The 57,671-nt window shown below is 71.7% G+C and carries 50 protein-coding genes and 1 pseudogene (2 of these 51 only partly in view); 44 read left to right on the plus strand and 7 right to left on the minus strand.

Annotated features, from left to right (window positions below):
* The 14 genes from prmC to nucS all read left to right on the plus strand — a co-directional run.
* Window positions 1-501 carry the 3' portion of a peptide chain release factor N(5)-glutamine methyltransferase gene (gene prmC / locus CCE02nite_RS09030; protein WP_141389318.1) on the plus strand. The gene continues 489 nt to the left of window position 1, outside the view, so 501 of the gene's 990 nt are visible here — the last part of the coding sequence; its start codon lies beyond the left edge, outside the window; its stop codon occupies window positions 499-501.
* Window positions 498-1,238, plus strand: a complete 741-nt coding sequence (locus tag CCE02nite_RS09035; protein WP_141389319.1) for an L-threonylcarbamoyladenylate synthase — start codon at window positions 498-500, stop codon at window positions 1,236-1,238. The genes prmC and CCE02nite_RS09035 overlap by 4 nt, the downstream gene beginning before the upstream one ends.
* Window positions 1,235-2,464: an MraY family glycosyltransferase gene (locus CCE02nite_RS09040; protein ID WP_141389320.1), complete on the plus strand. Its 1,230-nt coding sequence runs from the start codon at window positions 1,235-1,237 to the stop codon at window positions 2,462-2,464. The genes CCE02nite_RS09035 and CCE02nite_RS09040 overlap by 4 nt, the downstream gene beginning before the upstream one ends.
* Entirely contained in the window at window positions 2,461-2,943 is a 483-nt protein-coding gene (locus CCE02nite_RS09045) for a Cg1360 family ATP-synthase-associated protein (protein ID WP_255318750.1), read from the plus strand. Before CCE02nite_RS09040 ends, CCE02nite_RS09045 begins: the two co-directional genes overlap by 4 nt.
* A 229-nt stretch (window positions 2,944-3,172) precedes the next feature.
* A complete protein-coding gene (gene atpB, locus CCE02nite_RS09050) occupies window positions 3,173-3,967 on the plus strand; it encodes a F0F1 ATP synthase subunit A (RefSeq protein WP_237843401.1) in 795 nt (264 codons plus the stop codon).
* Window positions 3,968-4,075: 108 nt separating this feature from the next.
* Window positions 4,076-4,309, plus strand: coding sequence for an ATP synthase F0 subunit C (locus CCE02nite_RS09055; RefSeq protein WP_141389322.1), 234 nt, complete (start codon window positions 4,076-4,078; stop codon window positions 4,307-4,309).
* A complete protein-coding gene (locus CCE02nite_RS09060; protein ID WP_141389391.1) occupies window positions 4,309-4,911 on the plus strand; it encodes a F0F1 ATP synthase subunit B in 603 nt (200 codons plus the stop codon). The genes CCE02nite_RS09055 and CCE02nite_RS09060 overlap by 1 nt, the downstream gene beginning before the upstream one ends.
* A complete protein-coding gene (locus tag CCE02nite_RS09065; RefSeq protein ID WP_141389323.1) occupies window positions 4,911-5,726 on the plus strand; it encodes a F0F1 ATP synthase subunit delta in 816 nt (271 codons plus the stop codon). Before CCE02nite_RS09060 ends, CCE02nite_RS09065 begins: the two co-directional genes overlap by 1 nt.
* Window positions 5,727-5,835: 109 nt before the next feature.
* Window positions 5,836-7,467, plus strand: a complete 1,632-nt coding sequence (gene atpA, locus CCE02nite_RS09070) for a F0F1 ATP synthase subunit alpha (protein ID WP_141389324.1) — start codon at window positions 5,836-5,838, stop codon at window positions 7,465-7,467.
* Window positions 7,468-7,469: 2 nt separating this feature from the next.
* Window positions 7,470-8,366: a F0F1 ATP synthase subunit gamma gene (locus CCE02nite_RS09075; RefSeq protein WP_047232901.1), complete on the plus strand. Its 897-nt coding sequence runs from the start codon at window positions 7,470-7,472 to the stop codon at window positions 8,364-8,366.
* Between the two features lie 91 nt (window positions 8,367-8,457).
* A complete protein-coding gene (gene atpD, locus CCE02nite_RS09080) occupies window positions 8,458-9,939 on the plus strand; it encodes a F0F1 ATP synthase subunit beta (RefSeq protein WP_141389325.1) in 1,482 nt (493 codons plus the stop codon).
* A 102-nt stretch (window positions 9,940-10,041) separates the two neighbouring features.
* Window positions 10,042-10,308 carry a F0F1 ATP synthase subunit epsilon gene (locus CCE02nite_RS09085; RefSeq protein ID WP_047232903.1) on the plus strand — a complete coding sequence of 89 codons (267 nt, stop codon included), beginning with the start codon at window positions 10,042-10,044 and terminating at the stop codon, window positions 10,306-10,308.
* A gap of 13 nt (window positions 10,309-10,321) precedes the next feature.
* Window positions 10,322-10,738 carry a DUF2550 domain-containing protein gene (locus tag CCE02nite_RS09090; RefSeq protein ID WP_141389326.1) on the plus strand — a complete coding sequence of 139 codons (417 nt, stop codon included), beginning with the start codon at window positions 10,322-10,324 and terminating at the stop codon, window positions 10,736-10,738.
* A 64-nt stretch (window positions 10,739-10,802) separates the two neighbouring features.
* Entirely contained in the window at window positions 10,803-11,498 is a 696-nt protein-coding gene (gene nucS, locus CCE02nite_RS09095) for an endonuclease NucS (RefSeq protein ID WP_141389327.1), read from the plus strand.
* A 124-nt stretch (window positions 11,499-11,622) separates the two neighbouring features.
* Here nucS and CCE02nite_RS09100 read toward each other — a convergent pair whose 3' ends face one another.
* Window positions 11,623-15,000, minus strand: coding sequence for an MGH1-like glycoside hydrolase domain-containing protein (locus CCE02nite_RS09100; protein ID WP_141389328.1), 3,378 nt, complete (start codon window positions 14,998-15,000; stop codon window positions 11,623-11,625).
* Window positions 15,001-15,189: 189 nt separating this feature from the next.
* On the opposite strand from CCE02nite_RS09100, the gene CCE02nite_RS09105 reads away from it, so the two are divergent.
* The 16 genes and pseudogenes from CCE02nite_RS09105 to CCE02nite_RS20990 form a co-directional block, all read left to right on the plus strand.
* On the plus strand, window positions 15,190-15,921 hold the full coding sequence (locus tag CCE02nite_RS09105; RefSeq protein ID WP_141389329.1) for a TetR/AcrR family transcriptional regulator: 732 nt from the start codon (window positions 15,190-15,192) through the stop codon (window positions 15,919-15,921).
* Window positions 15,918-16,934 carry a YndJ family protein gene (locus CCE02nite_RS09110; RefSeq protein ID WP_218027071.1) on the plus strand — a complete coding sequence of 339 codons (1,017 nt, stop codon included), beginning with the start codon at window positions 15,918-15,920 and terminating at the stop codon, window positions 16,932-16,934. The genes CCE02nite_RS09105 and CCE02nite_RS09110 overlap by 4 nt, the downstream gene beginning before the upstream one ends.
* Window positions 16,931-17,452: a DUF1990 domain-containing protein gene (locus tag CCE02nite_RS09115; RefSeq protein ID WP_141389330.1), complete on the plus strand. Its 522-nt coding sequence runs from the start codon at window positions 16,931-16,933 to the stop codon at window positions 17,450-17,452. Before CCE02nite_RS09110 ends, CCE02nite_RS09115 begins: the two co-directional genes overlap by 4 nt.
* An 80-nt stretch (window positions 17,453-17,532) precedes the next feature.
* Window positions 17,533-18,810 (plus strand): N-acetylglucosamine-6-phosphate deacetylase, encoded by a 1,278-nt coding sequence (locus tag CCE02nite_RS09120; protein ID WP_141389331.1) that lies wholly within the window; start codon window positions 17,533-17,535, stop codon window positions 18,808-18,810.
* Between the two features lie 372 nt (window positions 18,811-19,182).
* The gene (locus CCE02nite_RS09125; protein ID WP_141389332.1) at window positions 19,183-20,238 is read left to right on the plus strand and encodes a LacI family DNA-binding transcriptional regulator; all 1,056 of its coding nucleotides are present in this window, start codon (window positions 19,183-19,185) and stop codon (window positions 20,236-20,238) included.
* A gap of 71 nt (window positions 20,239-20,309) precedes the next feature.
* Window positions 20,310-21,611, plus strand: coding sequence for an ABC transporter substrate-binding protein (locus CCE02nite_RS09130; RefSeq protein WP_141389333.1), 1,302 nt, complete (start codon window positions 20,310-20,312; stop codon window positions 21,609-21,611).
* Window positions 21,612-21,705: 94 nt separating this feature from the next.
* Window positions 21,706-22,695: a carbohydrate ABC transporter permease gene (locus CCE02nite_RS09135; protein WP_141389334.1), complete on the plus strand. Its 990-nt coding sequence runs from the start codon at window positions 21,706-21,708 to the stop codon at window positions 22,693-22,695.
* Window positions 22,695-23,621, plus strand: a complete 927-nt coding sequence (locus CCE02nite_RS09140) for a carbohydrate ABC transporter permease (RefSeq protein ID WP_141389335.1) — start codon at window positions 22,695-22,697, stop codon at window positions 23,619-23,621. Before CCE02nite_RS09135 ends, CCE02nite_RS09140 begins: the two co-directional genes overlap by 1 nt.
* 58 nt (window positions 23,622-23,679) lie before the next feature.
* Complete coding sequence (yicI, locus tag CCE02nite_RS09145; RefSeq protein WP_141389336.1) at window positions 23,680-25,977, plus strand: alpha-xylosidase; 2,298 nt, start codon at window positions 23,680-23,682, stop codon at window positions 25,975-25,977.
* A 160-nt stretch (window positions 25,978-26,137) separates the two neighbouring features.
* Window positions 26,138-27,628 carry a GH1 family beta-glucosidase gene (locus tag CCE02nite_RS09150; RefSeq protein WP_141389337.1) on the plus strand — a complete coding sequence of 497 codons (1,491 nt, stop codon included), beginning with the start codon at window positions 26,138-26,140 and terminating at the stop codon, window positions 27,626-27,628.
* 653 nt (window positions 27,629-28,281) lie between these two features.
* Window positions 28,282-28,527, plus strand: coding sequence for a glutaredoxin-like protein NrdH (gene nrdH, locus CCE02nite_RS09155; protein WP_141389338.1), 246 nt, complete (start codon window positions 28,282-28,284; stop codon window positions 28,525-28,527).
* A 79-nt stretch (window positions 28,528-28,606) separates the two neighbouring features.
* Entirely contained in the window at window positions 28,607-29,038 is a 432-nt protein-coding gene (nrdI, locus tag CCE02nite_RS09160; protein ID WP_141389339.1) for a class Ib ribonucleoside-diphosphate reductase assembly flavoprotein NrdI, read from the plus strand.
* A gap of 2 nt (window positions 29,039-29,040) precedes the next feature.
* A complete protein-coding gene (gene nrdE, locus CCE02nite_RS09165; protein ID WP_218027073.1) occupies window positions 29,041-31,197 on the plus strand; it encodes a class 1b ribonucleoside-diphosphate reductase subunit alpha in 2,157 nt (718 codons plus the stop codon).
* A gap of 138 nt (window positions 31,198-31,335) precedes the next feature.
* The gene (nrdF, locus tag CCE02nite_RS09170; RefSeq protein WP_087469502.1) at window positions 31,336-32,316 is read left to right on the plus strand and encodes a class 1b ribonucleoside-diphosphate reductase subunit beta; all 981 of its coding nucleotides are present in this window, start codon (window positions 31,336-31,338) and stop codon (window positions 32,314-32,316) included.
* Window positions 32,317-32,679: 363 nt separating this feature from the next.
* Complete coding sequence (locus CCE02nite_RS21325) at window positions 32,680-32,973, plus strand: hypothetical protein (RefSeq protein WP_503826122.1); 294 nt, start codon at window positions 32,680-32,682, stop codon at window positions 32,971-32,973.
* Between the two features lie 307 nt (window positions 32,974-33,280).
* Window positions 33,281-33,791, plus strand: a pseudogene (locus CCE02nite_RS20990) (integrase core domain-containing protein); the annotation flags it as partial.
* Here the strand turns inward: CCE02nite_RS20990 and CCE02nite_RS09180 are convergent.
* Window positions 33,788-34,675: a hypothetical protein gene (locus CCE02nite_RS09180; protein WP_218027072.1), complete on the minus strand. Its 888-nt coding sequence runs from the start codon at window positions 34,673-34,675 to the stop codon at window positions 33,788-33,790. The pseudogene CCE02nite_RS20990 and the gene CCE02nite_RS09180 sit on opposite strands and share 4 nt — an antisense overlap.
* Window positions 34,676-34,972: 297 nt before the next feature.
* Here CCE02nite_RS09180 and CCE02nite_RS09185 point away from each other — a divergent pair, with 297 nt between their 5' ends.
* Together CCE02nite_RS09185 and CCE02nite_RS09190 are read left to right on the plus strand one after the other, a co-directional pair.
* Window positions 34,973-36,121: a hypothetical protein gene (locus CCE02nite_RS09185; protein WP_141389342.1), complete on the plus strand. Its 1,149-nt coding sequence runs from the start codon at window positions 34,973-34,975 to the stop codon at window positions 36,119-36,121.
* A 549-nt stretch (window positions 36,122-36,670) separates the two neighbouring features.
* Window positions 36,671-37,633 carry a fructosamine kinase family protein gene (locus tag CCE02nite_RS09190; RefSeq protein WP_255318751.1) on the plus strand — a complete coding sequence of 321 codons (963 nt, stop codon included), beginning with the start codon at window positions 36,671-36,673 and terminating at the stop codon, window positions 37,631-37,633.
* Between the two features lie 18 nt (window positions 37,634-37,651).
* Here CCE02nite_RS09190 and CCE02nite_RS09195 read toward each other — a convergent pair whose 3' ends face one another.
* Both CCE02nite_RS09195 and CCE02nite_RS09200 read right to left on the minus strand, forming a co-directional pair.
* Window positions 37,652-38,212, minus strand: a complete 561-nt coding sequence (locus tag CCE02nite_RS09195; RefSeq protein WP_141389343.1) for a phosphoribosyltransferase — start codon at window positions 38,210-38,212, stop codon at window positions 37,652-37,654.
* Between the two features lie 155 nt (window positions 38,213-38,367).
* A complete protein-coding gene (locus CCE02nite_RS09200; RefSeq protein WP_141389344.1) occupies window positions 38,368-39,351 on the minus strand; it encodes an FKBP-type peptidyl-prolyl cis-trans isomerase in 984 nt (327 codons plus the stop codon).
* Between the two features lie 249 nt (window positions 39,352-39,600).
* On the opposite strand from CCE02nite_RS09200, the gene CCE02nite_RS09205 reads away from it, so the two are divergent.
* The 3 genes from CCE02nite_RS09205 (at window position 39,601) to CCE02nite_RS09215 (ending at window position 41,665) form a co-directional block, all read left to right on the plus strand.
* Window positions 39,601-39,906, plus strand: a complete 306-nt coding sequence (locus tag CCE02nite_RS09205; RefSeq protein WP_047232918.1) for an Rv1322 family protein — start codon at window positions 39,601-39,603, stop codon at window positions 39,904-39,906.
* A gap of 32 nt (window positions 39,907-39,938) precedes the next feature.
* Window positions 39,939-40,796: an alpha/beta hydrolase gene (locus CCE02nite_RS09210; protein ID WP_255318752.1), complete on the plus strand. Its 858-nt coding sequence runs from the start codon at window positions 39,939-39,941 to the stop codon at window positions 40,794-40,796.
* Between the two features lie 80 nt (window positions 40,797-40,876).
* Entirely contained in the window at window positions 40,877-41,665 is a 789-nt protein-coding gene (locus tag CCE02nite_RS09215; RefSeq protein WP_255318753.1) for an alpha/beta fold hydrolase, read from the plus strand.
* A gap of 39 nt (window positions 41,666-41,704) precedes the next feature.
* Here CCE02nite_RS09215 and CCE02nite_RS09220 read toward each other — a convergent pair whose 3' ends face one another.
* Together CCE02nite_RS09220 and CCE02nite_RS09225 are read right to left on the minus strand one after the other, a co-directional pair.
* Window positions 41,705-42,151: a hypothetical protein gene (locus CCE02nite_RS09220; protein WP_141389346.1), complete on the minus strand. Its 447-nt coding sequence runs from the start codon at window positions 42,149-42,151 to the stop codon at window positions 41,705-41,707.
* Between the two features lie 3 nt (window positions 42,152-42,154).
* Window positions 42,155-43,594 (minus strand): coiled-coil domain-containing protein, encoded by a 1,440-nt coding sequence (locus tag CCE02nite_RS09225; RefSeq protein WP_141389347.1) that lies wholly within the window; start codon window positions 43,592-43,594, stop codon window positions 42,155-42,157.
* 374 nt (window positions 43,595-43,968) lie between these two features.
* Between CCE02nite_RS09225 and CCE02nite_RS09230 the strand changes: the two genes are divergently transcribed.
* From CCE02nite_RS09230 to CCE02nite_RS09240, 3 genes are read left to right on the plus strand one after another with little or no spacing between them, the layout of a single operon-like run.
* Window positions 43,969-45,207 (plus strand): hypothetical protein, encoded by a 1,239-nt coding sequence (locus CCE02nite_RS09230; RefSeq protein WP_141389348.1) that lies wholly within the window; start codon window positions 43,969-43,971, stop codon window positions 45,205-45,207.
* Window positions 45,204-46,241, plus strand: coding sequence for a DUF8094 domain-containing protein (locus CCE02nite_RS09235; RefSeq protein ID WP_141389349.1), 1,038 nt, complete (start codon window positions 45,204-45,206; stop codon window positions 46,239-46,241). The genes CCE02nite_RS09230 and CCE02nite_RS09235 overlap by 4 nt, the downstream gene beginning before the upstream one ends.
* Before the next feature lie 20 nt (window positions 46,242-46,261).
* Window positions 46,262-47,212: a tetratricopeptide repeat protein gene (locus CCE02nite_RS09240; protein WP_141389350.1), complete on the plus strand. Its 951-nt coding sequence runs from the start codon at window positions 46,262-46,264 to the stop codon at window positions 47,210-47,212.
* 247 nt (window positions 47,213-47,459) lie between these two features.
* Here the strand turns inward: CCE02nite_RS09240 and glgB are convergent, their stop codons facing one another.
* Window positions 47,460-49,691 (minus strand): 1,4-alpha-glucan branching protein GlgB, encoded by a 2,232-nt coding sequence (gene glgB / locus CCE02nite_RS09245; RefSeq protein WP_141389351.1) that lies wholly within the window; start codon window positions 49,689-49,691, stop codon window positions 47,460-47,462.
* Window positions 49,692-49,779: 88 nt separating this feature from the next.
* On the opposite strand from glgB, the gene CCE02nite_RS09250 reads away from it, so the two are divergent.
* The 6 genes from CCE02nite_RS09250 to CCE02nite_RS09275 form a co-directional block, all read left to right on the plus strand.
* Window positions 49,780-50,796, plus strand: coding sequence for a LacI family DNA-binding transcriptional regulator (locus tag CCE02nite_RS09250; RefSeq protein ID WP_141389352.1), 1,017 nt, complete (start codon window positions 49,780-49,782; stop codon window positions 50,794-50,796).
* Window positions 50,797-50,961: 165 nt separating this feature from the next.
* Window positions 50,962-52,269, plus strand: a complete 1,308-nt coding sequence (locus tag CCE02nite_RS09255; protein WP_141389353.1) for an ABC transporter substrate-binding protein — start codon at window positions 50,962-50,964, stop codon at window positions 52,267-52,269.
* A gap of 101 nt (window positions 52,270-52,370) precedes the next feature.
* Window positions 52,371-53,288 carry a carbohydrate ABC transporter permease gene (locus CCE02nite_RS09260; RefSeq protein WP_255318754.1) on the plus strand — a complete coding sequence of 306 codons (918 nt, stop codon included), beginning with the start codon at window positions 52,371-52,373 and terminating at the stop codon, window positions 53,286-53,288.
* A 47-nt stretch (window positions 53,289-53,335) separates the two neighbouring features.
* Window positions 53,336-54,202 (plus strand): carbohydrate ABC transporter permease, encoded by an 867-nt coding sequence (locus CCE02nite_RS09265; protein ID WP_141389395.1) that lies wholly within the window; start codon window positions 53,336-53,338, stop codon window positions 54,200-54,202.
* Window positions 54,199-56,721: a glycoside hydrolase family 2 protein gene (locus CCE02nite_RS09270; RefSeq protein ID WP_141389355.1), complete on the plus strand. Its 2,523-nt coding sequence runs from the start codon at window positions 54,199-54,201 to the stop codon at window positions 56,719-56,721. The genes CCE02nite_RS09265 and CCE02nite_RS09270 overlap by 4 nt, the downstream gene beginning before the upstream one ends.
* Window positions 56,718-57,671: the 5' portion of an AGE family epimerase/isomerase gene (locus CCE02nite_RS09275; protein WP_141389356.1), read on the plus strand. It continues 327 nt past the right edge of the window; 954 of the gene's 1,281 nt are visible here — the first part of the coding sequence; its start codon is at window positions 56,718-56,720; the stop codon falls past the right edge of the window. The genes CCE02nite_RS09270 and CCE02nite_RS09275 overlap by 4 nt, the downstream gene beginning before the upstream one ends.

The raw sequence follows: 57,671 nt of genomic DNA on the forward strand, positions 1-57,671 counted from the left end.
GCCGCCGCCCACGCCTGGGCCGAGCGGAACGTGACGGCCGTGCGCGAGGCGAGCGGCGTCGTCGTGCACCTGGTGCGGGGCGACGCCCGCACGGCGCTCGCCGGGCCCGCCGCCGACGGCGGTCTCGACGGCACGGTCGACGTCGTCGTGTCCAACCCGCCGTACGTGCCTCCCGGTGCCGTCCCGCGCGATCCCGAGGTGGCCGACCACGACCCCGGCGTGGCGCTCTACGGCCTCGGGCCCGACGGTCTCGAGGTGCCGCGGGGGATCACGGCCGCGGCCGCGCGGCTCCTTCGCCCCGGCGGTCTCTACGTCATGGAGCACGCCGAGGTCCAGGCCGCGGCCGCGCGCCGCATGGTCGCGGCGACCGGCGCGTTCGTCGACGTCCGCACCGTCGTCGACCTCACGGGGCGCGACCGCATGGTCGTGGCCCGGCGCTCGGGACCCGAGCACGCCGGTGACCCGGAGCCCGCCCGTGAGCGTGGAAGGATGGACCCGTGAGCTCCGTCCACCCCGTGATCGACCCGAACACCTGGGGCGCCGGCATCGACGAGGCGGTCAACGCGATCTCCCGCGGTGGCCTCGTCGTGCTGCCCACCGACACCGTCTACGGAATCGGCGCCGACGCCTTCGACGCCGAGGCCGTCGCCGCGCTCCTCGCGGCCAAGGGCCGGGGCCGGCAGATGCCCCCGCCCGTGCTCGTGCCGGACGCGCGCACGCTCGACGGCCTCGCCACCGACGTGCCCGACGACGCGCGCCGCCTCGTCGAGGCCTTCTGGCCCGGCGGCTTCACGATCATCCTGCGTGCCCAGCCCTCGCTCGCGTGGGACCTGGGGGAGACGCACGGGACCGTCGCCCTACGCATGCCCGACCACGCGGCCGCGCTCGCGCTCCTGCGCCGCACCGGGCCGCTCGCGGTGTCGTCGGCGAACGCGACCGGTCGTCCCGCGGCCCTCGACGTCGACGACGCGCAGGCGCAGCTCGGCGACGCCGTGACGGTCTACCTCGACGGCGGCACGGCGCCCGGCGGGGTGGCGTCGACCATCGTCGACGCGACGTCCGACACGCTGCGCGTCGTGCGCCAGGGAGCGGTCACGCTCGACCGGCTCCGCGAGGTCGCGGACGTCGCGGGCCCGGACGACCCGCCCGCCGACGCCCCCTCCGACGCGCCCACCGCCGCGCCTTCCGACGCTCCCACCACCGACGACGCCGGGGAGCCGGAGGCGAACGGCGGGTGAGGGTCTACCTGCTCGTGATGCTCGTCGCCGCCGTGGTGACGTTCCTCGCGACGCCCTTCGCGCGCTGGGTCGCGCTGCGCACCGGCGCGATCACCGCGGTGCGCGACCGCGACGTCCACACGATCCCGACCCCCCGGCTCGGCGGGCTCGCCATGCTGCTGGGCCTCGTGGTGGCGGTGGTCTTCGCGTCGCAGATGCCGTTCCTCGAGAGCGTGTTCGTCAGCGAGGTCGCGGGCCGGCTCGTGGCGGACTCGCGTGCGTGGGGGATCGTCGGCGCGGCCGCGATCGTCTGCGTGCTCGGGATCGCCGACGACATCTGGGACCTCGACTGGATGACGAAGCTCGCGGGCCAGGTGCTCGCCGCGGGCTTCATGGCGGTCCAGGGGGTCGTGCTCTTCACGCTCCCCCTCGGGATCGGCGACCAGCAGCTCATCTGGTCCTCGCGACTCCAGCTCGCCGCCACGATCCTCGTGGTCGTCGTCGCGATGAACGCCGTGAACTTCGTCGACGGTCTCGACGGCCTCGCGGCCGGGCTGGTCGCGATCGGCGGCGCCGCGTTCTTCGTCTACTCCTACGTGCTCACGCAGAGGGCGAGCGCCGACGACTACTCGAGCCTCGCGACGCTCGTGATCGCGGCGCTGGTCGGCATCTGCGTCGGCTTCCTGCCCCACAACTTCCATCCCGCCCGCATCTTCATGGGGGACTCGGGATCGATGGTGCTCGGGCTCGTGTTCTCGGCCGCGGCGATCGTCGTGACGGGGAACATCGACCCGCAGACCCTGTCGACGGGCGCGCAGCTCCCGGCGTTCCTCCCGATCCTCCTGCCGCTCGCGGTCATCCTCCTGCCGCTGCTCGACATGGGGATGGCGGTCGCCCGCCGGACGCTCTCGGGCAAGTCGCCCTTCCACCCCGACCGGCTGCACCTGCACCACCGCATGCTCGCGCTGGGGCACTCGCACCGCCGTGCGGTCCTCATCCTGTACCTGTGGACGGCGGTGTTCGCGTTCGGGGCCGTGGCCGTGGTGCAGTGGCCCGCCCGGGTCGTCGCCGTGGGGCTCGCGATCGCCGTGGTGCTCGCGGCGCTGCTCACGATCGGCCCTCTCCGCACGCGCGGACGCTTCCTCGACGACGACGTCGCGGCCGCCTCCGTCCGTCCCCCGACCTCACCCACGCCCGTCCCGACGACCTCCGCCCCGAACACACCGCCGAAGGAAGCCCTCAGATGACGACGAGCCAGCCCGAGCCCGCCCAGCCGGACGGCGGGCAGCCTGCCGAGCAGACGATCGGCCCGCACGGGCAGGCCGTGCGCACGGTCTTCCGGACCGCGCTGCGGGACGTGCTCGTCCTGCTCGGCGGGCTCACGGTCCTCGGCGTCGCGATCGGTGCGCTCGTCGCCGGACTGCCGGGCGTGTGGGGTGCCCTCCTCGGGGTGGGCGTGGCGCTGCTCTTCTCGGCCACCACGGTCTGGGCGATGCTGCGCACGGTGGACGCCAGCCCGACGACGACCGCGGCGGTCGTCATGGGGAGCTGGCTCGCGAAGATGGTCGTGCTCATCGTGATCCTCATGGTCCTGCGCGGCATGGACTTCTACGACCGCTGGGTCTTCGCGGGGGTCCTGCTCGTCGGCGTCATCGGCTCCGCGGTGCTCGACTACCGGGCGGTGAGCAGGGGGCGCATCCCCTACGTCGAGCCCGACGCCCGCTGACCGACCACGCCTCTACCAGGCGGGCGGCGTCCGGGCCAGGGACCAGTTGCCCGGAGCGCATGAGCAAAATGTCACAAGCGCCGCCAGATCGGCGTGAGCACGCCGATCCATACGTTAGGCTACTGGCGAATCCATGACGGCCAGGTCCGACGGCGTGCCCACCATCGAGTGACGGCTGCCCGGACCACACGACCATTGGGAGTCCACCCTGTCCACGCTTGCGACCCCCGTGCTCCTCGCTGCTTCCGAGAGCGAAGGTGGCTTCCACGCGCCGTCGATCGCCGACTTCTTCCCGCCGGCCATCCTCTTCGAGGGCACGATCTTCCAGATCGACCGCATCTGGATCATCCGGATCGTCGCCACCGTCGTCCTCCTGACGATCTTCGTCATCGGGGCCCGTCGGGCGCGACTCGTTCCCGGACGCCTCCAGAACGCGCTCGAGATGCTCATCGACTTCGTGCGCGTCCAGATCGTCGAGGAGATCATGGGGAAGGAGACCGCCCGGCGGTTCGTCCCCATGATCGCCACGATCTTCTTCGCCGTGCTGGCCTTCAACATCACGAGCGTGATCCCGTTCCTCAACCTGGCCGGGACCTCGCGCATCGGGCTCCCGATCGTGCTCGCGCTCTGGGTCTTCGCGACCTACTGGGCGGTCGGCATCAAGAAGCACGGCCTCGGCGGCTACCTGAAGAACAATCTCTTCCCGCCTGGTATCCCGTGGCCCATCTACCTCATCGTGACGCCGATCGAGCTGCTGCAGATCCTCATCATCCGGCCGGCCTCCCTGGCCATCCGACTCGCGGCCAACATGATCGCCGGTCACATCATGCTCGTCCTGTGCTTCGCCGCGACGCAGTACTTCGTCTTCGAGGCAGTGCCCGCGATGAAGGCCTTCGGCGCGCTCACCCTCGTCGGCGGCTTCGCGATCACGCTCTTCGAGATCCTGGTCGCCTTCCTGCAGGCCTACATCTTCGCCCTCCTCGCGGCGGTCTACATCAACATGTCGCTCGAGGAGGAGCACTGACCTCCGGGTCGTGCACCGACTCCGCTCCACCAGACACACCCATCAAGCGCTTTACCAACGCGACGCCCGGTCATCCGGTCGGGCGCCCAACGGAAGGAACGAGCAATCGTGGACGTCACCACTCTCGCTGAGGTCACCGGCAACATCGGCACCGTCGGTTACGGCCTCGCCGCGATCGGCCCGGGCATCGGCCTCGGCATTCTCATCGGCAAGACCATCGAGGGCATCGCCCGCCAGCCCGAGGTCGCCGGCCAGCTTCGCGCCACCATGTTCATCGGTGTCGCGTTCGTCGAGGTGCTCGCGCTGCTCGGTCTCGTCGCCGGCTTCCTCTTCACGGCGTGATGTCGGCGCTGGCGACCGCCGCGCTGAACGTCGCGGCGGAGACGGGCGAGGAGCCGCAGGGCATCGACCTGTTCCTCCCCGCCGGGTACGACATCCTCTGGTCGTCCGTCATCATGATCGTCATCGCGATCGTCTTCTACAAGGCGATCCTGCCGAAGTTCCAGGCGATCCTCGACGAGCGCACCGCGAAGATCGAGGGCGGTCTCGCCAAGGCGGAGTCCGCACAGGCCGAGGCTGCCGCGGCGCTGGCGGAGTACCACCAGCAGCTCCAGGAGGCGCGCACCGAGGCGGCCAGGATCCGTGAGGACGCACGCGCCGAGGGCTCGGCCATCGTCGCTGACCTGCGGGTCAAGGCGTCGGACGACGCCGCGCGCATCGTCGAGACGGCGCACCGCCAGATCGAGGCCGAGCGCCAGCAGGCCGCGGTCTCGCTGCGCAACGACGTCGGTCTGCTCGCGACGGAGCTCGCCTCGAAGATCGTGGGCGAGTCGCTCACCGACTCGGCGCGCCAGAGCCGCGTCGTCGACCGCTTCCTCGACGAGCTCGAGGCCGCGGGTCCCGCGGCGGCGAGCGCGGCGGGCACGGCCTCCGAGGAGCGCTGATGCGCGGAACGAGCGGCGAGTCCCTGACGCAGGCGCGGGACCGGTTCGAGCCGGTCCTGCGCTCGGCGGGCGAGGGCGCGCTCGCGCTGGGCGAGCAGCTCTTCGCGGTCACCGCGGCGTTCGACGGGTCGGCGCCGCTGCGGCGCTCGCTCGCGGACCCGTCGCGGTCCGGCGCGGACAAGGCGGCCCTCGTGTCCGCCGTCCTCGCGTCGGGCTTCGACGAGCGGGTCGTGGACCTCGTGTCCGGCCTGGTCCGGTCCCGCTGGACCCGCGAGGGTGACCTCGCGGACGCGACCGAGCGCCTGGGCCTGGACGCGGTCCTCGCGTCGGCCGAGGCCCGCGGCGCGCTGGAGAAGGTCGAGGACGAGCTGTTCCGGACCTCGCGCGCGCTCGTCGGGCAGCGCGAGGCGCGGCAGGTCCTCTCCGACGACACGACCGACCCCGGGCGTCGCGCCGCGTTCGTGCACGCGCTGCTCGACGGCAAGGTCGACCGCGTCACCGAGGTGCTCGCGGTCCACGCGACGCGTGCGCTGCGCGGTCGCCGGTTCGTCCCGACGCTGGGGTGGATCGGGGAGATCGCGGCCGAGCGTCGCCAGCGCCTCGTCGCCTCGGTCACGTCGGCCGCGGTGCTCACGCAGGCGCAGCTCGACCGTCTCGCGGGGCTGCTCGAGCGGGCCTACGGGCGCGCCGTGCAGCTCAACGTCACCGTGGACCCCACGGTGCTCGGCGGGCTGCGCGTCCAGGTGGGCGCCGACGTCGTGGACTCCACCGTGCTCTCCCGGCTCGCCGACGCCCGCCGTCGCCTCGTGAGCTGACGAGCCGACCCTTCCGACCGACGACCGTCCTGCCGGCCACCGGCCGCACAACCGACAAACGTTCGACCGCACCCGAACCACGAGGTGCGGCCACGACAGGAGAAGAGCAATGGCTGAGCTGACGATCCGGCCGGAGGAGATCCGGGCCGCTCTGGACAGCTTCGTGAAGTCCTACGAGCCCGAGGGCGCCGTGTCCGAGGAGGTGGGCCGGGTCACCCTGGCCGCCGACGGCATCGCCCAGGTCGAGGGTCTGCCGGGCGCGATGGCCAACGAGCTGCTGCGCTTCGAGGACGGGACCCTGGGTCTCGCCCTCACCCTCGACGTCCGTGAGATCGGTGTCGTCGTCCTCGGCGAGTTCACCGGCATCGAGGAGGGCCAGGAGGTCCGCCGGACCGGCGAGGTCCTCTCGGTCCCCGTCGGCGACGGGTACCTCGGTCGCGTCGTCGACCCGCTGGGCAACCCGATCGACGGCCTCGGCGAGGTCGCGACGGAGGGCCGCCGCGCCCTCGAGCTCCAGGCGCCCGGCGTCATGGACCGCAAGTCGGTCCACGAGCCGCTCCAGACCGGCCTCAAGGCGATCGACTCGATGATCCCGATCGGCCGCGGCCAGCGCCAGCTGATCATCGGTGACCGCCAGACGGGCAAGACGGCGATCGCGATCGACACGATCATCAACCAGAAGGCCAACTGGGAGTCGGGCGACCCCGAGAAGCAGGTCCGCTGCATCTACGTCGCCATCGGCCAGAAGGGCTCCACGATCGCGTCGGTCCGCGGCGCGCTCGAGGATGCCGGCGCGCTCGAGTACACGACGATCGTCGCGGCTCCCGCGTCCGACCCGGCGGGCTTCAAGTACCTCGCCCCGTACACGGGCTCGGCCATCGGCCAGCACTGGATGTACGGCGGCAAGCACGTCCTCATCGTGTTCGACGACCTGTCGAAGCAGGCCGAGGCCTACCGTGCCGTGTCGCTCCTGCTGCGCCGCCCGCCGGGCCGCGAGGCGTACCCCGGTGACGTCTTCTACCTGCACTCCCGCCTGCTCGAGCGTTGCGCGAAGCTCTCGGACGAGCTCGGCGCCGGCTCGATGACGGGCCTGCCGGTCATCGAGACCAAGGGGAACGACGTCTCGGCGTACATCCCGACGAACGTCATCTCCATCACCGACGGCCAGATCTTCCTCCAGTCGGACCTGTTCAACGCCGACCAGCGCCCGGCCGTCGACGTCGGCATCTCGGTGTCCCGCGTCGGTGGTGCCGCGCAGGTCAAGGCGATGAAGCAGGTCTCCGGCACGCTGAAGCTCGAGCTCGCGCAGTTCCGGGCGCTCGAGGCGTTCGCGATGTTCGCGTCCGACCTCGACGCGGCGTCGCGCGGCCAGCTGAAGCGCGGTGCGGCCCTCATGGAGCTGCTCAAGCAGGGCCAGTACTCGCCGTACCCCGTCGAGGACCAGGTCGCGTCGATCTGGGCCGGCACCAAGGGCAAGATCGACGACGTCCCGGTCGAGGACGTGCGTCGCTTCGAGTCCGAGCTGCTCGACCACCTGCGCCGCAACACGGACGTCCTGTCGACGATCGCGGAGACCGGCAAGCTGTCGGACGAGACCGAGGCCCAGCTCTCCTCCGCGGTCGACGCGTTCCGCTCCGGCTTCCTCACGGGTGACGGCACGCCGCTCGTCGGTGGGGACACCGAGGACGAGGCCGAGACGGAGATCGAGCAGGAGCAGATCGTCCGGCAGAAGAGGGCCTGACGATGGCCGGATCCCAGCGCGTCTACAAGCAGCGGATCAAGTCGACGCAGTCGCTCAAGAAGATGTTCCGCGCGCAGGAGCTCATCGCCGCGTCGCGGATCGGCAAGGCGCGCGACCGCACGGCCGCCGCGTCGCCGTACGCCCGGGCGATCACCCGGGCCGTGTCGGCCGTCGCGACGCACACGTCGACGAAGCACCCGCTGACGAGCGAGCGCACGGACACCAACCGCGTCGCGGTGCTCGTCGTGGCCTCCGACCGCGGCATGGCCGGCGCCTACTCGGCGTCGATCATCCGCGAGACCGAGCGCCTCGTCGAGCGCCTCGTGGCCGAGGGCAAGGAGGTCGCGCTCTACGGGGCCGGTCGCCGTGCCATCTCGTACTACACGTTCCGCGGGCGCGAGCTCGCCGGGTCGTGGTCGTACGGGTCGGACGCGCCCAACTCCGAGGTCGCGGGCGAGATCGCGGACGCCCTGCTCGGGGCGTTCCTCGCGCCGGCGGCCGAGGGCGGCGTGAGCGAGCTGCACATCGTGTACACGCAGTTCGTCAACATGGTCACGCAGCGCCCGCGCGTCGTGCGGATGCTCCCGCTCGAGGTCGTCGAGGGTGTCGCCCCGGCGGGCAAGCACGACGTGCTGCCGCTGTACGACTTCGAGCCCTCGCCCGAGGCCGTGCTCGACGAGCTGCTCCCGCGCTACGTGCGCAGCCGGATCTTCAGCTGCCTCCTCGAGGCGGCGGCGTCCGAGCTCGCCGCACGTCAGCGCGCGATGCACACGGCGACGGACAACGCGGAGGACCTCATCCGCAACTACACGCGGCTGGCGAACCAGGCGCGTCAGGCGGACATCACCCAGGAGATCAGCGAGATCGTCTCGGGTGCCGACGCCCTGGCGGCGTCATGACGGGCCGCACGGCCCGCGCGGCCAGCACCATCACCGACATCCTGACCGACACCGCCGGGGACCACTCCGGCACTGCGAAGCGAGGCCAGCAATGACCGCCACCACCGTGGAAGCACAGGTCGAGCACTCCAGCGGTCCCGGCGTGGGCCGGGTCGCTCGTGTGATCGGCCCCGTCGTGGACATCGAGTTCCCGGCGGACGCGATCCCCGACATCTACAACGCGCTGACCGTCGAGATCGACCTCTCGTCGCAGGGCGAGGGCGAGAAGTCGTTCACGCTCACGCTCGAGGTCGCCCAGCACCTGGGTGACTCGCTCGTGCGCGCCATCGCCCTCAAGCCGACGGACGGTCTCGTCCGCGGTGCCCAGGTCACCGACACCGGCGCGCCGATCAGCGTCCCCGTCGGCGACGTCACCAAGGGCAAGGTCTTCAACGTCACGGGGGACGTGCTCAACGGCGTTCCGGGCGAGACGGTCGAGGTCACCGAGCGCTGGCCGATCCACCGCAAGCCCCCGGCGTTCGACCAGCTCGAGTCGAAGACCACGATGTTCGAGACGGGCATCAAGGTCATCGACCTCCTCACCCCGTACGTCCAGGGTGGGAAGATCGGCCTCTTCGGTGGTGCGGGCGTCGGCAAGACGGTCCTCATCCAGGAGATGATCCAGCGCGTCGCGCAGGACCACGGTGGCGTGTCCGTGTTCGCCGGTGTCGGCGAGCGCACGCGTGAGGGCAACGACCTCATCGTCGAGATGGAGGAGGCCGGCGTCTTCGACAAGACGGCGCTCGTCTTCGGCCAGATGGACGAGCCCCCGGGCACGCGTCTTCGCGTCGCGCTCTCCGCGCTGACGATGGCGGAGTACTTCCGTGACGTGAAGAAGCAGGACGTCCTCCTGTTCATCGACAACATCTTCCGCTTCACGCAGGCGGGCTCCGAGGTGTCGACGCTGCTCGGCCGCATGCCGTCCGCGGTGGGCTACCAGCCGAACCTCGCGGACGAGATGGGTCTGCTCCAGGAGCGCATCACCTCGACGCGTGGTCACTCGATCACCTCGCTCCAGGCGATCTACGTGCCGGCGGACGACTACACCGACCCGGCGCCGGCGACGACGTTCGCGCACCTCGACGCGACGACCGAGCTCTCCCGTGAGATCGCCTCGCGCGGTCTGTACCCCGCGGTGGACCCGCTCGCGTCGACGAGCCGCATCCTCGACCCGCGCTACGTGGGCCAGGAGCACTACGACGTCGCGACGCGCGTGAAGTCGATCCTGCAGCGCAACAAGGAGCTCCAGGACATCATCGCGATCCTCGGTGTGGACGAGCTCTCGGAGGAGGACAAGACGGTCGTCGCGCGTGCGCGCCGCATCCAGCAGTTCCTCTCCCAGAACACCTACATGGCCGAGAAGTTCACGGGTGTCGTCGGCTCGACGGTGCCGCTGAGCGAGACCATCGAGGCGTTCAAGAAGATCGCGGACGGCGAGTTCGACCACGTCGCCGAGCAGGCGTTCTTCAACATCGGTGGCCTCGAGGACCTCGAGCGCAACTGGGCGCGCATCCAGCAGGAGTACGGCGCCTGATCCGACGCACACGCGGGGCCGGGCCGCTCGGCCCGGCCCCGCGGGCGTCGCACCCGGACCCGGACACCACGCCGGGCATGAACCGCCCATGAAGGAGTTCCCGTGGCACAGCTGAACGTCGACCTCGTGGCGGCGGACCGCAAGATCTGGTCGGGCCGCGCGCAGCGGGTCACGGCCCCTGCGGCGGACGGCGAGATCGGCATCCTCGCGGACCACTCGCCCCTGCTCTCCGTGCTGCGCGAGGGCTCGGTGCGCATCGTGGCCGAGGGTGAGACCCTCGACGTGCGCGTCAGCGGAGGGTTCCTCTCCGTCGACTCCAACCAGGTCACGATCGTCGCGGACTCGGTCGAGTCCGTACCGGCCCGCTGACCCTCGCACGACCATGACGCCCCTGGCCTGGCTCGCGATCGGACTGCTCGTCCTCGTCCTTCTCGCGATCGGGCTGGGGGCGTGGCGTCTGCGCGCCCTGTCCCACCGCGTCGGCTCGTTCGAGTGCGGTGCACGGCGCGCGGGCGCGGCCGGTGCGCCCTGGGTCGCGGGCATCGCGCACTACGGCGTCGGTCGTATCGACTGGTGGCGGCTGTGGTCGGTGTCGATCCGCCCCGCCCGGACGTGGTCCCGCTACGACCTCGTCATCGCGGGCCGCGAGCCGTTCGTCGGCGACGGCCCCGACACCTACCTCGTCCGGTGCCGCTACCACGGCCAGGAGTTCGAGCTCACGATGTCGCGCGCCGCGTACGAGGGGCTCGCCTCCTGGCTGGAGGCCGCGCCGCCCGGTCGGCGCGACGTCGTCGTCTGAGGCGTCGCCCGTGGGCTGACGCCGCGTCCCGGACCGCCCACCACCGACCCGGAGGACCTGCCTCATGCGTCTCGTCGTCGCCCGCTGCTCCGCCCGCTACACCGGCCGTCTCTCGGCCCACCTGCCGCTCGCGACGCGCGTGCTCATCGTCAAGGCCGACGGGAGCGTGCTGCTGCACTCCGACGGCGGCTCGTACAAGCCCCTCAACTGGATGAGCCCTCCGTGCTCGCTCGCGGTCCGTGAGCCGTCCGAGGAGGCCCGCGATCGCGGCGTGACCGAGGTCTGGGCCGTCCAGCACACGAAGAGCGACGACCGCCTGGAGATCGAGCTCCACGAGGTCCAGCACGACAGCTCGCACGAGCTGGGCATCGACCCGGGCCTCGTCAAGGACGGTGTGGAAGCGCACCTCCAGGAGATGCTCGCCGCGCAGATCGAGCTGCTCGGCTCGGGGCACACGCTCGTGCGCCGCGAGTACCCGACCGCGATCGGCCCCGTGGACATCCTCGCCAAGGACGCGAGCGGCGCGACGGTCGCCGTCGAGATCAAGCGCCGGGGCGACATCGACGGTGTCGAGCAGCTCACCCGCTACCTCGAGCTGCTCAACCGCGACCCGCTCCTCGCCCCCGTGCGCGGCGTGTTCGCCGCGCAGGAGATCAAGCCGCAGGCGCGCGTCCTCGCGACGGACCGGGGGATCGGCTGCCTCGTGCTCGACTACGACGCGATGCGCGGCGTCGACGACGTGGACTCCCGTCTCTTCTGAGGAGCCGGTCCTCTGGGTCGGGAGCCGCTCGCCCCGCGAGCAGGCGGTCGTGACCCGTCCTCGCAGCGGGGACGTGCCTCGACCGCCTGCTCGGGCAGCCGCGATCGTGGGACCTGCCGGCCGGTCAGCAGGCGAGGGCCGCGAACGGTGCCGCGTGCTCGGTGACCCGCCCCGCCGCGTCGGTCACCCGGACGGACGCCGTGCCCGCCGCGAGCGACGCGGCGCCCGCGGAGAACGACTGGTAGGCGTTGGCGCCCGGGGCGACTCCCGTGACCGTGCGCGACCCGAACGGCGTCACGAGCTCGACGTCCACCGGGTCGCCCGCCCCGGCGCTGCCCGTCCCGACGTACGACGCCCGGACCGCGACGTACGCCGTGCCGGCGAGGCAGCGCGGCACCGCGGTGACGTCCACCTGGGGCGCGGGCACGTCGGTGGAGCGGGACCGCACCTCGAACGACGCGACGCTCACCGTGCCGCGGTCGGCCCGGAAGCCGATCGTGGGCAGGAGCCCGGCGAGCACGTCCGGGTCGGACGTGTCGAGCGCGCCGCCGGTGGTCGTGCCGCCGTACCAGGTCCACGCGCCGTCCTCCTCGGCGAACACGTCGACGCGCGCGCCGTTCACCTGGAGGGCGATCCGGTCGCCGGGGCCGTAGCCCCGCAGGCCGAAGTAGGGTGACGACCCGTCCGCGCCCCCGACGTAGTCGAGGCCCGAGGCGACGTTCGTGTGGTTGAACCACGCGAGCGCGTAGGTGCGGTCCGCCGCGGCGAGGCCGAGGAACAGCGAGTCCTCCTGCGTGCCCGCGCCGGAGAACGCGCCGATCTCCGCGATGACCACGGACGACGACGTCACGCGGGCCGTGCGGTGCCCGTACAGCCCCCAGTAGCGCGCGTCGCCGGACGCGGCGAGCACCCCGTCCCCGGCCGCGACGGCGGGCAGTGCCTCGCCGGAGGGTCGCAGCGTCGTCCAGTCGGCGGCCGTGTCGGCGTCGAAGTCGTCGTGCAGCACGACGTCGTCGTACCAGGCCGGGTCGAACGCCAGCCGGGCGGTCGTCGTCGCGCGTGCCTCCTCGGGCGTGCTCGGCCCGCCCCAGCGCACGACGGCGCCGATCCGCGCCTCGCTGCCGGGGACGGCGTCGGGCCCGGGTGTGACGTCCCACGACCGGGTCGCCCGGTCCCACGCGCCGAGGTCGAGCGGGCCTGCCTCGCCCACGGCGACGGCCGTCCAGCCTGCCGGGAGCTCGGGCGTGACCTCGGCGCCGACGACGACGTCGTCGCGCGTCGAGATCGTCACGTCGACGCGCGAGGCGTGACCGACGGCGGGCTCCGCGGCCTCGACGCGTGCCGAGACGGCGCGTGACACGGGGCTCCAGGACTCGAGCTCGGTCACCCCGACGGACTTCCCGGGCGCGGCGTCGAACGTGAGACGGTAGCTCGTCGTCTCGAGCGGCGGGAACGTGATGCGGTTCAGGCCGTTGCCGACGGGCTGCTCGGGCACGCGCGTCTGGTCGGGGACGACCTGCCAGGCCGCGCCGTCCCAGTACTCGAGCTCGTAGCCGGCGGCGGGCTGGACGGCGTCGGCGTCCTGGTAGCCGTGGAAGCGGACGTCGCCGATCGTCGTCGGCTCGGCGAACTCGACGCCGACCCAGTCGCGGGCGTTCGGCGAGGAGTAGCTGGACCAGCGGGTGTTCTGCGGCACCTCGTCGTACCAGACCTTGCCGTCGAGGACCCGCCACGCGTCGTCGTAGCGCCACGTGTACGACGCGACGGGTCGCGGGTAGGCGTTCTTGAGCGGGTTCGCCGACGTGTTGACCGCGTGGGGGAGGCGCTGCGGCTCGCCGCTCGGCACCGGCACCTCGAGCGGGTCGGCGCCCTCGGCGAGCGCGTCGGCGTCGGCGTGCAGCAGCTGCTCGCCGTCGAGGTAGACGCGCAGGCCAGGGCCTGCCCCGTAGCGTGAGCCGTCGCGGTCGAACAGGACCGTGACGTTGCGCCCGTGGTACGGCACGTTCTCCGCGGCGAACCAGTCCCAGTCGGCGGGCACGAGCGGGTCGAGCACGAGCGAGTCGTCGGACTGCGGCTGGAGGCCGAGGAGGTCCTGGAGCACGAGGTCCACGTAGCTGGAGTGCAGGTAGTCCTCGGAGTGGTTGCTCCCGTCGTAGATCCAGCGGTCCTCGTCGGGGTGGTGCGCCTCGGCGACGTACGGCTCGCCGTCGCGGAACTGCGTGCGGACGTAGGTGTCGAACAGGTCGAGGTAGTCCGCGCGCGTGAGGTCGCCCGCGGCGTCGTCGCGCAGCGCCGTCGCGACACCGTCGAGCGTGAGCGACGTCGAGAACGGCCACGACGGCCCGTCCCACTTGCAGCAGCCCTGGTCGGACGAGCGCCAGAAGTCGGGGGAGCGGCGCTCGGTCACCGTCGGGCCGTACGGCGCCGCGAACCCCTGCGGGTCGAGGAGCTGGTCGAGGGCGACGGCCTGCTCGGGCGTGGCGAGACCGAACTTCCACGGGACGAACCCGACGTCGAGCCGGTCGCGCAGCCGCTCGTGGTCGGGGTTCTCCCAGTCCACGACGTCGTAGAAGAAGTCGCGCTCGTCGTCCCAGAGGTAGGTGTCCACGGCCTCGCGCAGCGCGGCGGCGCGGTCGCGGTACTCCGTCGCGGTCGCCTCGTCGCCGTCGAGGGTCGCGACCTCGGCGAGCGCGAGCATGTCGCCGTAGAGGTAGGCGTTGATCGACGGCCGGAACGTGTGGCGGCCCGCGTAGTCGCGGTCGGTCACGTACGACGCGGGCGAGCTCTCCTTGGCGTCGTACTCGGGCGTCTGCCAGTAGAGCCCGAGGTCGGCGTCGAACTGGTTCGCCCAGTCCTCGACGAAGGTCTCGAGCTCGGGCTGGAGCGAGCGCAGACGGTCGAGGTTCCCGGTGACCTTCGCGCGCTCGACGATCGCGGTGACCGCCCAGAAGGAGTACTGGTGCGCCCAGTCGGCGGCCTCGGGGTTCTGCGCGGGCTCGATCTGGCCGGGGCCGGTGAGCCAGTAGTCCTCGTAGTCGTCGAGGTAGCGCTGGTCGCGCAGCCAGCGGCCCTCGGCGAGCTGGTGGCCCGCCGCGGCGTTGATCGCCTGGTAGGGCGCGGCGTAGCCGCAGCAGTCGAGGAACTCCGTAAGCACCCAGCCGGTGCCGGGCTCGGTGTAGCGGAGGTGCTCCTTGAGCACGCGCCAGCGGTAGTAGTAGACCGCCTCGGCGTCCGCGTCGGGGAGGTCCACGACGGGGACGTTGGCCGCGTACCAGTCGGGGTCGGCGTAGCCGTCGAGCTTCTCGCGGACGTCGACGAACGAGGTCCCCGGCCCGACCTCGGGCCGGTCGAGGGGCGTCGTCGGGTCGACGGACGTGGCGGTCGGGGCCGTGTCCGGGTCAGCCGTGGAGGTCGGCGGGGACGCGACCGCGGGCGCCGCGAGGGCGAGAGACAGGAGGCCGGAGGCGAGCGCCAGGGCGCCTGTCGAGCGTGGTCGTCGCATGCGTGTCCTTCGTCGTCGAAGAGCGGGTCCCACGTGGTCCAGGGCATGGGGGACCTGACTGCGCTGTCGCGCCACACATTCCCACAAGAGCTAACAGAAAACAACAGGCGTCGGCGGCGACCTCCCTCGCCCGCCTGCCGGGCCGGCTCCATGGTAAGTTTTGAACATGTTCAAAACTGGTGGCGTCGCATGAGTGCGACGCCCAAGGCTGAGCGCACACGCGCGCACCTGCGCGACGTCGCGGTCCGGATGCTGCGGGACGTCGGGTACGAGCGGACGACCATGCGCGCGGTGGCCGCCGAGGCCGGCGTGAGCACGGGGAACGCGTACTACCACTTCCCGTCCAAGGGCGCGCTCGTCCAAGAGCTCTACCTCGAGGTGCAGCGCGAGCACGCCGAGCGCGCGGCGCCCGTGCTCGCCGCGGGCGGCTCGCTCGCGGACCGGCTGCGCGGCGTCTGGGGGGCGTCGGTCGACGCGTTCGCCCCCTTCCACGCGTTCGGCGGCGAGTTCGTCTCGGTCGCGATCCGCCCCGGCTCGGACGCCAGCCCCTTCTCCGCGGCCTCCGCCGCGTCGCGCGACCTCTCGCGCGCGCTCTTCGACGAGGTCGTCGCCGGGACGTCGACGCGCATCCCCGCACACCTGCGCGCCCAGCTCCCCGAGCTGCTGTGGCTCGCCCAGCTCGGCATCACGCTCTTCTGGGTCCACGACACCTCGCCCGGGTTCGCGCGCACCCGCCGGCTCGTCGACGGCGGCGCGGCGCTCGTCGGCAGTCTCGTCCGGCTCGCGCGGCTGCCCGTCGCGCGCGGCGTGGTCGACGACGTCCTGCGCCTCGTGCGCTCGGTCCACCCCGGCGCGGAGGCGTCCCCCGCGTCGGACGAGGGCCCTCGCGAGCGCGAGACGGCAGCGCAGGGAGACACGTGAGCCCCGCGGGTGCGGCCCTCGTCTCGGGGCTCGTGGTCCTCGGCATGGTCGTGGTCCTGCCGCTCGGCCTCCGTCTCCTCGGGCCCGACGTCGTCCCCTCGCCACGCCGCGCCGTGTGGCCCCTCGCCGGGCTCGCCGGGGCAGCGAGCCTCGTCGTCCCGCGCGGGACGCCGTCCGCCCTCCTCGCGCTCGTCTTCGCCGTGGCGACCGCGGTGCTCGCCCTCGCCGGCGCACGTCTGGCTGTGCGCACGGTGCACGACGTCCGCCCCGGGCGGGTCGCCGCGGCAGCCCTCGCCGCGCGCGCGGCGACCGTGACCGCGCTGGCCATGCCCGCGGTGGGCGCGAGCGCGCTCGTCGCCGAGCGTGCCGGGTGGGGGCTCCTCGGGTTCTCCGGGACGTACCTCGCGCTCACGGTCCCGCACATGCTCTACGCCGGGTTCGGCGCGGCACTGATCGCGGGCACGGTCGCGCGCCTCGCCGCCACCGACCGGCTCGCGGTCGCCGGAGCGTGGGGCGTGCCGCTCGGGACGGTGCTCGTGCTGGTCGGCTACTTCGTCGGCGACGTCGCCGAGCTCGTCGGCGCGGGAGTGCTCACGCTCGCCCTGTGGGCGACGGCGGTCGCGGCGGGCCGCTCGCTCGCTCGATCCTCCCGTCCGGCGCGAGCGGCTGGAGGCGGGCATCTCGCCGCTCCCCGGGGCCCGGCGAGCACGGCGGGCGCCCGTGCGCTGCTCGGCACGGGTGCGGTCGTCGTCGCCCTGTCGATGCTGCTCGCGCTCTGGTGGGCCGGGGGCGAGGCGCTCGGGTTCGCGCACCCGAGCCTCGACGTCATGGCGGCCACGCACGGCGTCGCGAACGCGCTCGGCTTCGTGCTGTGCACGCTCCTCGGCTTGCGGGTCCTCGCGGCCCGGCCGGCGCTCCCGCCCGAGGGGGATGGCTCGGACGAGGAGCGCCGCGACGGAGGACAGGACACGACACGCGGGCCCGGACGGGCCCCGGAGGGGAGAGCGGCATGACGTTCACGTACCCGGAGGTCGGAGCGACCCGGACGGACACCTGGCCCGCGGGCTATCGCCACCTGCACGTGCGTCGTCGGCTCACGGACGAGCCCCGGACGCCCGACGACCTCGCGTGGCTCGGCGAGCAGCTCCTCACGTGGCGTGTGCACGCCGCGGCGCGCGTGCGGCTCGAGGCCGAGGCGCCGGTCGCCGAGCCCGGCGCGCGCGTGACCACGCTGCTCGGCGTCGGGCGGCTCCGGCTGCACGAGCCGTGCGAGGTAGTCTGGGTCGAGCGGTCCGCGCACCGGGTCGCGTTCGCGTACGGGACCCTGCCCGGGCACGCGTTCGTGGGGGAGGAACGCTTCGCCGTCGAGCGCGACGACGCGGGCGACCTGTGGTGGAGCATCGACGTGTTCAGCCGTCCGGTGCTGTGGTGGGTGCGCCCGTTCGCGTTCGCCGTGCCGACGTTCCAGCGGCTCTTCGCCCTGCACCTCGGCCGCGGCGCGAAGCGGCTGCTCGCGTCGCGCGACCGCTGACGTCTCGCCTCCCGGCCCCCGCGCGTCCACGGTCGCACGAGTTTGCACGCCGGGTGTACGAAGTGCGCCAGAATGAGCCCATGACCGACGCCCGCAGCCCTCGTCCCGACCAGCAGCCCGGTACCGCGCGAGTCCTCGTGGGCCGTGTCGTCACCCCGACAGGAGTGCTCGACGACGGCGTGGTGGCCGTGGAGGACGGGCGCGTCGCGTGGGTGGGCGCCCGGGCGGACGCCGCGGCCGCCGGGTACGCCGACGTGCCGGTCGGCGACGGGGCGACGCTGCTCCCCGGCCTCGTCGACGCCCACGACCACGGCGGGGGCGGGTCGAGCTTCCCCGACGCGACGAGTGTCCAGGAGGCGCGAGTCGCCGCGCGCGAGCACCTGCGCCACGGCACGACGAGCCTCGTCGCCTCGCTCGTCACCGCGCCGCGCGACGTCCTGCTCGAGCGCACGGCGAACCTCGCGGACCTCGCCGACGCGGGGGAGATCGTCGGCATCCACCTCGAGGGGCCGTTCCTCTCCGAGGTGCGGTGCGGCGCGCAGAACCCGCACGACATGCTCGAGGGCGACCCGGAGCTCGTGCGCGCGATCGCGGCCGCGGCGCGCGGGTACCTGCGGACCATGACCGTCGCGCCCGAGGTTCCGGGCGTCGTCGGTGCCGGGGGAGTGATCGAGACCCTCGTCGAGGTCGGGGCGCTCCCGTCGATCGGGCACACCGACGCGAGCACCGAGCAGACGGAGGCGGCGATCGCGGCAGGCGTCGCGGCGCTCGCGGCCGCCGGTCGGCCCGGCGCGCGGCTGACGGCGACCCACCTGTTCAACGGCATGCGGCCCCTGCACCACCGTGAGCCCGGCCCGATCGCGGCGTGCCTCGCGGCGGCCGCGCGCGGTGAGCTGGTCGTCGAGCTCGTGGCCGACGGCACGCACCTCGCGCACGGGACGATCCGCAGCGTCGTCGAGCTCGTGGGGTCGCACGTCGGTGCCGACGGCGCCGTCGCCGGGCCGGACGCCGTCGCGCTCGTCACCGACGCGATGGCCGCCGCGGGCATGGCGGACGGCGCGTACGAGCTCGGGCCGATGCGCGTCACCGTCGCGCACGGCGTCGCGCGGCTCACCGAGGGCGGGTCGATCGCGGGCGGCACGTACCACCTGCTCGACGTCGTGCGCGAGACGGTCGAGGCCGGCGTGCCGCTGGTCGACGCCGTCCGCGCCGCGTCGTGGACCCCGGCGGCCGTGCTCGGCCTCGACGACCGCGGCGGACTCGTCGCGGGCCGTCGCGCCGACCTCGTCGTCACCGACGCCGACCTGCGTGTGCGCGAGGTCCTGCGCGCGGGCGAGCCGGTCGACCTCACGCTCTGACCCGCCCGCACTCGTCGCGCCGCCGACGCACCCGCCGAACCGGGGCCATCCCGCCCCCCAGCTCGTCCCGCGACGAGCGCCACCTGCGTCGTCCGGTCGGGGAGCGCGGCGAACCCGGGGTTGCGGGCGACCTGCGGGTCGAACTCACCGGTATGCCCGGGTTCGGCGCTTCGCACGGCTGACGGATCGTCTCCCGCGTCGGCGCAGGTCGGCGACGGCGCCGCCAATCGGAGAGCGCGTTCTCGATCCGCGGGCTTGACTCTCGTCATTTGTTCATCCAATACTCGTAACAGCGAAGCGCTTCGACGATGCGTTTCGACGAAGCGCTTCGACGGACGAGGCGACGGACCGGACCACAGGGGAGTGGCGACGATGGCGACGATGCAGGACGTGGCGCGACGCGCGCAGGTCTCGTTGAGCACGGTCTCCTACGCGCTGTCCGGGACCCGTCCCGTCTCCGACGCCACGCGCCGTCGCATCGAGGACGCGATGGCCGACCTCGGCTACCAGCCCAACGCGATGGCCCGCGGGCTCGCGTCGCGCCGCAGCCACGTGCTCGCCCTCATCTACCCGGCGATGGAGAAGGGCCTCGGCGGCACGGTCGCCGAGTTCGTCTCGTCCGCCGCGGAGACGGCGCGGGAGAACGGCTACCACCTCGTGCTGTGGCCCTTCCGCACGACCCAGGCCCCGGAGGTCCGCGACCTCGTGCGCCAGGGGATGGCGGACGGCGTCCTGCTCATGGAGGTCGCGCTCGACGACGACCGCGTCGACGTGCTCGACGAGGCCGGGGTCCCGTACACGATGATCGGCCGGACGCGCGACGTCACGGACCGGCCGTCCGTGGACATCGACTTCGAGCGCACGACGGACGACGCGGTCCAGCACCTCGTCGACCTCGGGCACCGGCACGTCGCCCTCGTGAACCACTCGCAGGCGACGGCGGACGACGGCTACGCGCCGACGTTCCGCGCCGAGGAGGGCTTCGAGGTGGCCATGCGTCGCCGCGGGCTCGAACCGATCGCGCTGCGCGTCGACGAGTCCCCGCGCGCGGGCCGCGACGCCGTCGCGACGCTGCTCGAGCGGGAGCCGCGCCTGACGGCCTTCGTCACCATGAACGAGATCGCGACGTTCGGCGTCGTCGCCGAGCTGCAGCAGCGCGGCGTCGCGATCCCCACCGACATGTCGATCCTGTCGATCGTCACGTCGCCCGGCGTCGGGGAGATGAGCAACCCGCCGCTGACCACGATGCACGCGCCCGGGGCCGAGCTCGGCCGCCTGGGCGTGCAGAAGCTGCTGTCCCTCGTGGACGGCTCCCGTCCGAGCACACCGAACGTGCTCATCCCGTGCGTCCTCGAGCCCGGCAGCAGCGTCGCCCCCGCGGCCGGCCGGTCCCCGGACGACGACGACCGCGAGCCCGAGGCTCGCTGAACCGACCGGCCGGGCGACGCCCCGGTCACCCTCCGGCTCCAGCGCCGGAACTCGATGAGGAGGACACGCACATGCTGCGATCCCGGAAGATCTCGCTCGTCGCTGCCGTGGCAGCGCTCCCACTCGCCCTGGCGGCGTGCGGGGGCTCCGGCGGCAGCGGGGGGTCCGACGACCAGACCCTGACGATCTGGCACTACGAGAACGAGGACTCCGCCATGGGCCAGGCGTGGGCCAAGGCGATCGAGATCTTCGAGGAGGAGAACCCGGACGTCGACGTCGTCGTCGAGAAGCAGACGTTCGAGCAGATCCAGAAGAACGCCAAGATCGTCCTCACCGGCAACGACGTGCCCGACGTCATGGAGTACAACAAGGGCAACGCGACCGCCGGCCAGCTCGCGGCGCAGGGTCTGCTCACCCCGCTCACCGACGCGGCGACGGAGCGCGGCTGGGACGAGAAGCTCAGCGGCTCGCTCCAGACGACCGCGACCTACGACGACCAGGGCCTCATGGGCTCGGGCGAGTGGTACGGCGTCCCGAACTACGGCGAGTTCGTGCAGGTCTACTACAACAAGGACATGTTCGCCCAGTACGGGCTCGAGGTGCCGACGACGCTCGAGGAGCTCGAGACCGTCATGCAGGCCTTCAAGGACCAGGGCGTGACCCCGCTGGCCGAGGCCGGCGCCGAGTACCCGATGGGCCAGCTCTGGTACGAGCTCGTGCTCGCGAGCTCCGAGCGCGACTTCGTCGACCAGTACCAGCTGTTCGACGGCGACCCGGACTTCCACGGCCCCGAGATGACGCAGGCGACCGAGAAGCTCGACTCCTGGATCAAGTCCGGGTACGTCGCGTCCGACTCCGCCGCGCTGACCGCCGAGGACATGGGCGTGTCGTTCATCAACGGCACCTACCCGATGATGGTCTCCGGCTCGTGGTGGTTCGGCCGCATCGTCGAGGAGATGGACGCCGACTGGGGCCAGTTCAACTTCCCCGGCAACACGCTCCAGGTCGGCTCGTCCGGCAACCTCTGGGTCGTCCCCGCGAACGCGGACTCGCCCGACCTCGCCGAGGAGTTCATCGACATCACGCTGCGCCCCGAGGTGCAGAACATCCTCGCGGAGAAGGGCGGCCTGCCCGTCGCCGGTGACGCGTCCGTCATCACGGACGAGCGCACGCAGCAGCTCACCGAGAACTTCCAGGCGATCCTCGACGACGACGGCCTGGCGTTCTACCCCGACTGGCCCGTGCCCGGCTACTACGACGTGATCGTCAGCGAGCTCCAGTCGCTCATCAACCAGTCGAAGTCGCCGACCGAGGTGCTCGACGGCCTCGAGTCCGCGTACGTGGACGGCAAGGCGGACCTGCTCGACAGCTGAGCGGACGCACGCGCCCGGCCGGTCGGGGCCGATCCCAGGATCGCCCCGGCCGGCCCGGCCCCCCACCCGAGGACCTCCCGCGAAAGAGACCGTCATGACCACCCGCACCGACACCGTGCCCGACGCCGGGCCCGGCCCCGCGCGCGAGGCGTCGCGCGCGGCCGCGGCGCCCCGCCGCCGTCGCCGGCCCGCCTGGCTCCCGTACCTGCCCTACCTCTTGCCCGGCGCGGTGGCGTTCGTCGTCGTGATCGGCTACCCGTTCGTGATGAACGTCTACTACAGCCTGTTCAAGTGGCGCGGCGGCATGGCGCCGATGCGCTGGAACGGGCTGGGCAACTACGCCGACCTGATGAACGACTCGGCGTTCTGGACCTCGTTCCAGAACTCGATCGCGATGATCCTCGCGATGGTCGTCGCGCCGACCCTCATCGGCCTCGTCCTCGCGGCCGTGCTGTTCGACTACCTGGGCCGGCGCTTCGGCCCGCGCGTCGCAGCGTTCCTGCGCGCCACGTACTACCTGCCGCAGATCCTGCCCGTCGCCGTCGCCGGCGTGCTGTGGAACTGGATCCTCAACTCCCAGACGGGTGCGCTCAACGTGATCCTGCGCGGGATCGGCATCGAGAACCCGCCCAACTGGCTCGGCGACACGACGACCGCGCTGCCGAGCGTCATGCTCGTGCTCATCTGGGTGCAGATCGGCTACCCCGTCGTCATCTTCATGTCCGCGCTGCAGCGCGTGGACCCCGAGCTGTACGAGGCGGCCGAGCTCGACGGCGCGGGCTGGTGGCGCCGCTTCGGGGCGATCACGATCCCGCAGATCCGCCCGGAGACGTTCGTCGTCACGCTCACGTGCACGGTCGCCGCGCTCAAGGTGTTCGGCCCCATCTACGTGCTCACGCGCGGCGGGCCCGAGAGCTCGACGCTCGTCCCGAGCTACTACTCGTACCTCAACTTCTTCGACAAGTCGAAGGTCGGCTACGGCGCCGCGGTGGCGACCGTGCTCACCCTCGTCATCATCGTCGTCGCCGTCGTGATCCTCGCGCTGCAGAGCCGCGCCGAGCGTCGTGAGCAGGAGGGCCGCTGATGTCCACCGTCACCACCACCCCGACCGCGGGCACACCCGCGGGGTCCGCGACGTCGTCCGGCAAGCGGCGCACGGTGCGCGCCACGCGCCAGGACGAGCGCTACCGCCGCGGCGTCGGCCGCTGGTTCGTGCTCGCCGCGGCGATCCTCGTCGCCCTGCTCATGCTCTCGCCGTTCGTCATCATGGTGCTCAACGCGTTCAAGTCGCCGGCCGAGTACTCCCAGGACGGCCCGCTGAGCATCCCCAAGGAGCTGTACCTCGAGGGCGTGCAGAACTTCTGGACGCGGACCAACTTCCCGCAGAAGCTCTGGAACTCCGTCTTCATCTCGGCGCTCGTCGCCGTGTTCGGGACGCTCCTGTCGCTGCTCAGCGCCTACGCGATCGGCGTCGGCCGCATCAAGGGCCGCCTGTGGATCGTCACCCTCTTCCTCGTGGCCAACATGCTGCCGCAGGAGGCGCTCATCTACCCGCTGTTCGACATGGCGCAGAAGGTGGGCCTGTCGAACTCGCAGTGGTCGATCATCATCATCTTCACCGTCATCCAGGCGGCGTTCGGCACGTACCTGCTCGCGTCCGTGCTCGGCACGTTCCCCCCGGCGCTGCTCGAGGCCGCGCAGCTCGACGGTGCCGGCCGCTGGCGCATCCTGTGGCAGGTCGTCTACCCGATCGTCAAGCCCACGCTCGGCGTCCTCATGATCTTCTTCTTCATCTGGACGTGGAACGAGTTCTTCATCCCGCTGGTCATGCTGACGACCAACGACACCCAGACGATCCCCATCGCCCTCGCGTCGCTCCAGGGCGACCGGATGATGGACGCCCCGACGACGAACGCGGGCGCGCTCGTCTCGCTGATCCCCGCGCTGATCTTCTTCCTGATCTTCCAGCGCACGCTCACCCGGGGCGTCACGGCGGGCGCCGTGAAGTGACCGCGGCCCGGGGCCGCCCCCGAGACTCCTGAACGCATCGACGAAGGAAGCACCACCCATGAAGTTCACCGACGGGTACTGGCAGGTCCGGCCCGGCATGCACCCCCTCTACGCGGTCGAGGTCGACGACGTCCGTGCGGACGAGGCGGCCGGCACGCTCACCGTGTACGCGCCGACGGCGAAGATCCGCGGCCGTGGCGACACGCTCAACCGCCCGATGCTCACGACGACGTACTCCTCGCCCGCGCCCGGCGTGATCCGCGTGCGCGTCGAGCACCACCAGGGCGCGGTGCGCCGCGGCCCGGCGTTCCAGGTGACCGGCGAGCCCGGGTTCCGGCCCGAGGTCGAGGTGCACGACGACGTCGCGGTCCTGCGGTCCAAGGACCTCGCCGTGCGCGTGCACCGGGGCGACCGGTGGCGTGTCGACTTCGAGGCGGACGGCGAGGTGCTGACGTCCTCGCTGCCCAAGTCGGTCGGGCACGTCACGTCCGACGACGGCGGCACGTGGACGCACGAGCAGCTCGCGCTCGAGCCGGGCGAGCTCGTGTACGGCCTGGGGGAGCGGTTCGGGCCGTTCGTCAAGAACGGCCAGGTCGTGGACATCTGGAACGAGGACGGCGGGACGTCGAGCGAGCAGGCGTACAAGTCCGTGCCGCTCTACCTCACGACGAAGGGCTACGGGGTGTTCGTCGAGCACCCGGAGAAGGTGTCGTTCGAGGTCGCCTCCGAGGTGAACACGCGCGTCCAGTTCTCCGTCGAGGGCCAGGCGCTCGAGTACCTGGTCATCCAGGGCCCGACCCCCAAGGACGTGCTGCGCCGGTACACCGCGCTCACGGGCCGCCCGGCGCGCGTCCCCGCGTGGTCGTTCGGGCTGTGGCTCACCACGTCGTTCACGACGAGCTACGACGAGCAGACGGTGAACGGCTTCATCGACGGCATGGCCGAGCGCGACCTGCCGCTGTCGGTGTTCCACTTCGACTGCTTCTGGATGCGCGAGTACCAGTGGGTCGACTTCGAGTGGGACCCGCGCACGTTCCCCGACCCCGAGGGCATGCTCCGTCGTCTGCACGACCGCGGGCTCAAGGTGTGCGTGTGGATCAACCCGTACGTCGCGCAGCGCTCGCCCCTCTTCGCGGAGGCCGCGGAGCAGGGCTTCCTCGTGAAGCGCGAGGACGGGTCCGTGTGGCAGTGGGACCTGTGGCAGGCCGGCATGGGGCTGGTGGACTTCACCAACCCCGACGCGACCGCGTGGTACATGGGCAAGCTCGAGGGCCTGCTCGACCAGGGCGTCGACTGCTTCAAGACCGACTTCGGCGAGCGGATCCCCGTCGACGGGATCGCGTGGCACGACGGTTCCGACCCGCGCAAGATGCACAACTACTACGCCCAGCTGTACAACGAGGCGGTCTTCCGGCTGCTGGAGCGCAAGCGTGGCGAGGGCGAGGCGGTCCTGTTCGCGCGGTCCGCGACCGCGGGCGGCCAGCAGTTCCCCGTGCACTGGGGCGGCGACTGCGACTCGACGTACGCGTCGATGGCCGAGTCGCTGCGTGGCGGCCTCTCGATGTCGATGTCCGGGTTCGGCTACTGGAGCCACGACATGGGCGGGTTCGAGGGCACGCCCGACCCGGGCGTGTTCAAGCGCTGGACGGCGTTCGGCCTGCTGTCGTCGCACTCGCGCCTGCACGGCTCGGGCTCGGTCCGCGTGCCGTGGGCGTTCGACGACGAGGCCGTCGACGTCACGCGCAAGTTCACCCACCTCAAGCTCTCGCTCATGCCCTACCTCGGGCGGGTGGCCGAGGAGGCGCACACCGACGGCGTGCCGATGATGCGCCCGCTCGCGCTCGAGCTGCCGCACGACCGTGCGGGTTTCACCGCGGACACGCAGTACCTGCTGGGCGACGCGCTCCTCGTCGCGCCGGTCTTCCGCGCGGACGGCCGCGTCGAGTACTACGTGCCCGAGGGCACGTGGACGCGCCTCGTCCAGCCCGACGACGGCCCCGCCCTGAGCGAGACCGTCACGGGCCCGCGCTGGGTCACCGAGACCCACGGGTTCGACTCGCTCCCGGTGCTCGTGCGCCCGGGCACCGTCCTCCCGGTGGGCGCCCGCACCGACCGCCCCGACTACGACTGGGCCGACGGCGTCACGCTGCACGCGTTCGAGCTGCCGGAGGGCTACGACGAGCTCGTGGTCGTCCCGCCGGCGGACGGCACGCCGGGGGCGACGTTCCGCGTGCGCCGGGCGGGTGCGACGCTCACCGTCTCGTCCGACGACGCCGTGGCGGGCTGGTCCGTGCGGGCCGGGTCCGCGACGGCCGCGGCGCACGGCGCGACCAGCGTGACGATCGACCTCGGCTGACGACGTATCCTGGGCGAGCATGTCATGGAAGCGCTCCCATGACATGCTCGCCCGTGCACCTCCCGCGCGTGCCCCGCTCGCACCCACCGAGACCGCACGAGCACCCACCGACCACCCGTCGCGGACCGCGTCGTCCGACGACCGAGCAGCGAGGACCCTCGTGACCACCGACACCACCGCCCCCGACGCCGTCGACACGCAGGCCGCGCCCGCGCCGTCGGGCCGCCGGACGTTCCCGACCGACTTCCTCTGGGGCTCCGCCACCGCCGCGTACCAGATCGAGGGCGCCGCCGCCGAGGACGGCCGCACGCCGTCCATCTGGGACACCTACTCCCACACCCCGGGCCGCACCCTCAACGGGGACACGGGCGACGTCGCCGACGACCACTATCACCGGTGGCAGGAGGACGTGCAGCACATCGCCGACCTCGGCCTCGGCGCGTACCGCTTCTCGATCTCCTGGTCCCGGGTCCAGCCCGGCGGCACCGGCCCGCTCAACCCCGAGGGCGTCGCGTTCTACTCGCGCCTCGTCGACGCGCTCCTCGAGAAGGGCGTCAAGCCCGTCGTCACGCTCTACCACTGGGACCTCCCGCAGGAGCTCGAGGACGCGGGGGGCTGGGCCAACCGCGAGACGGCGTACGCGTTCGCCGAGTACGCCCGCCACATGGCGCGCGAGCTCGGGGACCGGATCGACACCTGGACGACGCTCAACGAGCCGTGGTGCTCCGCCTACCTCGGGTACGGCTCCGGCGTGCACGCGCCCGGCCGCACCGAGCCCGCCGCGGCGCTCGCGGCCGTGCACCACCTCAACCTCGCGCACGGGCTCGCCGTCCAGGCGATCCGTGGCGAGCTCGGCGAGGACGCGAAGACGTCCGTCACGCTCAACCTCCACGTCATCCGGCCCGACGACCCGTCGTCGGCCGCGGACCTCGACGCGGTGCGCAAGATCGACGCCCTCGCCAACCGCGCGTTCCTCGCCCCCATGCTCGACGGCGAGTACCCCGCCGACCTGCTCGCCGACACCGCGCACGTGAGCGACTGGTCGTTCGTGCAGGAGGGCGACCTCGAGACCGTGCGCCAGCCGCTGTCGATCCTGGGCGTCAACTACTACTCGACCGTGCGCGTGCGCCACTTCTCCGGCGAGGGCGAGCGGTCGGAGAACGACGGCCACGGCGCGTCGAAGCACAGCCCGTGGATCGGCGTGGACGACGTCGAGTTCGTGCAGCAGCCCGGCCCGTACACCGCCATGGGCTGGAACATCGAGCCCGCCGGCATGACCGAGCTGCTCGTGTCCGTCGCGAAGGCCTACCCGCACCAGCCGATGATGGTCACCGAGAACGGTGCGGCGTTCGCGGACGAGGTCACGGTCGACGCCGACGGGACCCCCCGCGTGCACGACGACCGCCGCGTCGCCTACCTGCACGACCACGTCGACGCCGTGGGCGCCGCGATCGACGCCGGCGCCGACGTGCGCGGGTACTTCGCGTGGTCCCTGCTCGACAACTTCGAGTGGGGCTACGGGTACGAGCGCCGCTTCGGGATCATCCGCGTCGACTACGACACGCTCGAGCGCACGTGGAAGGACTCCGCGCACTGGTACCGCCGGCTCGCGACGTCGAACGTGCTGCCCGGGGTCGACGAGACCGCCTGAGCCGTTCCGCCCCGACGCCCGTCCGGAGGTCGTTCCGGGCGGGCGTCGTCGTGCGTGCGCCCGTCCGGGTGGTCCGTGGTCGGTCCGCGAGTGGGCCCTCGAGTCCTCCCGAGACCGAGGTGACGTTTGTCGCACGTGCACGGTTCGTGGCGCGACACGCCGAGCGAACGCGACACGCCGACGAGTTCGACGGCCCTCGTGCCCGGATTGGGATGGTTCGCGGAGGCCTCCAGGAGGGCGCCGGAAGGTGTCTGCGGACCGTGGAAGCGGCCTCGACGGGCCCGCACAGGGTGTGGACCGACGCCGTCCCCACCCTGTGGACGGCGTCTCGCGGTCGGCGCGAAGACGCCGTTTCCGGGCCGTCAGGGCGGTGGACGACGGGCTGTGGACGAGCGTTCCGAGGGAGTGTCAGAGGTGCCTGGGACCATGGATCCATGGCTCCTAGCACAGCCCACAGGGTGAAGTACGACCACGACATCTAGTGCGGTGGCACGGTGTCGACCACTAGGTATAGTGGTTGCACACCCAGGGGGCCGGAGGCCTTCTGGCGAATCACACAGACGTAGTTCCACCGGTGTCCTTCGAGGTCAGAGACGTTTCTCCCTCCCCGAGGACCGATCCCGGACAGAGCGCGAGAGACGAGGAGTCACCCCATGAGCGTCACGGTCTACAGCAAGCCGGCTTGCGTTCAGTGCGACGCGACGTACCGCGCTCTGGACAAGAAGGGCATCGAGTACGCGGTCGTGGACATCAGCCAGGACGCCGAGGCGCTCGAGCTCGTGCGCGGGCTCGGCTACCTGCAGGCGCCCGTGGTCGTCGCCGGGGACGAGCACTGGTCCGGGTTCCGTCCCGACCAGATCAACGCCCTCGCGCAGAAGGTCTCCCCGGTCGTCGCCTGACCGGCCTCCCGGGGCGCCGTGAGGCGCCCCGACCACGTACGGAAGCAGGCGGAGCAGGGCAGGACGGAGGTGCGTCCCCGTGGGGTCGCTCGTGTACTTCTCCAGCGTCAGCGAGAACACGCACCGGTTCGTCCAGCGGCTCGACCTGCCGTCCCTCGGCATGGACGTGCGGCGCATCCCGCTGCGTCCGACCGAGGGCTTCCTGCGCGTCGAGGAGCCGTACGTGCTCATGGTCCCGACCTACGGGGGCGGCAACGAGGGTGGTGCCGTCCCGCGCCAGGTCGTGAAGTTCCTCAACGACGCGCACAACCGGTCGTTGATCCGTGGCGTCATCGCCGCGGGCAACACCAACTTCGGCGAGGCCTACTGCATCGCCGGCGACATCATCTCCGCGAAGTGCCAGGTGCCCTACCTGTACGCCTTCGAACTCCTGGGAACAGCCGAGGACGCCGCGCGCGTCCGCGACGGATTGGGACGATTTTGGCAACGACAGTCACGGATTCCGGCGTGAGCGTGGCAGGTGGCGGCACGGTCGCCCAGGTGCCCCTGGCGGGGAGCGCTCAGCTCGACTTCCACGCGCTCAACGCGATGCTGAACCTCTACGGCCCGAACGGCGAGATCCAGTTCGACAAGGACCGCGAGGCGGCGCGCGCGTACTTCCTGCAGCACGTCAACCAGAACACCGTCTTCTTCCACGACCTGCAGGAGAAGCTCGACTACCTGGTCGAGAACAAGTACTACGACCCGGCCGTGCTGGCGAAGTACGACCGCGCGTTCGTCAAGTCGCTGTTCGAGTTCGCGTACGCCAAGAAGTTCCGGTTCGAGACGTTCCTCGGCGCGTTCAAGTACTACACGTCGTACACGCTCAAGACGTTCGACGGGAAGCGGTACCTGGAGCGCTTCGAGGACCGTGTGTGCATGGTCGCGCTCGGCCTCGCGGACGGCAACGAGCAGGCCGCGCTCGACATCGTCGAGGAGGTCATCTCGGGCCGCTTCCAGCCCGCGACCCCCACGTTCCTCAACGTCGGCAAGGCGCAGCGCGGCGAGCCCGTGTCCTGCTTCCTGCTGCGCATCGAGGACAACATGGAGTCCATCGCGCGCGGCATCAACTCCGCGCTGCAGCTCTCCAAGCGCGGCGGCGGCGTGGCGCTCCTGCTCTCGAACATCCGCGAGCACGGCGCGCCCATCAAGCACATCGAGAACCAGTCGTCGGGCGTCATCCCCGTGATGAAGCTGCTCGAGGACTCGTTCTCCTACGCGAACCAGCTCGGCGCGCGCCAGGGGGCCGGCGCCGTCTACCTGCACGCGCACCACCCGGACATCCTGCGGTTCCTCGACACCAAGCGCGAGAACGCGGACGAGAAGATCCGCATCAAGACGCTGTCGCTGGGCGTCGTGATCCCGGACATCACGTTCGAGCTCGCCAAGAAGAACGAGGACATGTACCTCTTCTCGCCGTACGACGTCGAGCGTGTCTACGGCAAGCCGTTCGCCGACATCTCGGTCACCGAGAAGTACGACGAGATGGTCGACGACTCGCGCATCCGCAAGACGAAGATCAAGGCGCGCGACTTCTTCCAGACGATCGCCGAGCTCCAGTTCGAGTCCGGCTACCCGTACATCATGTTCGAGGACACGGTGAACAAGGCGAACCCGATCAAGGGCCGCATCACCCACTCGAACCTGTGCTCGGAGATCCTCCAGGTCTCGACGCCGTCGACGTTCAACGAGGACCTCTCGTACGACCACGTCGGCCGCGACATCTCCTGCAACCTCGGCTCGCTGAACATCGCCAAGACGATGGACTCGCCCGACTTCGCCAAGACGATCGACACCGCGATCCGCGCGCTCACCGCGGTCTCGGACCAGACGAGCATCGAGTCGGTGCCGTCGATCAAGCGCGCGAACGAGGCGGGCCACGCGATCGGCCTCGGCCAGATGAACCTCCACGGCTACCTCGCGCGCGAGCGGATCCACTACGGGTCCACCGAGGGTGTCGACTTCACCAACATCTACTTCTACACGGTCGCCTACCACGCGATCGCGGCGTCGAACCGCCTCGCGATCGAGCGCGGTCGCGCGTTCGGCGGCTTCGAGGACTCGAAGTACGCGTCGGGGGAGTACTTCGACAAGTACACGGACCAGGTGTGGGAGCCGGAGACCGAGCGCGTGCGCCAGCTCTTCGCCGACGCCGGCGTGCACGTGCCGACGCAGGACGACTGGAAGGCCCTCAAGGCCTCGGTCATGGAGCACGGGATCTACAACCAGAACCTCCAGGCCGTCCCGCCGACGGGCTCGATCTCCTACATCAACAACTCGACGTCCTCCATCCACCCGGTGCCGTCGAAGATCGAGATCCGCAAGGAGGGCAAGATCGGGCGCGTCTACTACCCGGCGCCCTACCTGACGAACGACAACCTCGAGTACTACGAGGACGCGTACGAGATCGGCTACGAGAAGATCATCGACACGTACGCCGCCGCGACGCAGCACGTCGACCAGGGCCTGAGCCTCACGCTGTTCTTCAAGGACACGGTCACGACGCGCGACGTCAACCGCGCGCAGATCTACGCGTGGCGCAAGGGCATCAAGACGCTCTACTACATCCGCCTCCGCCAGATGGCCCTGGAGGGCACGGAGGTGGAGGGCTGCGTCAGCTGCATGCTGTAGTCGCCTGAGGCAACTATCGGTTGCCTCGATGCCCGGTGTCGTCGGCCACCCTTCCGGAGAGGCGTGGCCGACGGCGCAGGGTCCGGTCCCACGAAGTCGTCCCGGCCGGTCCGGGGTCAGCAGGAGAGAAGAAGGCAGATGTCGCCCACGGGGAAGCTCAAGCTCATCGATCGCGTGAGCGCGATCAACTGGAACCGTCTCGAGGACGAGAAGGACCTCGAGGTGTGGGACCGCCTCGTCGGGAACTTCTGGCTGCCGGAGAAGGTGCCGGTGTCGAACGACATCCAGTCGTGGCACACGCTCACCGCGCAGGAGCAGCAGCTCACGATGCGGGTGTTCACCGGTCTGACGCTGCTCGACACGATCCAGGGCACGGTCGGCGCCGTCTCGCTCATCCCTGACGCGATCACGCCGCACGAGGAGGCGGTGTACACCAACATCGCGTTCATGGAGTCGGTGCACGCGAAGAGCTACTCGTCGATCTTCTCGACGCTGTGCTCGACGCGCGAGATCGACGACGCGTTCCGCTGGTCGGAGGAGAACCCGAACCTCCAGCGCAAGGCCGAGATCGTCATGGAGTACTACAAGGGCGACTCGCCGCTCAAGCGCAAGGTCGCGAGCACTCTGCTCGAGTCCTTCCTCTTCTACTCCGGCTTCTACCTGCCGATGTACTGGTCGTCGCGCGCCAAGCTGACGAACACGGCCGACCTCATCCGCCTCATCATCCGCGACGAGGCCGTGCACGGGTACTACATCGGCTACAAGTTCCAGAAGGGCCTCGAGAAGCTCTCCCCGGAGGAGCGCGACGAGCTCAAGGCGTACACGTTCGAGCTGCTCTTCGAGCTGTACGACAACGAGGTGCAGTACACGGAGGACCTCTACGACGGCGTCGGGCTCACCGAGGACGTCAAGAAGTTCCTGCGGTACAACGCGAACAAGGCGCTCATGAACCTCGGTTACGAGGCGCTCTTCCCCAAGGACGAGACCGACGTCAACCCGGCGATCCTCTCGGCGCTGTCGCCGAACGCCGACGAGAACCACGACTTCTTCTCCGGGTCCGGCTCGTCGTACGTCATCGGCAAGGCCGTCAACACCGAGGACGACGACTGGGACTTCTGAGACCTCCCTCAGACCCGGTGGCCCGTGGCGGCTGACCAGAGGCCCGGAACCGCAGAATCTGCGGTTCCGGGCCTCTTTGCGTGCCGACCCGGACAGGCAGAGGAGGTCGGAGATGAGCACAACTGGCCGTTCGGTGGGGCACGCAGATGGCACGCGCACACCTTTGAGATGGCGACCGAGGCGGACGGCGGCCGGAATCTGGTCCCGGCGTGCCTCGAGGGTCGTGCCCAGCCGTGCCACAAGTACTGGTGCTGACGGTCCGAGATCCGCGAGATTCCGCCGATCTCAGGTGGCGTCGCACATCGACGGAGTGCCAGGCAACGGAGTGGCACGGGGTGCGGATCGGACCCGCGGGAGGAACCGATGAGGGGCAAGAAGAGCCGGGAGGCGTGGGGGCGGCTCCGGAAGCTGTCGTCCGGTCGCTGGCAGTCCCGATACCTCGGTCCGGACGGCAGGGAGTACACGGCGCGGACCGAGGACGACCGGGCATTGACCTTTCAGACGAAGACGGGCGCGCGCGCATGGCTAGCCGCGACGCGAGAATCTACGTCCGACAGTGGGTGCCCCCCGCGGCGATGGCCGAACGTCGCCGCGCGGAGGCGATCGCCGAAGCCGCGCGAGCGGTTGTCTTCCGCGAGTACGCCGAGCGCTGGCTAACAAAGGTGCGGGAGGAGCCCAACCGCAGGGGAAGATGTGGTCCGCGGGGACGGTGCGCATGTACCGGAGCAAGGTCGAGGGCTACCTCGTTCCGGAGTTCGGAGACACCCCGGTGCGCTCGATCGACGTGGACCGGATCCGGAGATGTCAGCACGGCTGGACAGGAGTCCGGCGGAGACGAACAGGGAGGCGACCCACAACGGCGTCACGAGGCCGGTGCTGATGGTCCTGATGATGATCCTGCGCCAGGCCGCCAGGGATGGGGTCATCCCGGCGACACCGGAGGTCAGCATCGCCAAGCAGAGGCATCCACGACGGCGGCGGCTGACGCGCGCACGGCCGCTCTGAAAGGTCCGCGGGCACGGGATCGGCTACGACTACGTCCATATGGCGATCGACGACCACTCCCGGCTCGCGTACGCCGAGATCCACCCCGACGAGAAGGGCACCACCTGCGCCGGGTTCCTGACCCGGGCCGCCGCGTTCTACGCCACCCACAGCATCGCCATCGAACGCGTTTTAGCGACAACGTGAAGAACTACCGACAGTCCCACGCGTTCCGCGACGCTGCGGCCGACCTCGGGATCCGACTGAAGTTCATCAAGCCGCACTGCCCTTGGACCAACGGCAAGGCCGAAGGCTTCAACCGCACCCTGGCCGCAGAATGGGTCTACGCACGCCCCTACACCTCCAACCAGGACCGAGCCCAGGCATTGCCGATCTGGCTGGACCGGTACAACCTGGAACGTCCCCACACCGGCATCGGCGGGCTACACCCCATCGACCGCGTGAACAACGTCCCGGGTCAGTACAGCTAGGCCAGCCGGTTGCTCTGGGTGAGCAGGAAGGTGATCAGGTTCGCCGCTCGGGTGTACAGGTAGTCCCGGGCACCAGCGGGGACTTGTGACGTCCGAGTTTCATGGTGGCGGATGCTAAAGGTATTTCCAATTTCTGTGAGCACGTTCATTTCCGCCTCTGCCACATTGCGCAGTTTAGGATCGCCAATGTGCGCCAAGAGTTCCTGAAGGCTCTTTTTCTTATCTCCGCCGGGAATGTCGATCGTCTTCAGTCGCTCGAAGGCATCCCAGAGTCGTTCAAGTCCCAGCCGGCGCTGATCGTACTTCCGGGACGTGTAGAGCCTGCGTGACTCGAGGATCAGGCCGTCGAGATCGTCGTCTCCTGTGGCGGGACGTAGGTCAGAGATCGCCTGCCGCAGAACCGGCGTCCCTACCCGCTGGACGGTACCGTCGCTGGTGAGTTCGAAGGTCGTGCCCCCACGAGCGAGGATCAGGTTCACCTCCTCTCGGAACAACCTCGGCCCGTCCTCGGTGGTGAAGATCAGCTCGTGGTGACCGTAGAACTCGTGCCACCTTCCGCTTTCGGGGCGAGCAATCCGACGGGCGGCGTACTCGACCAGGTCCAGCACCTGCTCGTCGGTGGGATCGCTGCTCGTCGTCTGCGGCCACTCAAGTCCAGGGATCAACGCCCGCAGTTCCTTGCCGAGCTTGGCTGCGGCGGTGCCCGCGACGCCCTGTCCGTCCGGACACGCCAGTGGGAACCGATGGGCGAACCAGTTCTGGTCGATCTTCGCCTCCACCAGGTTGACCAACCCTGTGGAGGTCTCTGGCGGCAGGGCGTCCGCCGTCCGTGGGGTCGGTCCGCTGACGCGGTCGCTGAAGAAATGCGGGGTGTCCAAAGTCACCGCACTAGTGTGATGTGCCACAACCCTTTGCGCTACGTAGTTCCTGCTTGTGTGGCCCTCCGATTCCGACACCCATGGCCACCGGTGCGCACCTGTCCCCCGAGACGGTGGCCAGCGAATCACGCTGTCTCTCAGGTCGCGTGCGTAGTGGATGGCGTCGCCGCCACCATCCGATGACTCCAGCTACAGTCGCGGAGATGCTCGAGGTGGAGGAGTTGGACATGGGCCATAGGGTGCGTCCATGCCGATCATGCAGGTCAACGCCGCCCACACGCCTCAACAGGGCCGGAGTTCCGCATGAGGGGGATCAACGGCAGGTTTCGTCAGCGCATCGAGCAAGCACACCGGTCGGGGACCATGCGGATCGCCGCGCCCGCGCTGGTTTCGCTCCTGGGCTGCGGCGCCGGCGGCTACCTCGGGTGGGCCTTGGCGTTCAACCTGAACACCTACCGGCCCAACGTGGGCGAGTGGTGGTCAGTCTTTTTCATCGCGTTCACCGGGATGATGTTTGTCCCGGTCGTGATCGCAGCCCGGAGGACCGTCGCGCCCAGGTTCGCGGTCTCGTGGTTCGTGGTCGCTGCCGCAGCGACTTATCTGTGGACGTCGAACACCTTTGACTACGACGTCCGCCTGCTGGCGGACCCCGCGGAGTTCGGAGTGTTCGTCGTCGACACCCCCGAGTACGCCGACGCGCTCACCGATGTGCGGCTGACCGTCTCCGATTCCGACGCGCTCCTCGAAGTGGATGCCGAGCCGAGCTCGTCACCGCTGTTCATCATTGTCGCGCCGACTCCGCCCGAGTACGGCTGCATCGAGTACGGCACGTTCGAGGGGTCTGTGGCGTACGGGTGTACAGCCCCTGCCACCATCCAGTTCGAGAACGCGGTGTCGTACGAGTGGTCCGGCGCCGCCCTGGAGGCTGGCGGGGTGTCGATCACCACCAACGACACCGAGATGATCGGAGAGCTCCCTGTCGCTGCCGTCCCAGTCGACGTCACATTCCAGACTCATTCGTCGTTCGACGACGTCCGCATCTTCAACCGCCCGTTCCTCGGCGTCGCTGCGGTAAACCAGTACAACGTCACGTTCCCGGCCGATGCCCAGACGATCGCCGACGACAGTTGGACCGCCATGGTCGAGTACCGGCACCCTCGCGGCACCGCTCTGCTGTCGATCGCGCGGGATCTAAGCCTGATCCTGCTGGGCGGAGCTGTCTCTCTCTTCCTGATCCCGGAGGTGCGGATCAGAGAACGGAAGCCGTTGCCGGCCACGAGTGAGCCGCCCTCGTCCGTCGCCCCGGCCGATCCGAGCAGCGTCCAGTCTTCCGAGGCAGAGCCCCATAGCGAGGAACAGCCGCCACGGCGCCCGAGAGCCGCCTGGGTCGGCGCACTGGCAGTCGTTGTTGTGCTCGTCGCGCTGCGGCAGCGTCGAGGCCTTGCCCTCTGACCTCATTGCCTGGCATCGTCTTGCCCCCCGCCGCCGGGGCTGTGCCCGTGGCGGGCTTGCTGCCCGGCAGCACGACGCTCTTCGCGCCTGGGCCCCGCGCCAGCAACACCGATCGGCCGCCGGCGCCAGCGCGTCCCATGCCGCCCGGCACAGGACTGTCTCGGCTGCTGGTGAGTCGTCTCGGAGCGGACCGACCACCTCGACATCGAGGCTGGGCACGAACGCAATATCGCTAGGCGAGATCGAGACCCTCCGGGCGCGGTCGGGCCCCGGGCACCGCCGGGGGAGTGGCCTGTGGCGCGTATGGTTCGGCCCCGTCCGCTGCGCTCGGCGCGGCCCGCTTCGCTTGCGCCACACCTTCCCGGCATGGAACTCGAAGTCCTTTTCACAGAGTGACCCAGTAGCCTAATTGAGCACGGTACGGGCCTGCGTGGGCTGAACTTTCGTTCCCAGCATGGGCGTATCTACGAGTGGCACGCAGCTGGCACGACGTCATCGGACCACTGCAGAATCCACGGAACTCCGCGCCTCTCAGCTCTTCTGGCAAAGATGGGACTTCTGACCGTCGCCAACCCCCGCGCCGAGGGCCCGAACCTGCAGGAACCGCGGGTCCGGGCCTTCGACGTCTGGCATAGTCCCGCCATGGGCATGCTCAGGGAGCGGCTGCGCGCCGCGGGCCTCGACGACGTGACCTCCGTCGAGCCGGTGAGCGGTGGGCTTGCCGCCACGGCCGGGCTGGCCCGGCGGGCCGTCGGCGAGCCGTTGTTCGTCAAGGCGTTCGACGAGGACGCGCCGGGCGACGACGTCTTCAGCGTCGAGGCCGAGGGCCTGGCTGCGCTGCGCGCCGCCGGCGTCGAGACCCCGGAGGTCGTCCACGCGGGCGCCGACCTGCTGGTGCTGTCGACGCTCGCTCCGCGGCCCTCGACCCCGGTCTTCTGGGAGCGGCTCGCCCGCTCGCTGGCGCACCTGCACACCACGACGCGGAGCGACCGCTTCGGGTGGCACCAGGACGGCTGGCTCGGCCGCCGTCGGCAGGTGAACACCTGGACGGAGGACGGCTTCGAGTTCTTCGCGGAGCACCGGCTGCTGCGCTGGCTCGACGAACCCCGGGTCCACGCCGCGCTCGACGCCGCGGACCGGGCAGCGCTCGAGCGCCTGTGCGCGCGGCTCCCGGAGGTGCTGCCGGGAGGACCGGCCTGCCTGACGCACGGCGACCTGTGGGCGTCGAACGTCATGGCGACCGTCGACGGCCACCCGGCGCTGATCGACCCCGCCGTCTCCTACACGTGGGCGGAGGTGGACCTCGCCCACGTGTGGACGACCGCGCCCCCGCCCGAGGCCGGTGCCTTCTTCGGGCTCTACGCGGAGCTCACGGGCCTCGACGACGACTGGCGCGCGCGCCTGCCCGTCGTCCAGCTCCGGCAGCACCTCGCCGTCATCGCGCAGTTCGACCCCGACTGGGGCGCGGCGGACGCCGTCCGCGCGACGCTGGCCCCCTTCCGGGCGCGCTGACCGACGACGGCCGTCGGCTCAGTCGTTCGGGCGGGACCGTGCGCCCTCGACGGGCGGGTCGGCCGACCACGGGAACGTGATCCAGAGGTCGGTGTCCTTCCACCAGTAGTCCGGCTGGATGATCGTGCGCGGCTTGGTGTAGAGCACCGCCGACCGCGCCTCGGCGCCGTGGGTGCTCAGCATCTCCATGACCAGGGCGAGCGTGCGGCCCGAGTCCGCGACGTCGTCGACCACGAGCACGTGCGCGCCCGGCAGGTCGGAGGTGTCCATGAGCGGCGGGAGCACGCGCGGGTCGGTGAGGGTCTGGCCGATGTCGGTGTAGAACTCGACGTTGAGCGTCCCGACGCCCTTGGTCCCCAGCGCGTACGCGACCGCGCCGCCGGGCAGGAGGCCGCCGCGCGCGACGGCGACGACGACCTCGGGGCGGAACCCGCTCGCGACGACCTGCTCGGCGAGCTCGCGCGCGGCGACGCCGAAGGTCTCCCACGTGAGCACCTCGCGCTCGGGCGGGACGGCGGTGCTCGCCGACGGCGCGTCGTCGGGCACGGAGGGGACCGGGGTCGTGGAGGCGTCCGTCATGGGTCGAGAGTACGTCGCGCGACACGCGGCCTCTGCCGGTCCAGGTCCCGGCGGTCCGGGACACACGGCCCGGACCCGCGACCCGTACCGACGCGACGAGGGCCGCACCCCGGCGGGATGCGGCCCTCGTCGTGCTGTGCCGGCTCGGTGCCGGATCAGTACGCCGCGAGGATGTCCACGACGAAGACGAGCGTCTCGCCCGCCAGCTCGTGCGTGTTCTCGTCGCTCTTCTCGCCGTACCCGAGCGACGCCGGGATGACGAGGAGCACCTGGCTCCCGACGGTCTGGCCGGACAGGCCCTGGGTCCAGCCGGCGACGACGCCGCTCAGCGGGAAGGTCGACGGCTCACCGCGGTCCCACGACGAGTCGAACTGCTCGCCGTCGAGCTTCCAGCCGGTGTAGTGCGCGATGACGGTCTGGTCCTCGGTGACCTCGGGGCCGGTGCCCTTGATGAGCGGCTGCACGACCAGCTCGGTCGGCGCGGTGTAGCCCTCGGGGATCTCGATCGACGGCTTGCCCGAGTCGTCGAGCGTGACGACGGGCAGGCCCTCGGCAGGCGTCACGGCCTCGCCCTCGGCGCGGTCCGGGACGTCCGCGGGGTCGGGAGCGACCGGGGCGTCCTTGACGGCCGTGACCTCGCCGACGGTGAGGATCGCCGTGCCGTCCTGACCGGGCGCGGCGAACAGGAAGCGGGTCCCGACCTTCTTGCCCACGAGCACCTCGATGAGCTGCGGGTACACGCTGTCGTCGAGCGGGACCGACTGCGCCGAGTCGTCCTCCCAGGTCGACCCCACCTTGGAGCCGTCCGCGCCGGAGTACGCCGCCTGGTGCAGCGTGACCTCCTGGCCCTTGGCGATCTCGTCGCCGTCGCCGTCGTCCAGCGAGATCGCGGCCGCGCCCGACACCTCGAACGGCGTCTCGAACTCCACGGTGGGCTCGGCGCCCGGGTCGCCGGTGACCGTCACGGCCTCGAGCGCCGCGACGTCCTCGGGCGCCGACGTCGCGGCGTCCGCGCTGTCGGACTCGGACGGGCTCGGCGACGTCTCGTCGCCGGACCCGCCCTCCGACGAGCAGCCGGAGAGGACGAGGGCGGCGCCCAGGGTGAGCGCGGCGACGCCGCGCAGGGTGCGGTGCTTCACGAGGGGGGTCCTTCGGGTCGGTGGGACGGCGCGGGGCCGTCGGGTCTGGGCCGCACCCCGCAGGACGGCGGTCGTCGGCGTCCCGGGTCGGGGCCGCCTCGCGTCCGCACGCCGGGTGCAGCACCGGCGCGGACACTCTAGCGGTCCTGCCTGGGCACCCGCTGGGAGCCTCCGGCCCGGCGGCTGCGCCGGACCGTCGTCCCGCCCGTCGGCAGCCCCCGCGCGCGGCGCCCGGGGGAGAATGGGCGCATGCCGTCCCGTCGACCGTCCCGCAAGCGACCCTGGGGAGCGGAGCCCGCGCCCCTCGACCTGGACCGTGCCCTCGGCGGCGCGCGGCGCGAGTCCGGGGCCGACGGCGAGTGGCAGGTCCGGACCGTGCGCGGCGGGTCCAAGACGTACCTGTGCCCGGGGTGCAACCAGGAGATCCCGCCCGGGACGGGCCACGTCGTGGCGTGGCAGGAGGACTCGTTCTTCGGCGCCGAGACGGCGCTCGACCACCGCCGGCACTGGCACACGTCGTGCTGGCAGGCGCGTGGGCGCCGTCGCCCGCGGTAGTGGTCCGCGTGGACAAACTAGGCTCGACCCTGATGAGCACCGCACCCGATCCCACGCCCGCCGGAGCCGACGCACCGGCCGGTCCGACCCCCATCCGGTCCCTGACGGTCCTGCCCGCACGGCGCGAGGACGTCGAGCTGCACACGGCGGACGGGCTGACGCTCGTCGGCGAGCTCGCGCTCCCCGCGGACCGCGACCCTGCCGCGACCCTCGTGACCCTGCACCCGCTGCCGACGCACGGCGGCTACATGGACTCGCACGTGTACCGGAAGGCGGCGTGGCGCCTGCCTGCCCTGGCGGACCTCGCGGTGCTGCGGTTCAACACGCGCGGGACGTCGTCGCCGCGCGGGACGAGCGAGGGGACGTTCGACGGCGGCGACGCCGAGCGCTTCGACGTCGCCGCGGCCATCGAGCTCGCGGAGTTCCGCGATCTCCCGCACCGCTGGCTCGTCGGGTGGTCGTTCGGGACGGAGCTCGCGCTCAAGCACGGGACCGACCCGGCCGTGGAGGGCGCGATCCTGCTGTCGCCGCCGCTGCACCGCGCGACGGACGAGGACCTCGACCGGTGGGACGCGTTCGGCAAGCCGCTCGTGGTGCTCGTGCCCGAGCTCGACGACTACCTGCGCCCCGACGAGGCGCGGCGACGCTTCGCGCGCGTGCGCAACGCCGAGGTGATCGGCGTCGACGGCGCCAAGCACCTGTGGGTGGGGGAGCCGTCCGTGCGGCGTGTGCTCGACGAGATCGTCGGCCACGTCCGGCCCGGGTTCCCGCTGCCGCTGCCGACCGAATGGTCCGGCGACGGGACCGGGGCCGTGACGGCCGAGCGCGACACCGCCGACTCCGACCAGGCGAGCTACGACGCGAGCCGGTCGGACGGCGTCGACGACTGACACCCCGGCGGGACGGGCGAAGCCGTGGCACGGTGGGACGAGACCGGACGACGACCGAGGCGCGACCTGAGGAGGACGACGTGACGACGGCCCCGCTCGAGACCTTCACGCTGCGCGAGGGGTACGGGACCCCGCTCGTGCTGCTGCACGGCTTCCCCCTGGACCACCGCATGTGGGCCGACGTCGCGGCCGCGCTGCCGGGCGACCCCACCGTCGTCGCCGTCGACCTCCCGGGGCTCGGTGCGAGCCCGCTGGCGGGCGGTCCGGCGTCCATCGACGCCGCCGCCGACGCCACCGCCGCCGCGCTCACCGCGGCGGGGATCACGCGCGCGGTCGTCGCCGGGCTGTCGATGGGGGGTTACGTCGCCCTCGCGCTCGCGGAGCGGCACCCCGACCTGGTGGCCGGCCTCGGGCTCGTGGACACCAAGTCGACGGCCGACACCGACGAGGCCGCCGCCAACAGGCTACGCATCGCGGACGACGCCGCGCGGTCCCAGACCGTCGACGCCGTCCTCGGCATGCCGGGCGTGATGCTCGGCGAGACGAGCAAGGCCGTGCGCAGGCACCTCACCGCGAGGCTCGAGGAGTGGATCCGCGGCCAGCGGCCCGACGGCGTCGCGTGGTCGCAGCGCGCGATGGCGGCCCGGCCGGACCGCACCCACGTCCTCGAGGCGTTCGCCGGCCCGGTGGCCGTCGTCGTGGGGGAGGAGGACGCGATCACGCCCGCGGCCGAGGCGGAGCACATGGCCGACGCCGCGCCCGACGCGCAGCTGGTCCTCGTGCCCGGCGCCGGGCACATGAGCGCGGTCGAGGACCCGGCGGCCGTCGCAGACGCCCTGGCCGACCTCCTGGCCCGCGCCGCAGCCTGACCGGGCGGGCCGTCCCCGGCGTGCCGGGGCCGCCGTCGGTCAGCGCCTGTCGAGCACCAGCGCGAGCGCGTCCGCGAGGTCGATCGACTCGCCGTCCCGGCCGCCCTTGCCCAGCACGAGCGGCGGGTCCGACGGCTCGACGTCCACCCCGCGCAGCCGCCCCAGCACGGTGCCGGGCACCCCGAGGACGTAGAACTCCCCGTCCTCGCCGACGGCGACGCTGCGGTTGCGGCGCAGGTACCAGCCCTTGAGCGGGGTCCGGTACGTGGCGCTGCCGTCGAACGACCGGGCACGCAGCGGCTCGGGCGCGAGGCCGCGCTCACGAGCGCGCACCACGAACTCGGCGAGGAGCGCGCGCGCTGCGGCGCTCTCCCGCGCCCGCTGGCGGTCGAGCTCGCGTTGCTGGTGCGCGGCGGCCTCGGTCCGCTGCCGACGCCAGTCGTCGGCAGCGGAACCGGTGCGGCCCGAGGGGTCCGCGGAGGACACCGGTCAGGCCGGCGCGGGGGCGTCGGACTCGGACTCGGACTCGACCTCGGCCTTCGCCTGACCGGCCGAGCCACGCTTCGTCGAGGCGCCCGACCGGTCCTGCTGGGCCGGCTCCTCGGCGACGACCGGGAACTCCGCCGTCATGAGCGTCGCCGCCCGCGCCTGCTGCGCGGGCGTGCCCGCGGGCACGGCCGGCTTCTTCGTGGCGGGAGCCTTCGCGGCCTCGGCCTCGCCGCCGAGGAGCCCCCGCAGCTCGTCGAGGTAGGTGTTGATCGAGTCGTGCTGGCGCGTGAGGTCCTCGAGCTGGCGCTGGGCCACGTTGCGCTGCTGCTCGGCCTCCGCCTTCGCGTCGCTCACCGTCTGGTCCGCGAACGACCGCGCCTCGGCGACGATCTGGTCGGCGTTGCGACGGGCCGTCGACATGAGGTCCTTGACGTACGCGTCGGACTCCCGGCGGACCTTCTCGGCCTGCTCCAGCGCGAGCGCGACGCGCTTCTCGGCCTCCGCCGCGTGCTCCTCTGCCGTGGAGACCAGCTTCTCCGTCTCGGCCTTGGCGGCGGCGTGCCGCTCCGCGTTCTCGCGCTCCGCCTCCTCGCGGCGGCGCACGACCTCGAGCTCGGCGTCGGCGAGGGCGGTGCGGGCCTTGTCGCGCAGCTCCTCCATCTCCGACGTGACCGCGTTGGCGGCCTCGGTCGCCTTGCGCTGCGCCTCGTCGACCTGGCGCTGCGCCTCGCGGCGCGCGTTCTCCAGGAGCTCGGCGGACTCGCGCTCGGCGGACTCGCGCTGGGCGGCGGTCTCCGCCGCCACACGGGCGCGCAGCTCGGCGGCCTCGCGCTCGGTGGTGACGCGCAGCTCCGTCGTCTCGCGCTCCGCCGTCGCCTTCAGCGTCCCGAGCTCGCGCTCGAGCGACGCGCGGCGCTCGCTCTCCTCGGTGGCGATGGCGCTCTGGATGCGCGCGGCCTCGCGCTCGGCGGAGCCGACGAACTCCTCGGCCCGGCGCTGCGCGCTGAGCAGCGTGCCCTCGGCCTCCGAGGCGCTCGTGGCGCGGATCTCCTCGGACTCGAGCCGCGCGCTGTTGAGGAGCTCGGCGACCTCGTTCTCGGCGCGGGAGCGCACCTGCCCGGCCGACAGCTTGGCACGCGCCATGATGTCGGCGGCCTGGGCGTTGGCCTGGGAGAGGATGTCCGCGGACTGCTCCTCCGCGGAGCGCATGAGCTGCTCGATGCGGGAGCCGAGGCCGGCGTACGAGGGGCGTTCGGCCTCGCGGAGCTGCCGCTGCGCGTCGGAGAGCTCGCTCGTGAGCTGCATGGCGCGGGCGTCCGCGGCCTCGACGCGCGAGCGCGCGTCCTCCACGGCCTTCTCCAGCTTGGCGAGCTGGGCCTCGACCTGGACGCGGTCGTAGCCGCGCATCGTGATGGGGAAGAGCGTGCGCTCGTCGGACACGTCGATGACCTCCGGTGCTGGTTCGTCGCGGCGTCCGCCGCCGGGCGGCGTCCCTCGCGAGGAGGGAGGGCGCGGCGGTCGTGCCACGGCCCCGCCGTGCTCCGACCAGGATACGGGGATCGGGCTGTCCTGAATACCCGGATTGGAGCAGGTGAGACGATGGTCGCAGTGCTGCGGGACGGACGGCGCAGGGCGAGGGGCAGGCCGGTCCGGCGGCGTCGCGCGCGCCCTCCCTGAAGGTCGGCTGACGAGCGTGGGACCGTGGGGAGAGGGCCTCGTGAACGGATCGTGAGGATCCGCGCCCGATCCCCCGCGGTCGATCGACGAGGGGTTTCGCACCTATTCTGGAACGTCGATCGACGAAGGGAAGCTCGGTGCTGCAACGAATCATCGCCGCCCTCCTGCTCGTGGGAGGGCTGGTGGCCGTCGGCCTCGGCGTCGCGTCCGCCACGGTGTGGCGGGACAGCGACACGGTCGTGGCGACCACGGCCTACACGGGGGACGGCACCATGCTCGTCACCGAGCCCGGGGTCCTGGACCTCGTGGCCGAGGACGTGACGATCCGTGCCACGGCACCGGGCGAGCAGCAGGTCACCCTCGCGATCGGGCGCGAGGTCGACGTGACCGGCTGGGTCGGGGAGGACGCCCACGGCGTCGTCACCGGGCTCAGCGACTGGGACGCGCTCGCGACCCGCGCGGCCGAGCCGGCCGCCGCGGAGGAGCCCGCCGAGGGCGAGACGCCCGCGGAGGGCGAGAGCCCCGCCGAGGGGGAGACCCCGGCCGAGGACGCGCCCGCCGAGGCCGAGACGCCTGCCGAGGGTGAGGCCGCCGAGGGGGAGACCCCGGCGGACGGCGAGACCCCCGCCGAGGGCGAGACGCCGGCCGAGACCGCCGTCGTCGGCGTCGACCCCGCCGGGTCGGACATGTGGTTCGAGGAGTCGACGGGCGCGGGCTCGGCGAGCCTGCGCTGGTCAGACCAGCCCGGCCGCTGGCAGCTGCTCGTGGCCGGCGTCGGGGAGGGTGCCGTCGCCCCGACGCTCGAGCTCTCCTGGCCGCGCCAGGTCGAGACCCCGTTCCTGTGGCCGGGCGTCATCGGCGGTGCGGTCCTCATCCTCCTGGGCCTCGGCATCGGCGCGGCGAGCATGCGACCGAAGCGCCGCGGCCCGTCGGGGCGCGGCACCGCGACGTCAGCCACTCCGGCGGTCGCCCCGGCCGCGGCCGCGCCGGGAACGTCGTCGGGCGATCGCGACGACGACGCGTCCGACGGCGAGGTGCCGACCGACACCGCGCAGGTGCGCATGCTCACGCGGCGCGAGCTGCGCGAGCGCGAGGAGGCGGACCGTCTCGCCCAGCAGCAGTCCCGCGCCCAGAAGCCGCGGCGCGCGTGGCTCACCGGCCAGATCCCGATCGTCGCGCGGGGCGAGCGGCGGCCCAAGACCGCGGCGCAGCCGGCCGTCGACGCGGCGGACGGGCACCCGACCACCCAGGACAGCGCGACGACGCGTGCCGACGCCTGGCGTCGGGCGTGGGGATTCACGCCGGGCAGCACGGGGACGAGCGAGGCGCCCGACCCGCAGCGCGACACGGACGAGACGAAGGACAGCACCCGATGATCAGCACCACCCGCGACACGGCACGCCCCCGCGGCGCGCGCCGTCACCTCGCCGGGGTGGCCGGCGGTCTGGTCGGCGCGCTCCTGCTCGCCGCCTGCTCCGCCCCGCTGCCGACGGCGCAGCCCGACCCGACCCAGGACCCGGCGCCTCCCGTCCTCTCCGAGGCGCAGGAGACCGTGGTGCTCGACGCGGTCGCCTCCGCGCTCGCCGCGGCGAGCGAGGCGAACGACCCGAAGCAGCTCGAGGGCCGCGTCACCGGCCCGGCGCTCGCCATCCGCACGAGCCAGCTCGCGGTCGCGGCGGCGCGCGGCAACGCGGACCTCGTGACCGAGCTGCCGACCGAGGCCCAGCAGGTCGTCATCCCGACGACGCAGACCTGGCCCCGCACCTCGTACGCCGTGAGCGTCCAGCCCGAGAGCCTGCAGACGCCTCGCCTGTCCGTGCTCGAGCAGGCCGGCGCTCGCGACCCGTACCAGCTCTGGGCGTGGGTCCGGCTGCTCCCCGGCGTGACCATGCCGAGCTTCGCCGACCCGAGCATCGGGAGCGAGGCCGTCGCGCCCGACGACTCGAGCCTCCTCGTCACGCCCACGGACGCCGTCGCGCAGTACGCCGACGTGCTCAACCTCGGGACGGGCTCCGGCTACGCCGAGGCATTCGAGGACGACTCCTTCCGGACGCTGCTCACCGAGCGCGCCCAGGCCTGGACCACGGCGCTCGAGCCCGCGGCCGGCAAGTACGCGCTGACGTTCACCCCGGACGCCGACGAGCAGGTCCGCGCGGTCCGCACTGCGGACGGGGGCGCGCTCGTGGTCGGAGCCATGACGTCGGCGGAGTCGATGACGGCGGAGGAGGGGGCCCAGGTCCCGCCCGACACCGAGACGATCAAGGCGCTCTACGGCGACAAGACCCCGACGAACGTGCTCAAGGTCGGGTACCAGGACGTCGTCGCGCTCTACGTCCCGCCCGCCGGGTCGGAGGAGAAGATCCGCGTCGTGGGCAACGAGCACGTCGCGACGTCCGTCGCGAACAGCTGACCCTCCCTAGGATTGCGTCCATGAGCGAACCTACCCAGCAGCCCGCGTTCGACGTGCGCGGAGCGGTCGACCTGTCCGCGCTGAACCGGCCGCAGTCCCCGCCGCCGGGGGAGGAGGGCGGCGCGCCCGCGGCCGGAGGCTATGTCGTCGACGTCACGGACGAGACGTTCGGACAGCTCGTCCAGGACTCGACGCAGTACCCGGTCGTGGTCCTGCTCTGGATCCCGACCGACCAGGCGAACGCCCAGCTCGGCACGGACCTCGGCGCGCTGGCCGACGAGTACGCCGGCCGCTTCCTCCTGGCCCGCGTCGACGCCCAGGCGTACCCGCAGATCACCGCCGCGTTCCAGGTCCAGGGCGTCCCGACCGTCGTCGCGATCCTCCAGGGCCAGCCGGTGCCGCTGTTCCAGGGCGCCGCGCCCGTGGAGCAGGTGCGCTCGGTGATCGACCAGGTGCTCCAGGCCGCCGAGGCGAACGGCGTCACCGGCCGGGCGCCGTCCCAGGGCGGCGACGGCGAGCCGGCGCCCGCCGAGCCGGCCCCGGAGCCCGAGCCCGAGCTCCCGCCGCTGCACCAGGAGGCGTACGACGCGATCGAGCGTGACGACCTCGACGCCGCCGTCGCGGCCTACGAGAAGGCGATCAAGCAGGACCCGCGCGACGCGCTCGCCGTCGCCGGCCTCGCCCAGGTCCGCCTCCTCCGGCGGACGCGCGACGCCGACCTCGCGACGGTCCGCGCCGCGGCTGCCGCCGCACCGCAGGACGTCGACGCCCAGCTCGCCATCGCCGACCTCGACATCCTCGGCGGTCACGTCGACGACGCGCTCGGCCGCCTGCTCGACCTCCTGCCCGGAGCCGACGCCGACGCCAAGGAGAAGCTGCGCGTGCGCCTCCTCGACTACTTCGAGGTCGTCGGCCCCACCGACCCCCGCGTCGGCAAGGCCCGCCAGCGCCTCGCGATCAGCCTCTACTGACGCACCTGCACCTGCACCTGCACCCGAACACGGACGATCGGCGGCCGGTCACCCACGGTGACCGGCCGCCGTCGCGCTGAGGAGGCGGCGCAGAAGGCGAGACGAAGCCGGGTGGGTGGGGTGGTGGCGCCGGGTCGTGGCGGGCCTGGCGGGAGCCGCGAGGGACGAGCGGCGGATGGTAGACCCGGCGCCACCACCCCACCCACCACCCAGGGCGACCACGTCCACGCACCCGGGCGACCAGCGGCTACCTCGATGACGGGACGAGGTACAGCGCGCCGAGCGGGGGCAGGCGCAGGGTCGCGGAGTGCGCGCGACCCTTCCACGGCACGGCCTCCGCCTCGACCTCGCCGAGGTTGCCGACGCCGGACCCGCCGTACACCTCCGCGTCGGTGTTGAGCACCTCGCGCCACGCCCCGCCGGACGGCAGCGCGACGCGGTAGCCCTCGTGCGGCGTCCCGGCGAAGTTCACGACGACGGCAACCTCACCCCCGTCGCGGCCGCGGCGCACGTAGGCGAGGACGTTGTGGTCGGCGTCGTCGGCGTCCAGCCACTCGAAGCCGGCGGGGTCGTGGTCGAGCTCCCAGAGCGCGGGGGTCGCACGGTAGAGCGCGTTGAGGTCGCGCACGGCGCGCTGGACGCCCTGCCGCCCGGGGTCGGCGGCGAGGCCGTCCCAGTCGAGCGAGCGGCCCTCGTTCCACTCGGAGTGCTGGCCGATCTCGCTGCCCATGAAGAGGAGCTGCTTGCCGGGGTGCGACCACTGGTAGGCGAGGAACGCGCGGACTCCGGCGCGCTTCTGCCAGTCGTCGCCGGGCATCTTGCCGTAGAGCGAGCCCTTGCCGTGCACGACCTCGTCGTGGCTGATGGGCAGCACGAACTGCTCGGAGTACGCGTAGACCATCGAGAAGGTGATCTCGTGGTGGTGGTAGCGGCGGTTGATGGGCTCCTCGGCGACGTAGCGCAGGGAGTCGTTCATCCAGCCCATGTTCCACTTGAGCCCGAACCCGAGGCCCCCGGCCGACGTCGGCCGGGTCACGCCGGGCCACGCCGTCGACTCCTCGGCGATCATCATGACGCCGGGCGTGCGCCGGTAGGCGGTGGCGTTGGCCTCCTGGAGGAACGCGATGGCCTCGAGGTTCTCGCGCCCGCCGTGCACGTTGGGGTGCCACTGGCCGGGGCCGCGCGAGTAGTCCAGGTAGAGCATGGAGGCGACGGCGTCGACGCGCAGCGCGTCGACGTGGAACTCCTCGAGCCAGTAGGTCGCGTTGGCGACGAGGAAGTTGCGGACCTCGTTGCGGCCGAAGTCGAAGACGTACGTGCCCCAGTCGGGCTGCTCGCCGCGCAGCGGGTCGGCGTGCTCGTAGCAGGGCGTGCCGTCGAAGCGGGCGAGGGCCCACTCGTCGCGCGGGAAGTGCGCGGGCACCCAGTCGACGACGACGCCGATCCCGGCGGCGTGCAGGCGGTCGACCAGGTAGCGGAAGTCGTCGGGGTGGCCGAAGCGTGACGTCGGGGCGTAGTAGCCCGTGACCTGGTAGCCCCACGACCCGCCGAACGGGTGCTCGGCGACAGGCAGGAGCTCGACGTGCGTGAATCCCTGCTCGACGACGTACGCGGTGAGCTGCTCGGCGAGGTCGCGGTACGACAGGCCCTGCCGCCACGACCCGAGGTGCACCTCGTAGATGCTGAGAGGCTGCGTGTGCGGGTCGTGGGCGGCGCGCGCGGCGAGCCACGCGTCGTCGGTCCACGCGAACTGCGACTCCACGACGATGCTCGCCGTGGCGGGCGGCACCTCCGCCGCCTTGGCGAGCGGGTCCGCCTTCTGCCGCCACGACCCGTCAGGGCCGAGGATCTCGTACTTGTAGCGCGCGCCTGCGCCCACGCCCGGCACGAACAGCTCCCAGACGCCGGTCGAGCCGAGCGAGCGCATCGGGTGGGTCGCTCCCCAGCCGTTGAAGTCGCCGATGACGCGGACCGCGCGCGCGTTGGGCGCCCAGACGGCGAACGCCGTGCCCGTGGTGTCGCCGAGCGCGCTGGGGTACGTGCGCAGGTTGGCCCCGAGGACGCGCCACAGCTCCTCGTGCCGCCCCTCCCGGAGGAGGTGGAGGTCCACCTCGCCGAGGGTGGGCAGGAAGCGGTAGGGGTCGTCGGCGGTCGTGGCCTCGTGGCCGTAGCGCGCCCGGACGCGGTAGTCGGGGGCGTGCCGGGTGCCGTCGGCGTCCTGGTGCACCGGGACGACGGCGGCCCACACCCCGTCCTGCTCGTGCGCGGCCGCGTGCTCGCCGTCGGTCGTGACGACGACGACCTCGTCGGCGAGCGGGCGCAGCACCCGGACGACGGCGCGCGCGTCGCCGGCGTCGGGCGCCAGGTGCGGGCCGAGCACGGCGTGCGGGTCGAACGTGCGCCCCGCCGCCGCGGCGGCGAGCGCGTCCGGCGGCACGACGACGGGGGGCGGGGCGGGGGATGCGGCGGACCCGGTCATGGGCCAACCTTTCCACGTCTACGGCACCGCCACGCGACGGGCTCGCCGGGTGGTCGCAGTAGGCTCGCGACCCGGAGGAAGGAGTGCCGTGGCAAGGATCACCATCGCGGACATCGCCCGGGAGGCCGGGGTCTCGACGGGTGCGGTGTCGTACGCGCTGAACAACCGGCCCGGCGTGTCGGAGGCGACCCGGGCCCGGATCCTGGGGATCGCGGCCGACCTGGGCTGGGCGCCGAGCTCGGCCGCGCGCTCCCTCTCCGGGGCACGGACGGAGACCGTCGGACTGGTCCTGGCGCGTGACCCCGGGATGCTCGGGGTCGAGTCGTTCTACATGCAGTTCCTCGCGGGCATCGAGTCCGAGCTGTCGAAGCGGTCGTACGCGCTGCTCCTGCAGGTCGTCCCGGATCAGGAGACCGAGCTGCGGGCGTACCGTGCGTGGCGCGCGGCACGTCGTGTCGACGGGGTGATCCTCGTCGACCCGAGCGTCGACGACCCGCGGATCGCGATGTTCTCCGAGCCCGAGGCGCTTCCCGCGGTCGTGGTGGGGGACCCGGCGCTCGCGGGCGGTCTGCCGAGCGTGTGGACGGACGACGCCGCGGCGATGCGTGAGTCGGTGCGTTACCTGCACGCCGTCGGGCACCGCCGGATCGCCCGGGTCGCGGGTCTGGAGGGGTTCGGGCACACGGGGATCCGCGACGCGGCGTTCCGCGAGGAGATCGCGGCGCTGGGCGCGGAGGGAACGGTCGTGCGCACGGACTACTCGGCCGTCCAGGGGGCAGTGGCGACGCGGACGCTCCTCACGAGCGCGGACCGGCCGACGGGGATCATCTACGACAACGACGTCATGGCGGTCGCGGGGCTGGGGGTCGCGAGCGAGATCGGTGTCCGGGTGCCGCAGGAGGTGTCGATGATCGCGTGGGACGACTCACCGCTGTGCGAGGCGACGTTTCCTCGGCTGTCCGCGCTGAGCCACGACGTCACGCGGTACGGCGCACACGTCGCCCGTCGCCTGTTCGACCGGATCGAGGGGAAGGCCGGGGGGAGCTTCCTCGACTCCACGCCGACGCTGCGGCCACGCGGGACGACGGCACGCCGCTCCTCCTGACGCGCTTCACCGGTCTCTGGCGGAGCTTCCGCGCCGATATCAGTTCGTTACGGGGCGGGGTTGGACTTACGAGAACTTAAGCGCTTCACTTGTTGTGTCGCCAGTGATGCCCGGTACGTGGGCTCGTCGCACGCGACGTCAACGACGACCAAGGAGTGGAACGACATGGCAAGGAAGCAGACCGCCGCCGTGCTGGCCGTGACAGCGCTGACGCTGGCCCTCGGCGCGTGTTCGAGCGGCCCGGGCGAGGGGGGCGGAGCGGAGCACGGCGAGCTCTCGGGCACCATCACCGTCCTGACCAACCGCACGGACATCGTCGACACCACGCTCCAGGACTACGCGGACCTGTTCCAGGCGGAGAACCCGGGCGTGACGGTCGAGTTCGAGGCGATCACCGACTACGAGGGTGACGTCTCGATCCGCCTCAACACGCAGGACTACGGCGACGTGCTCCTCGTCCCGAACTCGGTGAGCAAGGACCAGCTCCCTCAGTTCTTCGAGCCCCTCGGCACCGTCGACGAGCTCTCGCAGGAGTACCGCTTCATCAACGAGCAGGCCTACGACGGGGACGTCTACGGCATCGCGACCTTCGGTACCGCGATGGGCTACGTCGTGAACACGAAGGTCTGGGAGGCGGCCGGGATCACCGAGCCGCCCACGACGCCCGAGGCGTTCGTCGACGCCCTCCAGCAGATCGGTGAGAGGACCGAGGCGGTCCCGTACTACACGAACTACGCGGACGGCTGGCCGCTCACGCAGTGGCAGAACAACCAGGGGACGCTCGCGGGGACCGACGCCGTCAGCCTCCGGACCGCGCAGGACGACCCGTGGGCCGAGGGCAACGAGCAGTACGCGATCGACGGCCTGCTGTACGACGTCGTCGCCGCGGGCGTCACGGAGGAGGACCCCACGACCACCAACTGGGAGGAGTCCAAGACCCTCCTCGGCACCGGCAAGGTCGGCGCGATGGTGCTCGGCTCGTGGGCCGTGCCCCAGATGCAGGACGCGGCCGAGGCGGCCGGCGGGTCCGCGGACGACATCGACTTCTGGCCGATGCCGTGGCAGACCGAGGGCACGTTCACCTCGACCGTCTCGGGCGACTACAAGCTCGGCATCTCGAAGCACTCCGAGAACAAGGCGGCCGCGCGGGCGTGGGTCGACTGGTTCCTGAACGAGTCGACGTTCGCGGCCGAGCAGGGCGGCATCTCGCCGGTCGTCGGTGCCCCGGCGCCCGACAACCTGGCCACGTTCGACGCCCTGGGCGTCAACCAGGTCGAGCTCTCCCCGGCGCCTGCCGGTGAGGAGACGTGGGACAACGACATCAGCAACGAGGCGGAGATCGACCTCTGGGGAGACAAGTACCGCAAGCAGCTGGTCGACGTGGCCCGCGGCGCCGCGGACGGCGACAAGGAGTCCTTCTTCGCCGACCTCAACTCCCGCTGGGCGGCCGCGCGCGCGAACGTCGTCGGCTGACGCAGGAGTCCTGGTACGCGTGAGGCCCCCGGCCGCCCCGCTGGGGGTCTCACGCCCGTCTCGACCGAAATGAGCATGACATGGCTGTGACCAGTCCGACCGTGGCGACTCCGACCGAGCCGCGCAAGCGGAGCGCTACCTCCCGACCGCCGAGGCGACGGTCCGGGTCGCTCACTCCGTGGCTGTTCCTCGTCGTCCCGCTCGGGCTGCTGCTCGTGTTCACGTACCTGCCGGTGGCGAACATGATCTGGTACAGCTTCACCTCCTGGGACGGTCTCGACGCGGTGAAGGAAGGCGTCGGGTTCAGGAACTACGTCGACATCTTCACTCGTCCCGAGCTGTTCCGCGTCTTCTTCGTCAGCCTCTACTACCTGGTCGGGGCTCTGGTCCAGCTCGCGCTGGCGCTCTACTTCGCGACGATCCTCAGCTTCAGCACGCGGTTCCGGAACTTCTTCAAGGGCGTCATCTTCTTCCCGTACCTCCTGAACGGCGTGGCGATCGGCCTCGTCTTCCTCTACTTCTTCCGCCCGGACGGGACGTTGGACGCCTTGCTGGCGATCGTGGGCGTGCAGGAGACGCCGCACTGGCTCGGGGACCCGTCGATCGTCAACTACTCGCTCGCGGGCACGTCCGTATGGCGCTACATAGGCCTCAACTTCGTGCTGTTCCTCGGCGCCATCCAAGCGATCCCGGGCGACGTGTACGAGGCCGCGGACCTCGACGGCGCGACGTCCTGGCAGAAGTTCCGCTACATCATCTTCCCGGGTATCAAGCAGATCGTCGGTCTGTCCCTGATCCTCGCCGTCTCGGGCGCGCTCTCGGTCTTCGAGATCCCCTTCATCATGACGAAGGGCGCGAACGGTTCCGAGACCTTCGTCATCCAGACCGTCGACACGGCGTTCCGGTACTCCAAGGTCGGTCTCGCGTCCGCGATGGCCGTCGTGCTGCTGATCATCGTCCTCGTGATCAGCGCGATCCAACGAAAGCTCTTCCCGGACGAGAAGGGAGACCTGGTATGAGCGCCCCCACCGCACCCGCGCCGACCCGGATCACCGCAGCGGACACGATGCGAGGGGCCGTCGCCCGGTTCTCGAGAGGCGTCGCGCCCGTCGCCGGCCCGCTGGCCACGACGGCGAAGTACATCAGCCTCGTCGTCGCCTGCGCGGCAGCCGTCGTCCCGATCCTCACGATCTTCTTCGCGGCCTTCAAGTCCCGCGAGGAGTACGTGACGACCGGTCCGCTCGACCTCCCCCAGAACTGGTTCAACCTCTCGAACTTCACGAGGGCCTTCACGGACAGCGACATGCTCGCGGGCTTCGTGAACACCATGATCATCCTCGTCGTCGCACTTGCCGGGACGATCCTCATCGGCACCATGACCGCGTACGCGGTGGACCGGTTCGACTTTCGCGGCAAGAAGGTCGTCATGGCCGGATTCCTGCTGGCGACGCTCGTCCCTGCGGTCACCACGCAGGTCGCGACGTTCCAGATCATCAACGGCCTCGGGCTCTTCAACACCCGCTGGGCCGCGATCGTGCTCTTCATGGGCACGGACATCATCGCGATCTACATCTTCCTGCAGTTCATGCGCTCCATACCGCGCTCGCTCGACGAGGCCGCGATGCTGGACGGGGCGAACCGCCTGACGATCTACGCGCGCATCATCTTCCCGCTGCTCAAGCCGGCGATCGCCACCGTCGTCATCATCAAGGGCATCGCGATCTACAACGAGTTCTACATCCCGTTCCTCTACATGCCGTCGAGCAAGCTCGGCGTCATCTCGACGACCCTCTTCCGGTTCAAGGGACCGACGGGGTCGGAGTGGGAGGTCATCGCGGCCGGCACGATCCTCGTGATCGTCCCGACGCTGGTCGCCTTCCTCCTTCTCCAGCGACACATCTACAACGGCCTGACCGCAGGAGCCACGAAGTGACCTTCACCGAGACACCCGCCCTCAGGGCGACCCGCCGCGAGCTGCACGAGGGCTGGACGGTGAGCGCCGTCGGGGGGGCGATTCCCCTGGGGACGACCGTCTCCGACGTCCCGGCAACGGTCCCGGGGAGCGTGCACACGGACCTGCTCGCCGCAGGCCTGATCGACGACCCGTACCTCGACGACCACGAGCGCCTCCAGGCGTGGATCGGTCGCACCGACTGGGCGTACACCACCCGCTTCGCGTGGTCCCCGGACGGGCACGAGCGGCACGACCTCGTCTTCGACGGACTCGACACCGTCGCGGAGGTCCGGCTCAACGGGACGGTGGTGGGCACGACGACGAACATGCACCGCACCTACCGGTTCGACGTCGGTCCGCTGCTCGTCGAGGGTGAGAACGAGCTCGTGGTCCGGTTCTCCGCCCCCGTCCCGTACGCCGACCGGCAGAGCCTGCTCCTGGGCTACCGGCCGCAGGTCAACCAGCACCCGTTCAACGCGATGCGCAAGATGGCCTGCAGCTTCGGCTGGGACTGGGGTCCCGACACGGCGACGTCCGGGATCTGGCGTCCGGTGCGCCTCGAGTCCTGGTCGGTGGCGAGGCTCGCCCAGGTGCGCGTCCACGCGACGGTCGCGGGCGAGCCCGGCGAGCCCACGGCATCGACGGCGGGCCGGGTGCGCGCGGTCGTGGAGGTCGAGCGCTCCGGCGCAGGTCGCGGTCTCGCGCCGCTCACCCTCGCGGCGTCCGTCGCCGGGGTCCGGGTCCAGGTGCCGGCCGACGGCGGCACGGCCGAGGTCGACGTCGTCGTGCCGCAGGTCGATCTCTGGTGGCCACGCACGCACGGCGACCAGCCGCTCTACGACGTCGCTGTGGAGCTGCTGGGCGAGGGGGCGACCCTCGACGCGTCCACTCGTCGCCTCGGCTTCCGCACCGCGACGCTCGAGATGGAGCCCGACGAGGACGGCACGTCCTTCCGGTTCGTCGTGAACGGCGTGCCCGTCTGGGTCCGCGGGGCGAACTGGATCCCGGACGACGCGTTCCCGCACCGGGTGACGCGCGAGCGGTACGCGGCACGCATCGACCAGGCGGTCTCGGCGAACCTGAACCTCCTGCGCGTGTGGGGTGGCGGGATCTACGAGTCGGACGACTTCTACGACCTGTGCGACGAGCGGGGCCTGCTCACCTGGCAGGACTTCCTCTTCGCCTGCGCGGCCTACGCGGAGGAGGAACCGCTGCGGTCCGAGGTCGAGGCGGAGGTGCGCGACAACGTCGCCCGCCTCGGGCACCACGCGTCGCTCGTGCTGTGGAACGGCAGCAACGAGAACATCTGGGGCTTCCACGACTGGAGCTGGCTGCAGCGTCTCGACGGCCGCACCTGGGGGCTCGGGTACTACACCGACCTGTTGCCGCGCGTGGTCGCCGAGCTCGACCCGGACTGCGCGTACACGCCGTCGAGCCCGTGGTCGGGCAGCCTCGACGTGCACCCGAACGACCCGCGGCACGGCTCGATGCACGAGTGGGAGCTGTGGAACCGCCAGGACTGGCCGCACTACCGCGACACCGTGCCGCGCTTCATGGCCGAGTTCGGCTGGCAGGGGCCTCCCACCTGGTCCACCCTCACGCGCGCGATCAGCGACGACCCCCTGACGCCCGAGTCGCCCGGGATGCTCGTCCACCAGAAGGCGATGCAGGGCAACGACAAGCTCACGGACGGGCTCGTCGCACACGTCCCGCTGCCGGACGCGATGGAGGACTGGCACTGGGCCATGTCCTGGAACCAGGCGACCGCCGTGCGCACGGCGCTCGAGCACTACCGCTCCTGGAGCCCGCGCTGCATGGGTGCGGTCGTCTGGCAGCTCAACGACTGCTGGCCCGTGACGTCCTGGGCCGCGGTCGACGGCGACGGGCGCGTGAAGCCGTTGCTGCACGCGCTGCGCCACGCGTTCGCCGACCGACTGGTCACCGTCCAGCCGCGCGGGGAGGACGGGCAGCTCGTCGTGGCGGTCGTCAACGACTCCGCCGAGCGGTGGCGCGGTGACCTCGTCGTCCGGCGGACCCGCTACGACGGGGTCGAGATCGAGGCGGCGAAGATCCCCGTCGACGTCGCGGCACGCGAGACGGCCACGGTCCCGCTGCCGACCGACCTCTCCGCCCCGGGCGATGCCGCCGGCGAGCTGCTCGTCGCGTCGCTCGGTCACCAGAGCGCGACGTGGTTCTACGCCGAGCCGCGCGACAGCGCGCTGCGCAGCCCCGCGCTCCACGTCGAGGTGACCTCGACGGAGGACGGGGCACGGGTGCGCGTCACGACCGACACCGTCGTGCGGGGGCTGTCGCTCCTCGCGGACAAGGTCCACCCGGAGGCCGTGGTCGACGACGCGCTCGTCGACCTGCTGGCGGGGGAGAGCGTCACGTTCCGCGTCACGGCCCCGGTCCCGCTGGACCGCTCGGCGCTCGCGGACCCTCGGGTGCTGCGGAGCGTCAACCAGCTCGTCGTGCGCCGGACGGCGGTGCCCGCATGACGGCGCCGGCGATCGACCCCCGGCCACGCGGCGGGGTGAGCGACGAGCTCGCCTGGACCGAGCGCGAGACGCACGTCGCCTGGCTCGACGCGCACACGCGGACTCTGCTCGGGTTCGGGCGTCACGTCGTCGCGCCGGGGGGAGGGGCTGCCTACCTCGACGAGACCGGGACCCCCGACCCGGAGGCGGGCGTCCAGACGTGGATCACGTGCCGGACCGTCCACGTCTACGCACTCGGTGCGATGCTGGGCGTGCCCGGGTGCGAGCCGCTCGCGCGCGGGGCCCTCGACGGCCTGCTGGGACCGCTGCGCGACGCCGAGCACGGCGGGTGGTTCCACGCCCTCGACGCGCAGGGCGCACCCGATCTCGCCGCGGGAAAGTCCGCGTACGACCACGCGTTCGTCCTGCTCGCCGCGTCGAGCGCGACCCTGGCCGGCCTGCCCGGCGCGCACGCCCTGCTCACGGACGCGTGCTCCGTGTTCCTCGAGCGCTTCTGGGACGACGCGACCGGGCTGGTCGTCGACACGTGGGACGCGTCGTTCGCCGTCCTCGACCCGTACCGGGGACTCAACGCGAACATGCACGCGGTCGAGGCGATGCTCGCCGTCGCCGACGCCACCGGGGACGTCGCGTGGCGCGACCGTGCCGCGCGCGTGACCCGGCTCGTCGTGCGACTCGCCGGGGATCACGACGGCCGGCTGCCCGAGCACTTCGACGCCACGTGGACGCCGGACCTGGAGCTCAACGCCGACCGGCCCGCCGACCCGTTCAAGCCCTACGGGGCGACAGTCGGGCACGGGCTCGAGTGGTCCCGGCTCCTCCTGCACCTCGAGGGCGCCCTGGGCACGCTCGCGCCGTCCGACCTGCGCCCGACGGCGACCGCGCTGTTCGACCGGGCCGTGGCCGACGGCTGGGCCGTGGACGGCGCGGACGGATTCGTCTACACGACC

The sequence above is a fragment of the Cellulosimicrobium cellulans genome, assembly GCF_006539945.1.
Taxonomy (GTDB): domain Bacteria; phylum Actinomycetota; class Actinomycetes; order Actinomycetales; family Cellulomonadaceae; genus Cellulosimicrobium; species Cellulosimicrobium cellulans.

Excerpts from the sequence above, each read along its gene's own strand:
- CCE02nite_RS09045 (WP_255318750.1), top strand. The coding sequence starts at position 2,461 with ATGACGACGAGCCAGCCCGAGCCCGCCCAGCCGGACGGCGGGCAGCCT.
- CCE02nite_RS09060 (WP_141389391.1), top strand. The coding sequence starts at position 4,309 with ATGTCGGCGCTGGCGACCGCCGCGCTGAACGTCGCGGCGGAGACGGGC.
- CCE02nite_RS09065 (WP_141389323.1), top strand. The coding sequence starts at position 4,911 with ATGCGCGGAACGAGCGGCGAGTCCCTGACGCAGGCGCGGGACCGGTTC.
- atpA (WP_141389324.1), top strand. The coding sequence starts at position 5,836 with ATGGCTGAGCTGACGATCCGGCCGGAGGAGATCCGGGCCGCTCTGGAC.
- CCE02nite_RS09075 (WP_047232901.1), top strand. The coding sequence starts at position 7,470 with ATGGCCGGATCCCAGCGCGTCTACAAGCAGCGGATCAAGTCGACGCAG.
- atpD (WP_141389325.1), top strand. The coding sequence starts at position 8,458 with ATGACCGCCACCACCGTGGAAGCACAGGTCGAGCACTCCAGCGGTCCC.
- CCE02nite_RS09090 (WP_141389326.1), top strand. The coding sequence starts at position 10,322 with ATGACGCCCCTGGCCTGGCTCGCGATCGGACTGCTCGTCCTCGTCCTT.
- nucS (WP_141389327.1), top strand. The coding sequence starts at position 10,803 with ATGCGTCTCGTCGTCGCCCGCTGCTCCGCCCGCTACACCGGCCGTCTC.
- CCE02nite_RS09100 (WP_141389328.1), bottom strand. The coding sequence starts at position 15,000 with ATGCGACGACCACGCTCGACAGGCGCCCTGGCGCTCGCCTCCGGCCTC.
- CCE02nite_RS09105 (WP_141389329.1), top strand. The coding sequence starts at position 15,190 with ATGAGTGCGACGCCCAAGGCTGAGCGCACACGCGCGCACCTGCGCGAC.
- CCE02nite_RS09115 (WP_141389330.1), top strand. The coding sequence starts at position 16,931 with ATGACGTTCACGTACCCGGAGGTCGGAGCGACCCGGACGGACACCTGG.
- CCE02nite_RS09120 (WP_141389331.1), top strand. The coding sequence starts at position 17,533 with ATGACCGACGCCCGCAGCCCTCGTCCCGACCAGCAGCCCGGTACCGCG.
- CCE02nite_RS09125 (WP_141389332.1), top strand. The coding sequence starts at position 19,183 with ATGGCGACGATGCAGGACGTGGCGCGACGCGCGCAGGTCTCGTTGAGC.
- CCE02nite_RS09130 (WP_141389333.1), top strand. The coding sequence starts at position 20,310 with ATGCTGCGATCCCGGAAGATCTCGCTCGTCGCTGCCGTGGCAGCGCTC.
- CCE02nite_RS09135 (WP_141389334.1), top strand. The coding sequence starts at position 21,706 with ATGACCACCCGCACCGACACCGTGCCCGACGCCGGGCCCGGCCCCGCG.
- CCE02nite_RS09140 (WP_141389335.1), top strand. The coding sequence starts at position 22,695 with ATGTCCACCGTCACCACCACCCCGACCGCGGGCACACCCGCGGGGTCC.
- yicI (WP_141389336.1), top strand. The coding sequence starts at position 23,680 with ATGAAGTTCACCGACGGGTACTGGCAGGTCCGGCCCGGCATGCACCCC.
- nrdH (WP_141389338.1), top strand. The coding sequence starts at position 28,282 with ATGAGCGTCACGGTCTACAGCAAGCCGGCTTGCGTTCAGTGCGACGCG.
- nrdF (WP_087469502.1), top strand. The coding sequence starts at position 31,336 with ATGTCGCCCACGGGGAAGCTCAAGCTCATCGATCGCGTGAGCGCGATC.
- CCE02nite_RS21325 (WP_503826122.1), top strand. The coding sequence starts at position 32,680 with ATGAGGGGCAAGAAGAGCCGGGAGGCGTGGGGGCGGCTCCGGAAGCTG.
- CCE02nite_RS09185 (WP_141389342.1), top strand. The coding sequence starts at position 34,973 with ATGAGGGGGATCAACGGCAGGTTTCGTCAGCGCATCGAGCAAGCACAC.
- CCE02nite_RS09190 (WP_255318751.1), top strand. The coding sequence starts at position 36,671 with ATGGGACTTCTGACCGTCGCCAACCCCCGCGCCGAGGGCCCGAACCTG.
- CCE02nite_RS09195 (WP_141389343.1), bottom strand. The coding sequence starts at position 38,212 with ATGACGGACGCCTCCACGACCCCGGTCCCCTCCGTGCCCGACGACGCG.
- CCE02nite_RS09205 (WP_047232918.1), top strand. The coding sequence starts at position 39,601 with ATGCCGTCCCGTCGACCGTCCCGCAAGCGACCCTGGGGAGCGGAGCCC.
- CCE02nite_RS09210 (WP_255318752.1), top strand. The coding sequence starts at position 39,939 with ATGAGCACCGCACCCGATCCCACGCCCGCCGGAGCCGACGCACCGGCC.
- CCE02nite_RS09235 (WP_141389349.1), top strand. The coding sequence starts at position 45,204 with ATGATCAGCACCACCCGCGACACGGCACGCCCCCGCGGCGCGCGCCGT.
- CCE02nite_RS09240 (WP_141389350.1), top strand. The coding sequence starts at position 46,262 with ATGAGCGAACCTACCCAGCAGCCCGCGTTCGACGTGCGCGGAGCGGTC.
- glgB (WP_141389351.1), bottom strand. The coding sequence starts at position 49,691 with ATGACCGGGTCCGCCGCATCCCCCGCCCCGCCCCCCGTCGTCGTGCCG.
- CCE02nite_RS09255 (WP_141389353.1), top strand. The coding sequence starts at position 50,962 with ATGGCAAGGAAGCAGACCGCCGCCGTGCTGGCCGTGACAGCGCTGACG.
- CCE02nite_RS09265 (WP_141389395.1), top strand. The coding sequence starts at position 53,336 with ATGCGAGGGGCCGTCGCCCGGTTCTCGAGAGGCGTCGCGCCCGTCGCC.